Here is a 44,279-nt window from a genome sequence, read left to right on the forward strand (position 1 = left end):
GAAGTGCACGTACTCAAGCGCATGGCGCCCCTGTCGATGGAGCCGACTGCCGTGCGCAAGGTGCGCAACCTGCGCCGCGGCGACGCCGTCATCGCCTTTTCGCGCCGTGAAGTGCTGATGTGGCGCGACATGATCACGGAAACGGGGCTGTCGGTGGCCACCGTCTACGGCAACCTGTCGCCCGAAGTACGGCGCGCGCAGGCGCAGCGCTTTCGCGATGGCACGGCCGATATCGTCGTTGGCACGGATGCGCTGGCGATGGGTCTGAACATGCCGATAGCGCGCATCGTCATGACCACTTGCGTCAAATACAATGGCCGCGAAGAGGAAGAGATTTCAGCGGCACTGGCGCGCCAGATCGCCGGGCGCGCGGGTCGCTACGGCGTGCACGAAGAAGGCCTCGTGGCCGGCTACGACAACGAGACGCATGAAGTGATGCGCGCGCTGCTCAAGGAAAAGCTGCATCCGCTGAACACCAGCGGCTTTGCCGTGGCGCCCTCGCTCGAACATTTGCACCGTATTTCGTCGGTGACGGGCGAACTGTCGCTGTCAAAACTGCTGCGCCGCTTCATCCACAATATCGACGTGCCGGACGGCTTCTTCTTCCCACGCATCACGGAAGACCAGAAGGAGCGTGCCGTCTGGCTCGACACCCTGCCCCTGTCCGTGGCCGACAAGTTCACCCTGTCGCTGGTGCCGATATCGAGCAAGGTGCCGTCCTTGCAAACGGCGTGGGAGCACTGGGCAAAGAATCTGTCGCAGGGCAAGACCAGCACACTGCGCCAGCACGCGTATGGCGGCGGCACGCAAAATCTGCAGCAGGTGGAAGATACTTGCCGCTACTACTCCGCGTATGCGTGGCTCAGCTACCGCCTGCCGGAATTTTTCCCCGATATCGCCGTGGCGCAAAACCTGTCGCGCGATGCCTCCGAACGGGTCGACTCCATCCTGCGCGCGCACAATGCGGCGTCGCGCGGACGGTCGAAGAAGTCCAAATAAGCGTCAACGAATTTCCCAGAACCACACTTCCGCGCAATCCCAGTAGCAATCGGAACCGCACACCTTCACACCGATGGATGGCAACAGGATGTCGATATGCCCGCCCGCGCCGCCCAGGTAACCGGGAATGCGGAAGAAGGCGACGAGGCCCTTGCGCTGGCCGATGCCGGCCATGGCCGCATCGCGGCTGAATTTCTCGGGTGCGCCAAACATCGAGGGGCTGGCCAGCAGGTGCGCCAGCTTGGCCTGTCCCGGTTCGATCAGCGCGCCCTTGAACGGCCCCTTGCGGATGGCCATGCGTCCCTTGACCTTGACGCCGACCTTGATCAGGGCCAGGCTGACGCGGATGGCGCAGGTGTTGGCAAAGCTGTCCTTGCCGATCAAGTCTTCCCAGCCGATTTCGCCGAACAGGGCCGCCTGGTCGACGGCGGCCACGCTGGAATAATTCTCACGCAGCTTGATGAATGCAGGTTTCACGTCAGCCTCCCGTTGATGGTGGAGTGGAACAGGGAAAACGCCGCGCCAGAATGGCGACGATCAGGGTGGAAGCCTCACCCTGGCGCGCCCGAGCGGGCAGCTTTTTCAGTTCGGCGACGATGTGCGCGTCGATTTCCAGCGTTTTCAGGCGGCCCGTGTCGCACCACTGCCTGCCCTGCACCGCGTCAGCCGTACCGGCCAGGTAGCCCCGGGCGTAGCGCTGGTTGAGCAGGAAGGCGGGATTGGCAGATGCGCCCTGAGGCGGCACGTCGTGGTAATAGGCGATCAGCTGGTCGGCGCTCAGGCGCCGCGCCGGCAGGTAGTCGGCGGCGGACGCGCACACGGAAAACGCGCTCACGGACAGCGCGGCAAGGAGTACAACATGGCGCATGGCCAGCCCTGGTCAGTGGTGGGATGTCTGACCGATTGTAGGGCGCTGCGGCGACCTCGCACTGAGCGAGGTCAATCGATATGCATTACGGTGTGGCCGCCTCGTAGTGCAGCTTGAGCACCAGCCCATTATGGTCATCGGCCATGTAGATATCGCCGTCCTGGCCCTGCTTCACGTCGACGGGCGCGCCCCTGCCCTGCTTGCCCTTGCGCTCCCAATTGCTGATCAACTCGACGGACTTGCCCAGCGGCGCACCGGCCTTGTCGGGCAGCAGCGCCACCAGGCGGTGGCCGTTGCTGCGGTAGCCGTGGTAGCCGATGATCAGGCTATTGTTGTACAGCTCCGGGAAGCGGCTGGCCGTGTAAAACGTCATGCCTAGCGGCGCGGCGTGGCCGGGCAGCAGGCGCTGCGGCGCCGTGTATTGGGCGGCGCAAGCCGTTTTCGGATACTCAGGGCTGGCAACGTTGTCGTCGTAGCAGTACGGCCAGCCATAGTGCCGGTCAGCCTTGATCAGGTTAAGTTCCTCATGCGGCAGATTCTCGTCGCTTTTCAGCTGCGGCATGGCGGCCTGGATGGCATCGCGCGCGTTTTCCGCCTGCCACAGCTCGCCCGTGGCCGGATGAAAGGCCAGCGCCATCGAATTACGCAAGCCGCGCGCATGCGTGCGCCAGCTCGTCACCGTACCCTCCGGCCAGGCCATCTTGTATTCGCGGATGGCGCCCAGCGCTTCCGGACCTTCCGCCGAAGCACAGGCTTTGGCCGGATCGGGCGCCTTGCCATCGTTCTCGCAATGGTCGGTGCTCGAGCCCACGTTCACATACAGGTCGCCCTTGGGGCTGAAGCGCATGGTTGTCAGCAGGTGCAAACCGAGGCCCGGCAGGCGCTGCGTTTTCGCCGTGCCGCCGATGATATCGGTGAGCGCGCGCGAGGGATCGCGCAAGTCGAAACGGAAGATGCGTCCCACCTCGCCCACGTAGACCATGCCGTCCGGTCCCTGCACGATGCCGTTCGGGCGATCGAGCTTGTCGAGCAGCAGCTTGCGCTCGTAGCCGGCGCCGGCCGCCTTGCGCTGCAACAGCCACAATTTACCCAGCTTCGGCGCCCAACCCGCCATGTCCGTGACGAGGATGTCGCCATTCGTCAGCGGCAGCACGCCACGGGGGAATTTCAGTCCGTCGGCCAGCACGGCCACGCAAAAGCCGGCCGGCGTGGTAACGTCGAGGCGCGGCATGCCGTCGCACTGGGCGTTTGGCGCCGCCATGGCGGGCGCCAACACGGTGTACATGCAGGCTGCCAGGGCGCCCGCAAGCATTTTCTTGTTCATGGTCTCATCATTCCATCAAGGGTAATCGGGGTAGTACGGCGCGCGCATTGGCGCTGGTAGCAGCCGCCACCTGCGCGATATCCAGGCCGCGCAATTCGGCCAATACGGCACCGATGCGCGGCAATTCTTCGGGGCTGTTGCGGCCCGGGTGTAGCCAGGCAGGGGAAATATCGGGCGCGTCCGTTTCCAGCACGATGGACGCCAAAGGCAGGTCCGTGGCCATGCGGCGTATCTGCAGCGCACGCGTAAACGTCATGGCGCCGCCGAAACCAAGCTTGAAACCGAGGTCGATGTAGCCCTGCGCCTGCTGGAAGCTACCGTTGAACGCATGCGCGATGCCGCCGTTCGGGCGGATCTGGCGCGCGTGCTTGAGGACGATGTCCTGCGAGCGGCGCACGTGGGTCAGCACGGGCAGGTCGTAGTCGCGGGCAATTTTCAGCTGCTCGCGCAAAAAATGCTCCTGCTTGACGCGCATGGCCGGTTCGCACAGCATGGGGATGAAGAAATCGAGGCCGATCTCGCCGATGGCGACAAAATGCGGATCGGCCATGGCAGCTTGCACGGACTCGCGCAGGGCGATCAAATCGTCCTCGCTAGCGTGCGGCACGTAGATCGGATGGATGCCCAGCGCATAGCAGGCGTTGGGCGCCGTTGCCGCCAGGTCGCGCACGATGGCGAAATTGGCCCGTTCGACGGCGGGGATGACGATCATGCTCACGCCCTGCTGCCGTGCGCGTGCCGCCACTTGCAGCGATTCGCTGCCGAATTCGTGCGCGTCGAGGTGGCAGTGCGTGTCGATCCACAACATGGCGGCTCCTTGGTATTACTCAGTATTGATACGGCTGCAGCCCTTCGTCCGTCAGGCGCAACACGCGGTCGCAGCGTTTGGCCAGTTCGATATCGTGCGTGACGATAACGAAGGCCGTGCCCAGGGTGCGCGACAATTCCAGCATCAGGTCAAAAATTTGTTCGGCCGTGGCGTGATCGAGGTTGCCCGTCGGTTCATCGGCCAGCACGCAGGCTGGCTGCGTGACGAGGGCACGCGCCAGGGCCACGCGCTGGCGTTCGCCGCCCGACAATTCGCCCGGCGTGTGCGTGACGCGCTTGGCCAGGTTCACGCGCGCAAGGATTTGCTGCGCCAGGTCGGTGGCGGGCGCGCGCTTCATGCGCCGTATCATCAGGGGCATGGCGACATTATCCAGCGCGGAAAACTCGGGCAGCAGGTGATGGAACTGGTAGACGAAGCCCAGCGAGGCGTTGCGCAAGTCGCCGCGCGCCTTTTCGCTGAGGGTGGCGAAATCCTTGCCCAGCAGGGTCACCTTGCCGCTGGTGGGCGTATCGAGCCCGCCCAGCAGGTGCAGCAGGGTCGACTTGCCTGAGCCGGAGGCGCCGACGATGGCGACGCGCTCGCCGCGGTGAACATCGATGTCGATGCCGGCCAGCACCTGCACCTTGTAGCTGCCTTGCGTGAAAGTCTTGCCCAGGCCACGGCAGGACAGGACGGCAGAATCAGCAGAAGCGCCGTTGGAAGCGGGTTTGTTCAGATCGGTCATGGTCGTATTCAATGGTTTATTCATAACGCAGGGCTTCCGCAGGTTTGACGCGGGCAGCCCACCAGCTTGGGTACAGGGTCGCCAAAAAGGCGAGGATCACGGCCAGCACGCCGATCTTGGTGACGTCGGGCCAGCGCAGGTCGGACGGCACGGTGCTGATAAAGTAAATGTCCTTGGAGAGGAACTGCACGCCCAGCAGATGCTCGATGAAGGGCACGATGACATCGATGTTCATCGCCACCAGCACGCCACCGCCCACGCCGAGGATCGTGCCCAGGATGCCCACCAGCGCGCCCTGGATCATGAAAATCTTCATGATGGAGCGGGGAGACGCGCCCAGGGTGCGCAAAATGGCGATATCGGCCTGCTTGTCCGTCACCGTCATCACCAGGGTCGACACCAGGTTGAAGGCGGCCACCGCGATGATCAGGGTCAGGATGATGAACATCATGCGCTTTTCCGTCTGCACGGCGGCGAACCAGTTGGCGTTCAGCTTGGACCAGTCGCGCAGCCACAGGTCGCCCGGCATGGATTTTTTCAATTCTGCCGCCACTTGCGGCGCCTGGTTCATGTCGGCCAGGCGCAAACGCAGGCCGGACGGGCCGTCGAGGCGCAGCAAACGCTGGCCGTCTTCGATATTGATGAAGGCCAGGCCGGCGTCGAATTCATTGTGGCCCGCCTGGAAGATGCCGCTGACGGTAAAGCTGCGCATGCGCGGCAGCACGCCGGCTGGCGTGACCTGGCCCTGCGCCAGCATCAGCGTCACTTTTTCACCGAGGTTGACGCGCAAGGCGCGCGCCAGCTCGATGCCCAGCACGATATTGAAGGTGCCCGGCTGCAGCGCCTTGAAGCTGCCCATGCGCGTCTGGCCGGCCACGTCGGACACGTTCGGCTCTTCCTCGGGAAGCACGCCGCGCACGATGGCGGGGCGCAGTGCATCGTCGCGCAGCAGCATGCCCTGCGTTTCCACAAACGGCGCGGCACCTTTCACGGCCGGATTCTTGAATGCCTGCGCCGCTTCGGCGCGCCAGTCCGGCATGCTGCCGCTGTTGTCGAATACTTCCACGTGGGCCAGCACGGACAGCATGCGGTCCGTCACTTCCTTCTGGAAGCCGTTCATCACGGACAGCACGACGATCAGCGCCGCCACGCCCAGGCCGATGCCGGCCATGGAAATGAGGGAAATGAAGGAGATAAAACTGTTGCGGCCACTGCGCTTGCCGGCCCGCGTGTAGCGCAAGCCGACCAGCCATTCGAAGGGAATATTTTTTAACATGCTCATTGATTCGCTATTTCTAAGGGGTCAGACCCGCCGGGTCTGACCCCAGCAGTTTGTTGATCAGCCATTTACTCATAGCGCAGCGCTTCGGCCGGCTTGACACGCGCGGCGCGCCAGCTCGGGTAGATGGTCGCCACCAGCGCCAGGCCAAAGGCGATCAGGCCGATCTGCGCCACGTCCAGCCAATGCACGTCCGACGGCACGGCGCTGATCTGGTAGATTTCCTTGGAGATGAAGTGCAGGCCGAAGATGCCTTCGATGAAGGGCACGATGACGCCCACGTTCAGCGCCAGCACGACGCCGCCGATCACGCCCAAAGCACTCCCCAGCAAGCCCACCAGCGCGCCCTGAATCATGAAAATCTTCATGATGGAGAATGGCGAGGCGCCCAGGGTGCGCAAGATCGCGATGTCGGCCTGCTTGTCGGTGACCGACATCACCAGCGTCGAGACGAGGTTGAACGCGGCCACGGCGATGATCATGCTGAGGATGATGAACATCATGTTCTTCTGGCTTTGCACCAGCGCATACCAGCTCGCACTGGCGCGCGACCAGTCGCGCATCCACAGCTGACCCGGCATCGACGCTTTCAGTTCGCGCGCCACTTGCGGCGCCTGGTTCATGTCATGCAGGCGCAGACGCAGGCCGGACGGGCCATCGAGCTGCAGCAGCTGTTCGGCGTCCTGCATGTTGACGAAGGCCAGGCTGCCATCGAGTTCATTGTGGCCTGCCTCGAAGATGCCGGCCACCTTGAGCGCGCGCATGCGCGGCATGACGATGCCAGTGGCCGGATCGCCCGCCCTTGGCTCGCGTTCCAGCATCAGGGTCACGTTCTGCCCAACTTTCACGTCGAGCGCCTTGGCCAGGTCGATGCCCAGCACGATGTTGTACGAGCCTGGCGTCAAGTCTTTGAAACTGCCCTGCTTCATCTGGGAGGCCACGCTGGAGACGGTCGCTTCCTGCTGCGGCAGCACGCCACGCACGATGGACGGGCGCATGGTTTCATCATTGAGCAGCATGCCCTGGGTTTCCACGAATGGCGACACGGCTTTGACTTGCGGGTTGGCGTAGGCGGCGCGCTCCTGCGCCTGCCAATTCGGCATCGAGCCGCTGGTATCGAACACCTCGACGTGCGCCAGCACCGACATCAGACGGTCGGTGACTTCCTTCTGGAAGCCGTTCATGACGGAGAGGACGACGATCAGGGCGGCCACGCCCAGGCCGATGCCGGCCACGGAAATGAGGGAGATGAAGGAGATGAAGCTGTTGCGGCCACTGCGCTTCCCGGCACGCGTATAGCGCACGCCAACCTGCCACTCAAAAGGAAATTGTTTGATGATGCTCATGCGCTCCCGCGACAACGATAATATGCGAGCGCGCAGTGTGCCACACAAATGACACTCATGCGTGAAACACATCACCGTGGCGCGACTTTTCCCACGCCCGCCGTCAAGGGAAAAACTGCCGGGACTACTCCCCCGGCGCCACAATCGCCTACAATCTCGGGATGAATCAACTTACCCTCGTCCTGCCCTTCGCCTTGCCCAATGCCGAACTGGCTGCCGACCTGCTCAAGGTCTTGCAGGCGCCCGCCCTGGCGGCCCTGCTGTCACGCACCTCCACTTGCAATTTGGAAACTTTTGACAATGCCAAGCGCTTGCTGCCGCACGAAGCGTGGCTGGCGCACGCGCTGAGCCTGTCGCCCGCGCCCAACGGCGAAACGGCGCAGGCGGCCTTCGCGGCCCAGGCCATGCGCGGCTACGATCTGGCGCCGGAACCGGGCGCGCGCTACTTCCTGCTGCATCCGGCCCATCTGGCCATCGCCCGCAGCCATATCAGCCTGGAAGATTTACGCCAGCTCAAACTGAGTGAAGTGGACGGCCGCGCCCTGTTCGACATCGCGGCCCCGTATTTCGACGAAATCGGCCAGCCCCTGGCATATGGCGACGCAAGCACCTGGTTCATGCGCGCCGATGCCTGGAGCGACTTGCAGTGCGCCTCGCCGGATGCCGCCACCACGCAAGACCTGTCAGTGTGGATGCCGGAAGGCGAGCACGCGCGCGCCGCGCGCCGCCTGCAAAACGAAGTGCAGATGCTGTGGCATGAACATCCCGTCAATGCGGCGCGCGAAGAACGGGGCTTGAAAGCCATCAATTCCTTCTGGATCTGGGGCGGCAGCCTGTCCACGGCCGCATCTGCACCTGCATCGGCGCGCTGCGCGGCCAGCCTGCATACCAAGGACGCGCCCGGCTGGCTGGCCGCGCTGGCGGAACCAACGCGGCGCCATGCCAGTCCAAGCAGTGTGCTGGCAGACCATTCCGACGCGATCGTCGTGCTGGGCGGCCTGATCGAAGCGGCGCAGGCCCAGGAATGGGGCATGTGGCTGCAACAGTTGCAAGCGCTGGAAGCGGACTGGTTCGTGCCCCTGCTGGCGGCCCTGAAAGATGGCCGCCTGGGCCAGCTGCGCCTGGTGCTGAGCCACCGCGACGCCTGGCTAGCTTGCAGCACCAGCAAGCATGCGCAGCGCAAATTCTGGCGCGCGATTACCCTGAACAAGTTGAAAGCATCATGACCCGCACCCGCATCGCCACCCGTCCCTGCCCTTACCGCGAATCCGAACTGCTGCGCCAGGGCGGCATCCACCCCGTGCTGGCCCGCCTGTACGCGTCGCGCGGCCTGTCCGACGCGAAAGAACTATCGAGCGAACTGGCGGCCCTGATGCCGCCGTCCGGCTTGCTGCACATCGGTGCGGCTGGCGCCTTCCTGGCCGACGCGATTGCCGCCAAGAAACGCATGGTCATCGTCGCCGACTACGACTGCGACGGCGCCACCGCCTGCGCCGTGGCCATCCGCGGCTTGCGCGCCATGGGCGCCGATGTCGATTTCATCGTGCCCAACCGTTTTGAGTACGGCTACGGCCTGACGCCGGAAATCGTCGAGCTGACGGCCCGCGAAAAGTCGCCCGACATCATCATCACCGTCGATAATGGCATCGCCAGCATCGACGGCGTGGCCGAGGCCAACCGGCGCGGCATCCAGGTCGTCGTTACCGACCACCATTTGCCGGCCGACACACTGCCCGACGCGGCCGTCATCGTCAACCCGAACCAGCCCGCCTGCGGCTTCCCCAGTAAACATCTGGCCGGCGTGGGCGTGGTGTTTTACGTCTTGCTGGCCCTGCGCGCGGAGCTGCGCCGGCGCGGTATTTTTGATGCGCAAACCCAACCCAAGCTCGATAACCTGCTCGACCTGGTCGCGCTGGGCACGGTGGCCGACGTGGTGCGCCTCGATACGAACAACCGCATCCTCGTCGCGCAAGGCTTGAAACGCATGCGCAAGGGCAATATGCATGCGGGCGTGGCCGCCCTGTTCCGCGTGGCGGGCCGCGAAGCGCGCAGCGCCACGCCGTTCGACCTGGGCTTTGCGCTGGGCCCGCGCCTGAACGCGGCCGGGCGCCTGCAAGATATGTCGCTGGGCATCGAATGCCTGATCACGGATGACGAAGGCCGCGCCTGGGCGCTGGCGCAGCAATTGAACGATATCAACCTGAAGCGCCGCGAAATCGAGGCGGAAATGCAGGATACGGCCCTGCTGCACCTGGACGACTTCGAGCCGGCCAACAGCAGCACCATCAGCGTCTTCGATGCATCCTGGCACCAGGGCGTGATCGGCATCGTCGCCTCGCGCCTGAAGGAAAAGTTTTATCGCCCAACGATCACGTTTGCGCCCGGCGCGGACGGCTGGATCAAGGGTTCTGGCCGCTCGATCCCCGGCTTTCATTTGCGCGATGCGCTCGATCTCGTGTCGAAACGGGCACCCAGCCTGATCGACAAGTTCGGCGGCCACGCCATGGCCGCAGGCTTGACCATCCGCGCCGACGCCTTCGCGGCGTTTTCCAGGGCCTTCGAAGCCGTGGGCCAGGCCTGGCTCAGTCAGCAGCAACTGGAAAGAGTCGTGGAAACGGACGGCCCGCTGGAAGACGCCTACTACACGACGGCCTTCATCGAACTGATGGATGGACAAGTGTGGGGCCAGGGTTTCGCCCCACCCGTCTTCTGCGACGAATTCCGCGTCGTCAGCCAGCGCATATTAAAAGAGCGCCATTTGAAACTGCTGCTGGAAAAGAACGGCGTGCGCTTCGACGCCATCTGGTTCGGCCACACGGATGCTCTGGGCGAACGTACGCGCGTGGCCTTCCGGCTCGATGCGAATGAATACAATGGCACGACCAAGGTGCAACTGATGGTGGAGCACGCGGAGCCGGCTTGATGGCGTGACTGTTGCCCCACCTCAATGAGACGCCGGATAGCCAACATTTCATCTAAGTAATAGTGTATCTGGTCATACAGGCAACCGCCGGTTGCCGCTGACTAGGGGCATCGCATGAAATATGGCGGATTCTGGCTACGCTTGGGTGCGCTTTTTATTGATCAGATAATTTTGGCGCTGATCATAACCATTCCGCCGTGGATTGCGATGACGCCCCACATTGGATCCCAGGCCATGACGCTTGCGCTGCCTGTCATGATGATCTACCACGTCTTTCTTGTCACCCTTTACGGCGCAACGCCAGGCATGTGGCTATGCAAATTGAAACTTTGCATGCAGGATGGATCCATCATTACCAGCCGCGCCGCCTGGCTACGCTATTGCGTCGTAATCGGTCTTCATTTGCTGGCAAATCTCCCTAAACTCTGGAACTTCTCTTTATATTTACTTCCTGCATCATTGAGATATGGAATGCCGTTCTTCGCGTCGCCATGGTCATGGGAGGAGTGGCTTACTTCCCTGGCTTTCGTCTGGTTATTCAGCGAACCCTTCATTTTGCTGCTGAACAAACAACGCCGCGCTTTGCAGGATTACATCGCCGGGACTGTCGTTGTCAAATTGCAGCCGGAAGGTTTGCAACAAACATCACCTAATCAACCCCAATTCAAAAGCAAGCAAACACCCATGCTGACCGGCCTGAACCACCTCACTTTGTCCGTGCGCGACCTGACGCGCAGCGTCGTCTTTTACCGCGACACCTTGGGTCTGCGCCTGCATGCGCGCTGGGACAGGGGCGCATACCTGTCGGCTGGGGATTTGTGGCTGTGCCTGTCGCTGGACGCGGAGGCGGCCAGCGACACGGGCCGCACCTACACGCACTATGCGTTTTCCATTCCCCAGGAAAATTTTCCCGCCTTTAGCGCCCGCCTGCGCACCATCGGCGTGCCCGAATGGCAGCAAAACCGCAGCGCCGGCGATTCGCTGTATTTTCTCGATCCGGATGGCCACCAGCTGGAAGCCCATGCGGGCAGCCTGGCGCAGCGGCTGGCGGCCTGCCACGCAGCGCCGTATCCAGGCATGGTGTTCGAAGCCGATGCCTGAAACAGTATATTTGATAAATTCAATAAATTCATTCGACAACCAACAAGATCAAGCGCCGTTGCTGTAAAAAAACACTGTCACGCATCGATACCGCTCTGATAACCTTGCCTTTAATGCTTAATCAGGCTGGCAAGATTGCCTCCTGCAATAGGCAAATCTGCCACACTCCATTGCAAAAATAAAAATATTGATTGAAATTAGTTAACACTTATTTGGCAAATTCGCTAGAATCGATAGCGCATCAGGGCAGTAGCGATGCATGATCAATTCTGAGGGCAAACCCGTCGAAAGACGGGGACGCAAAGCCACCGGCCTACCGCGCGCAAGCGCCACGGCAGCGGGGCTGCCAATGCAGGGCCGGGACCGCCAGCGCGCGGCGCCATGCCTGGATGCATTGTCGAGATGTGGCCCTCGCCAACTCGGAGAGTTTCGCCATGAAAAAATTCACCCCTTTGCATCCCCGCCACGGGCGCCTGCTGCTGGGCGCCACTGCCGCGCTCCTGCTGGGCGCTTGCGGCCCCGGCCAGGAGACATCGGCACCGCCCGCCGCCATTGCCACGGCGGCGACCCAGTTCACTGTCGAGGTGCCCGTCATCCCGGCCGCCGTCGGCACGCTAGTGGTGCAACCGATGTTCCATGCCGCCCCGGCCCTGCTCGATGCGCCTGACGGGCGCGACAGCGCCAACAGCAGCGGCTCGGCCCACTGGCGTCCGCACTTGCAGCACGTGCCAGGCGCCATGACGGAAATGTCCACGCGCCGCCTGACGGCGCAAAAGATCGCCACCGCGGAACAGGTGGCACAGGACATCGCGCCGTTGCAAGCTGGCGGCACGGCAGACGCCGTCGCGCCCATGGCCGGCAGCAGCGTGGTGGCCACCTACTCTCCCGCGCAAATCCGCGCCGCCTACGACTTGCCTGCGTTGCCAGCATCAGGCACGGCGCTGACGCCTGGCCAGGCGGCCCAGTTGGGCGCGGGGCAAACGATCTATATCGTCGACGCCATGCACAACCCGAACGCGGCGGCCGAACTGGCCATCTTCAACCAGAAATTCGGCTTGCCCGGCTGCACCACCAAGGCCATCGCCACCAATGCCACCCTGCCATTGCCGCCAGCGCCGGCCAGCGGCTGTGAATTTTCTGTTGTGTACAACACGCCATCGAGCACCATGACGGCCACCGCGCCCGCCTATAACTCGGGCTGGGCCATGGAAATCGCGCTCGACGTGCAGTGGGCGCATGCCACGGCGCCGCTGGCGCGCATCGTGCTGATCGAAGCGCCAGATGCTTCCATCAACAGCCTGCTGGGCGCCGTGCGCCTGGCCAACCTGATGGGGCCTGGCGTCGTCTCGATGAGCTTTGGCGCCGCCGAAGGCAGCTGGACGGCTTCCGTCGACAGCGCCTTCACGGGCAAGAACATGAGCTACCTGGCCGCCACAGGCGACTCGGGCAGCGGCGTGTCCTGGCCGTCCGTGTCGCCCAACGTGCTGGCCGTGGGCGGCACCACGCTCAGCTACAGCGGCAGCGGCGTGCGCAGCGAAACGGCCTGGTCCGGCACGGGCGGCGGCATCAGCGCCTATACGGCACTGCCCACTTACCAGACGGCCAGCGTACCCGGCCTGACCAATCTGCTACGGCGCAACGTGGCCGACGTGGCCTTCAATGCCGACCCTGCCACTGGCCAGTACACGGCCGTGATGGCGCAGGGCAGCAGCACCGCCAGCTGGCTCAGCATCGGCGGCACCAGCCTGTCCACACCACAGTGGGCCGGCCTGGTCGCCATCGCCAACGCCAGCCGCGCGCTGCAGGCCAAGACGGCGCTCGGCTTACCGCACAGCATGCTGTACGGCCAGATCGCCAGCGTGCCCGGCACATTTGCCAGCAGCTTTGCCGACATCACGCGGGGCAGCAACGGCAGCTGCAGCGTGTGCACGGCCAGGATCGGCTATGACCCGCTGGGCGGCCTGGGCACGCCCAACGTAAAAAACCTGCTGGCCAGCCTGTCGGGCACGCAGATCGCGCCCGCCGCGCCCGTGGTGGCGCCGGCCAGCATCAGCGGCGCGGCCGGCAAGCCGCTGTCGTTCACGGTCTCGGCCAGCGCAGCCAATCCACTCAGCTACACCATGCTGGGCGCGCCGGCCGGCATGAGCATCGCATCAACAGGCGTGGTCAGCTGGGCCGTCCCCGTCGCTGGCACGTATGCCGTGACCATGGTGGCGAAGGATACCGTCAGCGGCCTCAGTGGCCAGGGCGTGTACAGCATCGTCATCGCACCCGTCGCGCCGCCCGTCGTCGCCACCGGCGCCATCACGGGCAAGGTTGGCACGGCGCTGGCGTTCAATGTCAGCGTTACGGCCGCCAATCCCGTCAGCTACGCGCTGAGCGGCGCACCAACCGGCATGAGCATCAGCAGCGCCGGACTGGTGAGCTGGGCCACCCCCGTTGCCGGCACCTATACCGTCACCGTGACAGCCACCGACAGCAAGACTGGCCTGAGCGGCAAGGGCATCTATACGGTGGCCATCGCCGCTCCGCTGCCCCCCGTGGTGACGGTGGCCAGCGTCAGCGGCAAACCCGGCGTGGCCCTGTCGTTCACCGCCACGACGGTGGCGCCTAACCCCGTCACCTACAGCCTGTCGGGCGCGCCGTCGGGCATGAGTATCAATGCCGCCGGCGTCGTCAGCTGGGCCAAGCCCGTGCTGGGCAGCTACAACGTGACCATCATCGCCAAAGATAGCAAGACGGGCTTGAGCGGCCAGGCCGTGGCCACGGTGAAAATCGCCGCCGCCGGTCCCACGATCAGCGCCGCGGCCATGACGGGCGTGGCGGGCAAGGCGATGAGCGGCAGCATCGTGCTGACGGCACCTGGCGCGAACGCGCTGCAGATCTCGATCAACGGCGCGCCGCTGGGCATGCAGTTTTCCATGAGTGGCCTGACCATCACCGCCTACTGGCCGCAACCGGTGGCCGGCAGCTATACGCTGAAGGTGGTGGCACTGGACAATAACGGCTTGACGGCGCAACTGAACGTGCCTGTCACCGTCACGGCAAAGTAAGCCAGCGCGGTCCGCCAACGGGGCGCAGTGGGACACCTGTCCTGCTGCGCCCCGTTTTGCATGCGCGCGGACCTTGCAGCGAATCCTGAAAAGGAGTATAAATAGTCCATAAACAGAGTTTTATTGAAGGACATGCCATGAATCTCGCCTACGCCTACCCTAAGAGCCGCTTCGAGCCGGCCGTGCTCGTCGACCTGAATGCCAAAGCCGAGCGCGAGCGATTGTCGCAGGCCGCATTGAAAGGCTTTTTCAAGCTGGCCGCCGCCTGGAAACTGCGCGACGACGATGCGCGCGAACTGCTGGGCGGCCTGTCCAGCAGCGCCTGGTACGAGTGGAAAAAGCACCCGGACCGCGTGCTGGAAGTGGACCGCATCACGCGCATTTCCTATTTGCTGGGCATCTACAAGGCCTTGCACATCCTGTACGGCGACAAGCTGGCCGACGAATGGGTGAGTTTGCCCAACAAAAATCCCGTGTTTGGCGGCCGCACGCCCCTGTCGCAGATGCTGGCCGGTGGCTTGCTGGCCATGCAGACGGTGCGCAAGCTGCTCGATGCGCGCCGCGGAGGGCTGTAATCGTGCCTGCCAACGCCGATGCACAGCTGCCGCCGCTGGCCGCCTTGCGCCAGATCGACACTTGCCGCCTGATTCCCTCGCGCTTCGCCGACATGGAAGACTCCGTGCTGGCGCCCCTGGCCGAAGACAACGATCACCTGCGCGAGCTGTTTGAACTCGATAACGCGACCAACGCGCGCCTGGTGGCCGAGTACGGTGGCGCGCCAGGAATTGGCGTGGACGAGCTGGTATTTGGCGTGCCGCACTTTCGCATCATCAACGCCGCCTACACGTACGCCCGCCCGGAAGGGGCGCGTTTCAACGACGGCGAGCGGGGTGCCTGGTATTGCGCCTTCGACATGAAAACGGCGCTGGCCGAGATCATTTTCCACAAGACCGTGGAATACCAGGAAATCGACTATTTCGACGACAGCGTCAGCTACCAGTCGCTGCTGGCCGATTTTTCCGCCAGCTTCCACGACCTGCGCGGCCAGTCCCGCAACCAGGCTTGCCTCGATCCGGCCAGCTACATCGCCTCGCAAGACCTGGCCGCCATCCTGCTCGAAGCGGGCTCCATGGGCGTGATCTTCCCCAGCGTCCGGCACGCCAGCGGCACCAACCTGGCCTGCTTCCGCCCTGCCCTCGTGGGCAATGTTCGCAAAGGCGCCGCCTATCGGTTAACATGGCAGGGTACGCCGACGCCGCGCGTGGAAGCCCTGTAAGGCAAGCCAGCGCGCGCAACGGCACCCGACTCACCGCAACTTGATATATCGCATGCAAACCAATCCTGAAAAAGACACCGAACTGCGCCTCAAAGTCAACAGCGAAACGGCCCGCCTGGCCTGGAGCGAACTGGAAAAGCATTTCGCCCAAGGCAATGTCGTCTGGGTCGCCAATGAACTCGATCTGGTCGAAGTGGCCGTGCGCATCTCGCACGACGACAAGGCCACCATCACGCAATGGATGGTCGATGGCAAAGTGGCCAAGGTGTCGGACCAGCAAGCGCTGGACTGGCAAGCGGCCGATGCGGCCTTGTGGGCCGTCGTCGTCAGCCCGTTTATATTAGTGCAGCAGGAAAAACCGACGAAACACTAAAGACTGCGCTCGAACAGCAGGCGCAGCGCAGCGCTGCCGTCCAGCGTCGTCACGCTGTCGCTGCGGCCCACATCATCGACGTAAGATTGCCGTTGCAGCTGCGGCTGGCGCAGCAAATTGGCCGCCGACAGGCGCACCCGCGTTTTGACGTCCGGCTGCCACAACGCATACGCGTCGAGGGTGCGCCGTACGCCCGCATGGCTGCTGGCGTGCGCATCGAGCCGCGCCAGGCCGCCCGTCTGCAGGTGCAGATTGCCGCCCATGCTCATCCTCGGCGAGAGCCGGTAATCGAGTCCCAGATTGAGCGTGGCCGGCACCTGGCTGGCCAGGCGGTTGCCGGGACCCGGCACGGCGGCGACACTCGACCAGTTGCGCCCCGCATTGGCGCGCGCGTCGACGTCGGGCGCTTGCGCCCACCAGGTCCGCAAGGGCAATTTCACATCCATCTCGATGCCGCGCACCGTGGCCATGCCATTGTTGAACGGGCTGGCGGTCCAGATGCCATCGTGCTGGAACAGGCGCTGCACGGTGACGTCGCTGATGCGCCGCGTGTATGCCGACACGCTGGCCACGCCGCTCTTGCCAAAATAGCTCTCCCAGGCCGCGTCCAGCCCCCACGCCAGTTCCGGACGCAGCTCGGGATTGCCCTGAAAATCGGGGTTATTGGCGCTGTTGCCGTTATTGATCGTGTAACGGCGCGGCACCAGGTTGCGCGTGGTGGGCGCCTTGTAGGTGCGCGCCAGCGCCAGCCGCAGCTGGTCGCGTTCCTGCTGCGGCGGCTTCCACAGCAGCTGCGCCACCGGACTCCAGACGCTGGCCCGCGTGCGCACTTCGCTCAAAGTGCGCCCTTCGGTCGCCGTCTGCAAACCTTCCCAGCGCACGCCCGCATACATTTGCAAGCGTGGCGTCACGTCCCATTCATCCTGCGCATACAGGGCAAGGCGCCGCACATCGGCCGTATAGTCTTCATCGAGCGCATGCGGCGCACCACCGGCAAGATATGTGTCGCGCTGGCGGCGCGATTCGCTGCGGCGTATCAGGCTGCCATCCCAGCCCAGGCTCAAGGCATGCCCGCCGCCCAGCCTTCCCATGTATTTTCCGCTGCTGTTGATGCTGTCGTCGATGGCGTCGGAAACCACGCCGCGCAGCAGCAGGGCGCCACCGGCCGACTCGCCATGGAACGCGTAATCCGTATCGCGCCGATTGTGGTTGACACCCAGCTTGCCCGTCAGCTTGCCGGCCGCCCCCAGCGCGTGCGCCCAGCTCACATCGCTGCGCGCCGACAACACGCTGGCTTGCGAGGTGGCGCCATTGCGCGGATATGCCGTGGGCATGCCCAACAAGGCCGTTTCGCTGGCCACGCCGTCAAAGCCCGTGCGATACCAGTCCAGCAGGCTTTGCCAGATGACGGTATCGCCATTGTCCAGGGTCCAGTGCAGGCGCGGCGTCAGGCTGGCCTTATTGACGGAGGAAGCATTACGCGTGCGCGTATCGCGCAGCGCCAGCAGCGTGCCGGCCGGATCGGACATTGTTTCAGTCGTCCTTCCCGCCACGTCATCGGCCGTGCGCTCCAGCGCCCCCGTCAGCGAATAGGCGAAACCGGGCAACTTGTCCGCCACGCGCAAGGACGCGGCAGGCTGCCAGCGGCCATCGCCCCGGCCAGCGCCCAGTTTCCATTCGCGCTCGGTGCCGCTGGCGCCCTTGCGCAAGACCACGTTGATGCTGCCGGCGATAGCTTGCATGCTGTATTCGGCCGTCGCGCTGCGCAAAATCTCGATGCGCTCGATCATGTCAGGGGCGATCGACTCGATGGAAAACCCCGGCGGCGCGGGGTCGCCGTTGATCAGTATTTGCGTGTAGCCGGCGCCCAGGCCGCGCATGCGCACTTCGCTACCGACGACAGAGACGCCAGGTTGGCGTTTCAGGACCGCCGCCAGACTGTTGTCGCCATATTGGGCCAGGTCGTCGCGGCTGACGATGATCTTCGCGGCCGTGTCGTCGCGCCGCTGCTGCAGGCCGCTGGCGGCCGAAATTTCAACTTTCTGCAGCGGTGCATCGTCGGCGCAGGCAATGGCGGGCAAAAGCAGGAAAAAAAGCGGGAAAGTCAGACTGGCACTGCGCATGGAAGCTGTTCTACACCACGTGAGGAAGGACGCAGTGTAGAGGATTTGACAAGCTAAAGCCAGCTTGGCGATACACGCCTGCGGCAGGCAGTGTATACAAAGGCAATGCCGATCGATTAGCATGGCAGCCCCCCCTCTGATAAGCAACTGATTGCACATGCAAACCAACCCGCATCACCCCTTCCTGCGCCTGCGCACGCTCATCACGACGGACGCCCTCGAACGCATGGCACCCGAACTGGAAGCAGCCTTTCACGCCAGGCTGCTGGCGAACAGAGTGCGCGGCGGCGTCGACGAACGCTTGCAGGCCAGCGAGCGGCAGATGCAGCAGGCGTTTGCGCAGGCGCCCATACTCCATGCCGTCATGGTGTGGGGCAGCGTGATCGGCCTGGTGATGGCACTGGCCTTTGCCGCGAGCGGCGGCCTGCTTGTGCAGGGCGTTCGGCTGGACCTCGTTTGGCTGGTTTTTTCCGGACTGATCTTTGTCTTGCTAGTGTTGGTGCCGCGCGTGATCAGCTGGCAGCAGCGCCCGTGGGAATGGTTCTGGCGCACGCTGGCACGGCGCCTGGTCACCCAACAGCTAAAAAGCGCGCGCGCACTGGCGCCGTTCGAGACGCAGTACGATATTGATGATATCGGTGACGAAGGCGGGACAGTCACCTATACACGCATCACAAAGTCCACCACCACGGTGCGGTGGACCCGCACCCTGACAGGTCCCGCCATTTTCGGCAACAGCTACAGCCTCTTCTTCGAGCCCGCCCCTTCCATGCGCTGCGTGCTATTGCTACATGCACGCGATGCGCGGCTCGAGGAAATCTTTGCTCAGTGCCCGCCGCCCAGGTAGGCCGCAATCACCTTCGGATCGTTTTTCAGGCTGTCAGCCGGGCCATGCACGGAGATACTGCCGTTCTCCAGCACGTAGCCGTAATCGGCCACGTTCAGGGCGGCGGCGGCGAATTGTTCGACCAGCAGCATGGTCACGCCTTCGGCCTTCAATCGCGTGATGATGCGGAAGACTTCCTCCACCAATATCGGCGCCAGGCCCATCGACGGTTCGTCCAGCAAGATCACTTCCGGGTTCAGCATCACGGCGCGCGCCATGGCCAGCATTTGCTGCTCGCCGCCGGAGAGCGTGCCGGCCAGCTGGTCGCGCCGCTCCTTCAGGCGGGGGAACAGCTCCAGCGCCTTGTCCAGGTCGCCCTTGATGTCGCCTTTGGGGCGCGAGCGCGTAAAGCGGGGGAAAGCGCCCAGCAGCAGATTGTCCGTCACCGACATGGAGGCGAACACGCGCCGGCCTTCCGGCGAATGGGCCAGGCCGGCGCGCGCGATGCGGTGTGAATCTAGCCCCGTGACATCCTTGCCGCCCAGTGTGACGGTGCCCGATTTAGGTTTCAGCATGCCGGAAATGGCGCGCATGGTAGTGGTCTTGCCGGCACCGTTCGAGCCGATCAGGGTCACCAGCTTGCCCTTCGGGACGTCGAGCGAAATGCCGTGCAAGACTTCGACTTTGCCGTAGGCGGCGTGCAGATTTTGAATGGTCAGCATGGTCTTCCTCTCAATGCGCCGCAGGGCTTAGGGTGTCAGCGCTGCCGCCCAGGTAGGCTTCAATCACTTTTGGATCGCTCTGGACCAGCGCGGGTGCGCCTTCGGCGATCTTCTGGCCGAAGTCCAGCACCGTCACCACGTCCGACAGGGCCATCACCACATCCATGTGGTGCTCGATCAGGATGATGGTGATGCCGTGCTCGCGGATCTTGCGGATGATGGCCATCAGCTCCTTGATGTCGGGCGCCGTCAGGCCCGCCGCCGGTTCATCGAGCAGCAGCAGGCGCGGGTTGAGACCCAGCGCGCGGCCGATTTCCAGCAGCCGCTGCTTGCCATACGGCAGATTGCGCGCCTCTTCATTGGCCAGGTCGGCCAGGCCCACGAACTCCAGGATGCTGGCGGCCCGCTCGCGCGCCGCCTTCTCTTCGCGCTTGTAGCGGGGCGTATGCAGCATCACGTCCAGCACGTTCGACTTGAAGGTGTTGTGCAAGCCCACCAGCACGTTCTCGGTTGCCGTCATTTCGCCGAACAGCTGCACGTTCTGGAAGGTGCGCGCCACGCCGCCCAGCGCGATCTCGGACGGCGTGCGGCCCGAAATCACAGCGCCGGCAAATTCCACCTTGCCCGCCGTCGGCTTGTAGATGCCCGTCAGCACATTCATCATCGTGCTCTTGCCCGAGCCGTTCGGCCCGATCAAGCCGTGCACGGAGCCCTGAGTGACGTTCAAATCCACCTGGTTCAGCGCTTTCAGGCCGCCGAACTGCATCAGGGCCTGGTCCACGCGCAGCAAGGTGGCGCCCTGCTGCCCGCCCTGGGCGTGGTCGAACGGCGCCACGCCGTGCGAAGCGACGGCTTGCACATGGCGCCGGCCCTTGCCGATAAAGCTCATCAGGAAGCCGACGATGCCATCTTGCAGGTAGTACACGACAAATAAAGTCATCAGGCCGAAGATGGTCAGGCGCCAGTCGACCATGTTCTCCAGTTTGTAGGAAAACGCGGCCAGGCCGATGGTGGCGACCAGTGGCACGAGCACGCCGCGCACGGTGGAGCGCTTCTTGGCCAGCATGAAGATGGATCCGATCACGCCCAGCACGGCGGCGGCGACGGCGATCTTGCGGAACAGTTCGATGTCCGCCAGCAGGCTGGGCAGCATGACGACGATCAAGGCGCCAATCAGCGCGCCCGAGCGCGTCTTGCGCCCGCCCATGATGACGGCCAGCAGGAACAGAATGGTCAGCTCGAAGTTGTAGGTATTGGGCGAAATATATTCTTCCGAATACGCGTACAGGCTGCCGGCCAGGCCGGCAAAACCGGCGCTGATGACGAAGGCATAGACTTTATAGCGATAGACGGAGACGCCCATGCAATCCGAGGCGATGGGACTGTCGCGCAATGCTTCAAACGCGCGCCCCAGGTTCGATTTCAGGATGCGGTGCACCACCACCAGCGACATCACCATCAGCGCGGCGACCATGTAGTAGTACTCCACTTCCGACAGTTTGTGCCCGAACAGGACGGGCTTGTGGATCTTGATGCCCATCGGCCCTTCCGTCAGGAAGCTCATTTCATTGATCAGGATTTGCACGATGGTGCCGAAGGCCAGCGTCACCATGGCCAGATAAGGACCCGTCACGCGCAGGGCCGGCAAGGCCAGGATGGCGCCAAACAGGGCCGCCCCCACGATGCTGGCGGGGATGGCCAGCCAGAACGGCAGACCCAGCTTGAACACCAGCACGCCCGTGGCGTACGAACCGATGCCGAACAGGCCCGCGTGACCCAGCGATACCTGCCCCGTGTAGCCGACGACGATATCGAGGCCGAACAGCAGGATGGCGTAGATCAGGATGGTTTCGGCCAGGTGAATATAGTAGGGGTTCGGGATGACGATGGGGAACAGCACGAGTGCGGCCAGGCCCGCCGCGCTCAGCGCCAGCATGGTGATTTTCTTGTTCATGTGATCCTCAGACTTTCTTGATCGCGGCTTTGCCGAACAGGCCGGACGGCTTGACGGCCAGCACCAGCAGCAGCAGCAGCAAGCCAGGCACTTCCTTGTAGCCGGTGGAGATGTAGTAGCCGGTGGTCGTCTCGGCGATGCCCAGGATCAGGCCGCCAACGATGGCGCCCACGCCCGAGGTCAACCCGCCGATGATGGCCACGGCAAACGCCTTCAAGCCCAGTGATGCACCCATGGTGGCTCCCGTCAGGGTCAGCGGCGCCACCAGCACGCCGGCGAAAGCGGCCGTGGCCGACGACAGCGCGTAGGAAAACGTGATGACCATGCCCGTGTTGATGCCCATCAAACCGGCCGCGTCGCGGTCATTCGCCGTCGCCACCACTGCCTTGCCGTAGATCGATTTGCGGTTGAACACTTCGACGGCCAGCATGATGGCCAGCGCGCCGACGATGACGGCCACCTGCATCTGCTGCACGTTCGCGCCGAACACCTGGAATGGAGCGGCCGACAGCGGCGACGGGAACATCAGGTCATCCTTGCCCCATATATTTTCCGCCACGTTCTTGAAAATGATGGCCAGCGCGATGGTCGACATGATCCAGCCGAATTCGGACTTGATCTTGATGGCGGGCCGCACGCCTATCCATTCGACGAACACGCCCTGCAAGGCACCGAAGGCGATGACGATGGGGATCATCAGCAGATAGCTCATGTAAGGGCCGCCGTGGATGGTGCCCACCAGCGAGAGGCCCACCAGCGCGCCCAGCATCAGGGATTCGCCCTGGCCGAAATTGAGGGTGCCGGAAGTGGCAAAGGTCAGCTGGTAGCCGAAGGCGATGACGGCATAGATCATGCCCAGCGCGATGCCGCTGAAGACGAGCTGCAGGAAGATTTCCATGGTATTCCCCGGAAGACGAAAGATGAAAAAATGGCCAGTCCTGATTCCTCAAGGCTGGCCATTTCGCGGCTAGATACTTGGAATTAGCCGGACTTATTTGGCAAGGACGACCTTGCCGTCCTTGACTTCGCCAAACACGGTCAGATCGGCCGTGATCGCTTCATGGTTGGTCTTGCTGAACGGCTTGTTGTAAGTGGTGACGGCGCCCTCGACTTTTTCGTTCAGGCTTTCCAGTGCGGCGCGCACTTTCGGGCCATCGGTGCCGCCCGCCTGCTTGAAGGCCGCGGCCAGCAGGTAGATGGAATCGTAGCCTTGCGCAGCCGAGACGGCCGACGGCATGCGGCCGCCCGATGGCTTGTAGGCGGCCACATAGGCGTCGATGAAGGCCTTGCGCTTCGGCGTGCTGGCATCCTGGATGAAGGTTTGCGGCATGCGCGTGCCGTCGCCGTTCTTGCCCGCGTTGTCGATGAAATTACCCATCGCCAGGGTCCAGCTGCCGATCAGCGGTACTTTCCAGCCCAGTTTTTCCATGCCGTTGGCGATCTGCGCCAGTTCCGGGCCGATGCCGTAGGTCAGCACGACTTCCGCCCCCGCCTGCTTGGCTTTCAGCAGCTGGGCCGTCATGTCGACGTCCTTGATGTTGTATTTTTCAATGACAACGGGCTTGATACCCTTCTTGTCCAGCGCCTTTTCCAGGTCTTCGCGGCCCAGCTGGCCATAGTTGGTGGAGTCAGCCAGGATCGCCACTTTCTTGAACTTGCGGTTTTCGATCGCCTCATGCACGATCATGCCAGACTGGATGGTGTCATTGGCCGCATTGCGGAAGATATAGTTTTCCGGCTGGTCGGCGAATTGCTTGGTGACGATGGAGCCCGTCGCCACATTGTTCATGACGGGAATTTTCGCTTCCTGGTAGAAGCGCTGCGAAGCCAGGGCCACGCCCGTGTTGATGTAGCCGACGGTGGCGGCGACCTTTTCCTTGTTGATGAGTTCTTGGGCGATCTGCACGCCGCGTTCGTTCTTCGCTTCGTCATCGCGTTCAATCAGCAGCAGGGAACGGCCCAGCACGCCACCCTTGGCATTGATTTCAGCGACCGCCAGCTTGACGCCGTCGCGCATCGACACGCCCATCGGCGCGGAACCGCCCGTGAACGGACCGGACACGCCGATCTTGATGGGGTCGGCTGCGACTGCCGCCTGCGAGAAACCCAAAACCAAACTTGCCACGAGCAATTTCTGTTTCAAATTCATTGTCATCTCCTCTGATACAACGTTTTTAATGCCACTTATTTTTATAGTCGTACGCTGGATAACCGCCCCATCGATAAATCATTGTAGGTGAGTAAACATGCACCAGCAACAACTACATATGACGCATCGCAACATGCAGAAAAGACGCAATTTCTGGCCTGATGTCAGTCTTTTGTAAGGAAAATATGTGGCAAACCCGAAATGACTTGACCGGCAAGAAGAAAGACGAGTACCGATTTACGATGAGACACGCCCCACCTCGTTCGCTTGATCCGCCGCAAAGCCGAGCCGTCGTTGACTGCTAAGGTGAGGTGTGTCCCTGCATCCGCAAGGGTCTGTCCAGCACCATCACCTGCACGGAGGCGTTATGCCGCTACCCCTGACAAGATCGCTTGCCCTGTCCCTCGCCGCACTGCTGCTCAGTATGTTCAGCGGTTGCGTCAGCTTCAAATCCGTCGACAACTTTGCACAGACGGGCCAGCAAATGACCATTACCTTCCCCTCCATCGCCAACGCCACCGTGGACAGCTGCATGAACAATGAGCTGCGCAGGAACCTGATTTCCACCGACGGCTTCGACCCAGCCGCCGCCGAGCAGCAGGCCAGACGAGGCTGTGACAAGATCGCCGATTCGAATCAAAAAATACTGCGCCTGAACAGTGTCCTGTCGCGCTACGCGCAAGCCCTGCAATATCTGAGTGGCGGCAAGGTGGCCGACTACCACGATCAGTTTTCCGGCCTCGGTGACGCGCTGAGCAGCATTCCGGTTCCCGGCAGCGATACCCCGCTGCTCGACCCGAGGCAGGTAAGCCTCGTCATGAAACTGAGCGAACAACTGAGCCGTTTGCTGACGCAGAACATGCAGAAATCAGCCATCAATGAACTACTCGCCCAGCAAGAGGCAATCGACGTCATCACCAATGCGCTCAATACCTATGTGCAGACAGCGTACCGCGACAGGATCGCGATCGAGCGGCGCGACAGCGGCGTCTTGCACATGGCCCTGCGTGAAACGGCGCGCGCCGAGCCGCTGGCAACGAATTACGTCAGGGTCCGACTATATCGCGACGAGAAGCAACTGGGCGAACGCGCAAAAATTCCCGATAGCTATGCAAGGGCCGTCAAGGCCTTTCAAGACAGCCTCGACAGCCTGCGCAAATCGCGCGACGACGGCGCACAACTGCAACAGCAATTGAAGGAATTCTCCCGGCGCGTCGATGAACTGAAACTCCAGGTGGCCTTCCTTGCACCTGCAACCTGGTAGGAGGACATCATGGCAACGATCAACAAACAGGCCACCTTGAAGGCATTCGAAATCGCCAATAACCTGTCCGAGATTTCCACGTTGCTGCTGGCGTGGCGGATCAAGGGGCGCAGGACGCTGAGCCCTCAGCAAAAAGAGGAACTGAAGGAACTCGAAGATCACCTCAATGAACTGGTGGCCAGTTTCCAGGCGCACGGCATCGACATGATCGCAGATGGAGCACAAGAGGCCGCCAGGCAGGCCGACCAGGCGATCGATATCGCCAATGCGGCGCTGGAGAAAATAAAAAACGTCAAGCATGCCATTGACGTCGCCGCGGCCGTCGTCAGTGTTGCCGCGACCTTGCTGTCAAAAGACGTACTGGGCGTGATCGATGCAACGAAAGACCTTCATGCGTTGGTCAAGGCCAGCGAGGAATAAAAAAGACAGCCTCAAGGCTCCTGCCCCCGGTGCCCCATCGCATGCTCAGCCATCCTGAACAGCAACGCTGACTGTGCCTCGCTGCGCTCATAGCCCATCGTCCCTTCTTTCGTGGCGATGGCTTTTTGCATCAAGGCTTCCGGATACTCCTGCGCGCAGGCCGCATCGAGCCAATGGCGAGCCTGCGTTTCATCGCTGGCCTGGAGCAGGTTCGCCAGGATAAACATCGCCGGCCCCACGCCACGCTGGGCAGCCAGTGCCAGCCAGGATATGGCGGACGCCATATCCTGCGGCCCGCCCAGGCCATTCTTGTGCATCAGGCCCAGATAATAGGCGGCGGGCCCGCTGCCCTGTTGCGCCGCAACGTTGAACAGCGCGCGCGCCAGCGGATGGCTTGCCGCAGCGCCGCGCATCAACGCCTTGGCCTGAACCAGCTGATTGCTGGCCTCATCCTGCGCCTGCGCTTGCCCGGGCGTCAGCGAGCAACAGGCGAGCGCTAGCAGCAACGCGCCAGGCAGTAGCCTGATCACTTCGACAGGTCGAGCTGATACAGCGCAAAGCCCCTGCCTGCGCCATCGTCGGCCTTCAGCTGCGTGACGTTATCGATGCCGGCCGCTTGCGCCAGCTCGATCACGTTCGGTGCGCAGTGAAAGACCACGGGCCCTTTGGTGACGACCCTGGCGAAGCGCCAGCTGCGCGCCGAGCCGTTTTTCGCGCGCGTCAGGTTTTTCTCTTGCGTGACATAGGCGATCAGCAGTTCGCGGTTGTTGTCGGGCGAGGCCACCACCGTCTTGCTGCCGTCGAGGCCAGGGAAATTGCCGCCGCCGCTGGCGCGGTAGTTATTTGTCGCAATGAGGAATTCCTGGCTTGAGTCCACCGGCCTGCCCTTATAGGTGAGCGCCTTGATGCGCTGGCCAGGCGGCTGCGTGACATCGATCTGGTAGCGCACGTCGGCACTGGTGATGGCGTCAAAGTTGTAGCTCGGGTGCGCCGTGTTGACCAGCTCCTGCGGCTCGGCCTTGTTGACATCGATGGTATTGAAGCGCTGCGCCGACTTTTCCAGCCAGGCCTTCAGTTCCGCGCCATTCATCTTCACGCCATACAGTGCGTTCGGATACAAATACAGGTCGGCCGCGTTGTTCAGTGCCACATTGCCCGCCTTGACGTCCGTGTAGTCGGACACGCCGGCCGAACCGCTCTTGAACGGCGACGACATCGACAGCACGGGCAAGTGCGCGTACTGCGGCAAGTTCGCTTTGACATACGCGGCAAGGTAGCCCGATTGCGCCTGGTTCACCACCTCGATGGCGCTGACATCGCCCACATCGGCGAAATACGTCGACATGCGGAAGTCCGTGGCGCCCACGGGCGTCTGCACGTAGGCAATCGTCGCCGCGTGTTCCTCGGCCACCAGTGTGGCGATGGCCGCATCAGGCGCCACATAACTCTTGTCCGCATTCTGGATGCCGCGCGCTTCCACCGTGGTGGCACTCTTGTCGACGGTCCACTGCTTGCCGTCGTGGCGCAAGTGCAGGCCGATCACGCCCAGGTGCTTGCCCCACAGATTGGCCATCACGGTAGGCACGCCGTTGACCAGCCCTTTAACCTTGTCGACGCCGGGCAAATTAAACTGCGGCACCGTGCTGGTGGGGTTCGGGAACAGCTGGTGCGAATGGCCGATCAGCATGGCGTCCACGCCCGGCACTTGCGACAGGTAGTAATTACCGTTCTCCATGGTCGGCGAGTACGGGCTGTCATCGAGGCCGCCGTGGGAAATGGCCACCACCAGTTCGGCGCCCCTGGCGCGCATCTCGGGAATGAATTTTTCCGCCGTCTCGCGCACGCCTTGCGTGTAGACACGGCCTTCCAGCCAGCGCTTGTCCCAGGCCATGATGGTGGGCGGTGCAAAGCTGATGATGCCCACCTTCACGGTGCTGGTCACGGCCTTGCCATCGGGGCCGGTCGCCGTGATTTGCTTGTCGAAGATGTGGTGTGGCGCAAACAGGGGCTTGCCCGTCCTGACGCTATAGACGTTGGCCAGCACCTGCGGGAACGCGGGGCCGGCGCAGCGCGGTTTGGCGGCATCGACGCTGTCGACATCAAAACGGTTACCCGTCACCTGGCTCAAGAACGCCAGGCCGTAGTTGAATTCATGGTTGCCGATGCCGCCGCCATCGACCTTCAGCAGATTCATGGCCTTGTAGATGGCCAGGGTCTGGTCGCAGGCCAGCGGTTTGACGAGGGCCTGATAGTCGGCCAGCGCCGTGCCCTGGATGGTGTCGCCGTTATCGAGCAGGAGGTTATTCGGAAATTGCGCGCGCGCCTGGGCGATCAGGGCCGCCGTGCGTTCCAGGCCGATCGACGGTTCCGCTTGCAGCTTGTAGTAATCGTAACTGAGCACATTCGCATGCAAATCCGTCGTCTCCAGCAGGGCCAGGGTGGCGCTGCTGCCAGCCGGCGCGGCGGCCAGCGCCCGGGCAGGCCCGGTGGCGGCGGGCGGCAAGGCGCCGCAGCCGGCCAGCAGCAGCGGTAACAGGGCGAGACGGGGGAGTTGGCGCAGGGCTTGGCGCATGAGTTGTTCCTGTAGAAAGACAATATCGCCAGCATCATACGCAGCACGGCAGCCATCTTCAAGGCAAAAATATTGTCGCAAATACAGCAAAATCGTCATTTTATTGCCCTGTGCAGCAGCAATTGCGCGGCAGCGGCAGCGGAAACGCGCCGCGCTCGCGTATAATTCAGGGTTTGATTTCACCATAGAAGACCAGAACATTATGGAAGCCGAACGCCTCAATATCATCTCCGCCCTGCTGAACGACCTGACGGTCCGCGAAGCCGAACTTCGGAGGTATCTTTGACTTCACTGTCAAGTCGGAGAAACTAGAGCAAGTCAACGAAGAACTGGAAGATCCGACCGTCTGGAACGATCCCAAGCGCGCCCAGGACCTCGGTAAAGAGAAGAAGGCGCTGGAAGCCATCGTCTTTGCGCTGACCCATGCCGATGCCGACCTGCGCGACACCCGCGACCTGTTCGACATGGCCCGCGAAGAAGGCGACGACGAGACGCTGGAAGCGATCGAGCAGGACGTGCAGGAAATCCGCAAGGTCATCGAAAGCATGGAGTTCCGCCGGATGTTCAACAATCCGATGGACCCGAACAACTGCTTCATCGACATCCAGGCCGGCGCCGGCGGTACGGAAGCCCAGGACTGGGCTTCGATGCTGCTGCGCCAGTACCTGCGCTATTGCGAACGCAAGGGCTTCAAGGTCGAGATCCTGGAGCAGTCCGACGGCGAGGTTGCCGGCATCAAGACGGCTACCCTGAAGGTCGAGGGCGATCACGCCTACGGCTTCCTGCGCACGGAAACGGGCGTGCACCGCCTGGTGCGCAAGTCGCCATTCGACTCGGCCAATGGCCGCCACACCTCGTTTACGTCGCTGTTCGTGTATCCGGAAGTCGACGATTCGATCGAGATCGACGTCAACCCGGCCGATATCCGCGTCGATACCTACCGCGCGTCGGGCGCCGGTGGTCAGCACATCAACAAGACCGACTCCGCCGTCCGCATGACCCATGCGCCGACCGGCATCGTGGTGCAGTGCCAGAACGACCGTTCGCAGCACCGCAACCGCGCCGAAGCGATGGAAATGCTGAAAGCCAAGCTGTACGAACATGAACTGCGCAAGCGCATGAGCGAGCAGCAAAAGCTGGAAGACTCGAAGACGGACGTGGGCTGGGGCCACCAGATCCGCTCCTACGTGCTGGATCAGTCGCGCATCAAGGACTTGCGCACCGGCTTCGAGACGGGCAACACCAAGGGCGTGCTCGATGGCGACATCGACGAATTCATCTCCGCCTCGCTCAAGCAAGGCGTGTAAGGATGAATGCATCCGTTCCAGCCCGGCGTGCCTTCCTGTTTGACATGGATGGCACGATCGTCGACAACATGGCCTTCCACACGACATCGTGGCTGGCGTTCTTTGAACGCCAGGGCCATGCGCTGGATGCGGACGCCTTTTTCCGCGACACGGCAGGACGGCAAGGCCGCGAAATCATCGCCAAGTACCTGGGCGAGGATGCCGACCATGTCACCCTGCTGGCTGAAAAGGAAGTCGTCTACCGCGAACTGTATGGCCCGCACCTGGCCACGGTGGCCGGATTCGATCAGCTGATCGCCAGCGCGCGCCAGAACGGCGTGGGACTGGTGGTGGGCACGGCCGCGCCGGACGAGAACATCGCGTTCACGCTCGACGGCCTGGAGCTGCGGCATCGCTTCGACGCCATCGTCGGCGCCGCCGACGTGGAACGGGGGAAGCCACACCCGGACGTGTTCCTGAAGGGCGCGCTACTGGCCGGCGCGCTGCCGCAAAACTGTATCGTCTTTGAAGACGCGCCCCTGGGCGTGGAAGCGGCGCGCCGTGCCGGCATGCGCGTCGTGGTACTCACCACCACCCTGCCGGCCGAAGCGTTTGCCGCCTTCGACAACGTCATTGCTATCGTGCCGGACTTCTCCGCACTCGACATCGACGCACTGTTTGCCAGCGTGGCGCCAGCGCTGGCGCCACATCATCAATAATCACCAACGAAGAACACCATGACTACGGATATCCAAGAACAAGCCGCCGCCCCCGATGAAAACAAGATCATCGCCGAGCGCCGCGTCAAGCTGGCAGCACTGCGCGAACAAGGCGTCGCCTTCCCGAACGATTTCCGCCCCGAGCACAAGGCAGCCGACCTGCATGCGCAATACGGCGCCAAGACGCGCGATGAGCTGGAAGCAGAACCTGTCTCCGTGGTACTGGCCGGCCGCATGATGCTCAAGCGCGAAGCGGGCAAGAAAGCCGCCTTCGCCACCCTGCAAGACGCTTCCGGCCCGAAAGCCGACGGCCGCATCCAGATCTACGCCACGCTCGACCTGACGGGCGAAGCGGCCATGGCCGCCCTGCACCACTATGACCTGGGCGATATCCTGGGCGTGACGGGCACGCTGTTCAAGACCAAGACGGACGAACTGACCATCAAAGTCACCGAACTGCGTTTGATCACCAAGTCGCTGCGCCCGCTGCCAGACAAATTCCACGGTCTGGCCGACCAGGAAACCAAGTATCGCCAGCGCTACGTCGACCTGATCATGAACGAAGAGACGCGCCGCACCTTCAAGGCGCGTACCGCCGCCATCTCGTCGATCCGCCGCTTCATGGAAAAGAACGAGTTCATGGAAGTGGAAACGCCGATGCTGCACACGATTCCCGGCGGCGCGGCGGCAAAACCATTCATCACGCACCACAATGCGCTGGACATGCAGATGTTCCTGCGCATCGCGCCAGAGCTGTACCTGAAGCGCCTGGTCGTGGGCGGCTTCGACCGCGTGTTCGAGATCAACCGCAACTTCCGCAACGAAGGCGTGTCGATCCGTCACAATCCTGAATTCACGATGATGGAATTCTACGCGGCCTACACCGACTACAAATGGCTGATGGACTTCACGGAAGCCGTCATTCGCCAGGCCGCCATCGACGCGCACGGCACCGCCACCCTGACCTACGGCGGCCGCGAGCTGGACCTGGCAAAGCCGTTCCACCGCCTGACCATCGTCGAAGCGATCAACAAGTACGCACCGGGCTACACGCCGGAGCAGTTAAGCGATGCCGACTTCATCAAGGAAGAGCTGAAGAAATTCGGCGTCAAGCCGTTCGCTACGGCCGGCCTGGGCGCGCTGCAACTGGCGCTGTTCGAAGAGACGGCTGAAGCGCAGCTGTGGGAACCGACCTACATCATCGACTACCCTGTCGAAGTGTCGCCACTGGCGCGCGCTTCCGACACGGTGGCAGGCATCACCGAACGCTTCGAGCTGTTCATGGTGGGCCGCGAAATCGCCAACGGCTTCTCCGAGTTGAACGACGCGGAAGACCAGTCGGCACGCTTCCTGGCGCAAGTCGCTGCCAAGGACGCCGGCGATGAAGAGGCGATGTTCTACGACGCCGACTACATCCGCGCGCTGGAATACGGCATGCCGCCAGCCGGCGGCTGCGGTATCGGCATCGACCGCCTGATGATGATCATCACGGATTCGCCGAACATCCGTGACGTCTTGCTGTTCCCTCACCTGCGCCGCGAAGACTAATCACGGACGCAAGCCCCTAAAAAGCCGCCTGATTTTGCGATCAGGCGGCTTTTTTACTTGTGCGGCCGGCTATCAGCCGGCCAGGGTCACGCGCTGATGGCTGCGGCTGGCCTGCTGCGCCGCCAATGCTGTGGCCAGCGCGCGCATGCCGTCGTCGCCAGTGGCGGCCGGCTGCCCGTCGCCGCGCATGGCGCGCTGGAAGGCGCGCACCGAGCGCACGTACAGGTTTTCATGCTCGACGGGGATGTCGACGCTGCCGCCGTCGCGGGTCAGGCAAATGGTGCCGACGGGGCGCTGCGTCATGACGCCGGTAGCGAAAATGGTGCCCTTGCTGCCGATGATTTCCACGCCGGACAGCGAATGCGGCGCGTTGAAAGCGTCGTGCACCTGCACCAGGGTGCCGTTGTCGAATTCGATGACGGCCATCAGGCCCTCTTCCAGCCCGGCCACCGTCATGCCGCCGCTGGTGGCGCAAGCGGTGACATGGCGCGGTTCCGCATCGAGCAGGAAGCGCAGGGTGTCGACATCGTGCACGAACATGTCGAGCGTGACGCCGCCCGACTCCGGCGCGTCCACGCGCCAGCCGCGCAGGTGCTGCGGCAGGTTGTTCGCGTGCAGCACGCGGCAATACAGGGGCTGGCCAATCTCGCCGGCGCGTATCAACTCGCGCACCTTGCCGTGGCTGGCGGCATTGCGCAGGTGGTGGTTAATCCCCAGCACCACGCCCGCTTCGGCGCAGCCGTCCACCATGCGGCGGGCGTCCTCCAGCTTCAGCGCCAGCGGCTTTTCGCACAACACGTGCTTGCCGGCGCGCGCCGCCTGCAAGGTCTGCGCCATATGCCATTCGTTAGTGGTGCTGATGTACACGGCGTCCGCGCCCGGATGCGCCAGCGCCGTGCTCAGGTCCGTGTAGCTGGCGCCTATGCCGAACTGCGCGGCAAAGGCGGCGCCGCGCACGGCATCGCGGCTGACCACGGCCAGCACTTCCGCGTCGCCCTGCTGGCGGATCGCATCAACCATCCATTCGCGCGCAACGGTGCTGGCGCCAACCAAAATCCATCCGATCTTCTTCATTCCATCCTCCAGTTAAAAAGTGTGGCGCAGGCCAAGGTTCCAGGCCTGGTTGCCGCTGCCGTTGTCGGTGGCGTTGCCCACCAGGTAGGCGGCGCCGTTGCGGTTGTCGATATGCGCATAGGCCGCGTACAAGGTGCTGCGCTTCGACAGCGCGTAGGTGTAGCCGATGCCGATCTGCGAAGCGTCACCGTTGGCCGCGCGCCGGTCGTCGCGCCGCACGTACGAGAACAGGATGCGGTGCGGGCCCACCGGCACGGTGGCGCCCAGCATCAGGTCCGCGCTGTCGAGCGTGGTGGCGGCACCCGCCGTGCTCTTGCTGACGGCAACGGCGCCATGCGCCTTGATCACGCCGAAGTCCCAGGTGGCGCCAAGTACCGTGTTGCGCGCCCTGCCCGTCACCAGCGCGTTTGATATCGTATTCGCATCCTGGTGCGCCATGCGCAGATACAGCGGCCCGCTGGCATAGGTTGCCGCCGCGCCCGTGTAGCGCCTGGCCGCTGCGTCGCCGGGCACTTCGCCGAAGCCATACGCCAGTTCGCCGGAGAGACCTCCGCGCACGGGCGAGCTGTAGGTGATGCTGTTATCGACCCGGCTGATGTAGCCAGCCGTGAAGACATTGCTCATCCTGCCCGCAAAACCCAGGTAAAACGGGTCCAGCGCGCCCAGACTGCTATCGATGAAGGTGTACTGGCGGCCCAGCCGCAGCGTGCCCGCCGCGCCGGCGAGGCCGACGAAAGCCTGGCGCCCGAACAGCAGGCCGCCCTGGGCCGAAGCGCCCGTGTCGGCCAGGATGCCTGCATCCATCGTAAAGATCGCCGTCATGCCGCCGCCCAGGTCTTCGCTGCCCTTGAAACCGAGCCGCGAGCCGTTGGCGATGCCGCTGGTCAGCTTGAGCACCCTGCCGCCGGCGCCACCGCTCTCGGACACCAGGCCCAGGTCCGCGATGCCGTACATGGCCACGTGCGACTGCGCCAAGCACAGGCTGCTGCAAGCGCCGGCGCCGATGATCATTGCTCCTGCTACCTTGTTCTTCATGTCTTGCCCTGTCTGTCTTTTTGTCGATACTGTTCTTAGCTCACCAGGTGGCGCGGACGCTCGCCGCGCAAGCCGGCCAGCAGGTTGTCCACGGCTTGCTGCGCCATGGCGTAGCGCGTTTCGTGCGTTGCCGAGCCGATGTGCGGCAGCGCCACCACATTGGCCATGCCCAGCAGCGCATTGTCCGGCGCCACCGGCTCGCGCTCGAACACGTCGAGGCCGGCGCCATGGATCGTGCGATTTTGCAGCGCCTCGATCAGCGCTGCCTCGTCGACGATGCGCCCGCGCGAACCGTTGATGAAGATGGCGCCCGGGCGCATCAGCGCGAACTCGCGCCGGCCCATCATGCGCTCCGTCTGCGCCGTCAGCGGCAGCACCACGCAGACGAAATCGGACCCGGCCAGCAAGTCGTCGAACGCCACCTGGCGCGCACCCAGCGCCGCCTCCACCTCGGGCACCGCCTCGCCGTTCAGGTACAGCACCTGCATGCCAAAACCCAGCGCGGCGCGGCGGGCGACGGCGCGGCCGATGCGGCCCATGCCCAGCATGCCGATGGTTTTTCCATGCACGTTGACGCCGTACTGGCTTTCGCCCACGCTGCGCGTCCAGCCTCCCGCCTTGACGAATTCGGCCAGTTCGACGACGCGCCGCGCGCTGGCGAGGATCAGCGCGAAGATCGTGTCGGCCGTCGTTTCCGTCAGCACGTCCGGCGTATTGGCCAGCAAGATGCCCCGCTCGCGCAGATAATCGACGTCGAACTGGTCGACGCCCACCGAAATGGTGGAAATGATGCGCAGGTCAAAGGCCGGGTCCAGCAGTTCTCGGTCCAGCCGCACGCTGGCGCCCAGCAAGCCATGCGCGCCGCGGATGGCATCGGCGAACGCGGCGCGGTTGCCAGCATCGATGGCCTCGAAATACGTTACCTCGCACTCGGCGCGCAGGCGCGCCAGCAGCGGTTCGGCCAGCTTTTTATACACAACGACATTTTTTTTCATGTGTTTCCCCTGTTCGCTTCAAGATTGGACCAGCGCGTCGAGCTGGGCACGGGTCGGCAAGCCTTCCATGTCGCCGGCCACCTGGATGGCGAAGGCGCCAACGCGGTTGCCGCGCCTTACCGCCTGCGCCAACGGCAAGCCTTCCAGCAAGGCGCTGACCAGGCCGGCCGCGAAGCCGTCGCCCGCGCCCACCGTGTCGACCACGTTGGCCACGCGCTCGCCCGGCACCATGCCGCTGTCGCCATCGGCCGTGCGGTAATACGCGCCCTCGGCACCCAGCTTGATGACCACCAGCCGCGCGCCCTGCTGCAGATAAAAGCCGGCGACGTCGTGCGGCAAGTCGTGGCCGGTGAGGATTTTCCCTTCCCCCAGGCCGGGTAGCACCCAGTCCGCCTTGGCAGCGAGGCGGTTGATCTGTTCGACCATGACAGCTTGTGAAGGCCACAGAGAGGGCCGCAGGTTCGGATCGAACGACACGCTCCGCCCATGCTCGCGCATGAAGTCGAGCGCCTGGCCGGCGAACGCCAGGCTGGTCTCGGACAGCGCCGCGGCCACGCCCGTGGCATGCAGGTGGCGCGCGGACAGGAAATAGGCGGGATCGAAATGCTCGGGCGCCAGCCGGCTGGCGGCGGAACCCTTGCGGAAGTATTCGACCAGCGGATCGGCACCGTTCTCGGCGCGCGCCTTGAGCTGGAAAGCGCTGGACTGGCCGGCGACGGCGGCGACCCGGCTGCAATCGACGCCTTCGGCCTGCACGCTGGCGCGGATGAAGCGGCCGAACGAGTCATCGCCCACCCGGCTCAGCCAGCCAACGCGCAAGCCCAGGCGCGCCAGGCCGATGGCGACGTTGGTTTCGGCGCCGGCCAGGCGGCGCGTGAAATGCGCCACGTCCGCCAGATCCCCCGTTTCCTCGGCAACGAACATCGCCATCGCCTCGCCGTACGTAACGACGTCGAGCTTCATCATGCGGCCTCCAGCATCTGAATGTAGCGTCCCGTTTCGGCCACCAGGTCGGCGCCGTTGAGCGGGAATTCGATGGCCCGCTGCACGCCCGGCGCAAAGTGCGCGAAGACGGCGCGCCAGGCGGGATCGGCCTCGGAAACGGCGCAGGCAGATAGCCGGCCCGCATCTTCCATGACGGCCTTGCAATGCACATAGCGCACGTACGGCGCCAGCAAACGCGCCGCCTGCTGCGCATCCTCGCCCACCCAGCGCCAGTTGCCGATGTCGAAGGTCAGTCCCACCGGCAGCCCGATTTCGTGCGCCGCCGCCAGGAAGCGCGCCATAGCCGCCAGCTTGCCGCCGTGGGCCGTCTGGTCGTTTTCCACCAGCAGCGCCACGGGCGCGGCCGCCAGCTGGGCATTCAAGGCTTGCAGGTCCGGCGCGGCCGGGTAATGGCCCAGCGACACCTTCAGATAGCGCGCGCCGAGCCTCGCCGCCTCGTCCAGCATCTGCTGCAGCAGCTCGTGCTGCAGCAGGCTGTCCGCGCCCCACAATTCGATGGGCGTGGAATACACGCAGTACAGGCCGCGCGCGGCCACCGCCGCGCCCATGCGCGCAAGGTCCGGCAAGTCGGAGGTGAACAGTTCGCGACGGATTTCAATGCCTGCGCCGCCCGCATCGGCCACCACGTCGATGAAATGGCTTTGCCCCAACTGCCTTACCCTGCTCGCGCCATAGGCCGACGCCGCCACCAGAACGGGGCTCATTTGATCGCTCCCGCGCCGACGAACTGACGCGCTTCGGGCGTTTGCGGGTTGCTGAAGAAGGCTTCCGACGGCCCGCTCTCCCACACCGTTCCCTGGTGCATGAAGACGGTGACGTGGGCCATGCGCCGCGCGAACTCCATCTCGTGCGTCACCAGCAGCATCGTCATGCCCGCCTGCGCCAGCTCTTCCATCACCTTCAGCACTTCCTGCGTCAGTTCCGGGTCGAGCGCCGACGTCACTTCGTCGAACAGCATCACCTGCGGCTCCATCGCCAGCGAACGGGCGATCGCCACGCGCTGCTGCTGGCCGCCCGACAGCTGCTCGGGATAGGCGTCGCGCTTGTGGTCCAGGCCCACCTGCCTGAGCACGCGCAGCGCCGTGGCGCGGCCCTGGGCATCGGGCACCTTCTTGACGATGCGTGGCGCCAGCATGACGTTTTCTTCCACGGTCAGGTGGGGGAACAGGTTGTAGCTCTGGAAGACCATGCCGACATCCTTGCGCAAATCGAGCAGATGCTCCTGGCGCGCCGTCAGCGTATGGCCGGCCACGACGATGCTGCCGCTGTCGATGGTTTCCAGGCCGTTGATACAGCGCAGCATGGTGCTCTTGCCGGAACCGCTGCGGCCGATCACGGCGATGACCTGGCCCCGCTCGACGGCGAGCGACACGCCCTTGAGCACGTGATTGGTGCCGAAACTCTTGCTGATATTGTCAATTTCAACGATGGGCATGGAATTTCCTTTCCAGTGAATGGCTGTAGCGCGACAGCGGATAGCACATCGCAAAGTAGATCAGGGCGACGACAGGGAAGACGATGAAAGGCAGGAAGGTCGCGTTGCTGACCAGTTGCCCTGCCCGCGTCAATTCCACCACGCCGATGATCGAGGTGATCGAGGTATTCTTGATGATCTGTACCATGAAGCCCACCGTCGGCGGCAGCGAATGGCGCAGCGCCTGCGGCAGGATGACGTAGCGCAGCTGCTGGTAGCGGTTCAGCGCCAGCGCGCCCGATGCTTCCCACTGTTGCCGCTGCACGCCTTCGATGCAGCCGCGCCAGATCTCGCCCAGGTAGGCGCTGGCAAAGATCGTCATCGCCGCCCCGGCCGCAATGATCGGCGACAGCTTGTAGCCGAACAGGGCCAGGCCGTAATAGGTAAGAAACAGCACGATCAGCACCGGCGTGCCCTGGACCAGCTGGATGTACAGGGCGCTGATGAAACGCAGGAACGGGCTGCGCGCCGTGCGCAGCAGCGCCACCGCGAAACCGGCGATGCCGCCCGTGATGAAGACGATCAGCGACAGGCCGATGGTCCAGCGCGTGGCTTCGAGCAGGAATTGCAGGTTATCCCAGGAAAAGTCACTGATCATGTCATGCTCCCATGCGTACCGCGCCCAGACGGCGGCGGCGTTTGAAGACGATCTGGCCCAGTACCCAGAAGCCGAAGCGGAACAGCAGGGCCAGCAGGATGTACAGCACCATCACGACGATGTAGATCTCGAAGCTGCGGAAGGTTTCCGCGTCGAGCAGGTGGGCAGCGGCAGTCAGCTCTTCGGCGGAGATGGCCGACACCACGCTCGAAGCGAGCATCATCAGCGTGAACTGGCTGGCCAGCGCCGGATACACTTTTTCCAGCGCCGGCAGCAGCACCACGTGGCGCATCACCTGCCAGCGCGTCATGCCCAGCGCCTGCGCCGCCTCCAGCTGCGACGGATGCACGGCGCCGATGCCGGCGCGCACGATTTCCGCCGCATAAGCGCCCAGGTTGACCGTCATGGCGACGAGCGCGGCGCCATTCGCGTCAAGCTGCAAGCCCAGCGACGGCAGGCCAAAGTAAATGATGAACAGCTGCACCAGGAACGGCGTGCTGCGGATCACCTCGACATATGCGCGCACCGCCACGCGGGCATAGGCGGGACCATTTTTCAGGATGACGGCGGCGCACACGCCTACCGCCAGTCCCAGCACCATAGCCAGGGCGCTCAGGCGTATCGTCAGCGCCGCGCCCCACAACAGGCGGTCCAGCGATTGCATGACGAGTTCAAAATGAAATTCATACGGCATACTCAGCTCCTTATCTACGTGCGCATCCCCGGCGACGCCACCATGGTGGCGCGCCGTGCGGACCAACACTTTCCCTATGCAGCTTGCGGTATCAGAAGGTCGGCAATGGCGGCAGCGGCGCGCCGCTCCACTTGCGCGCGATGGCGTCGAGTTCGCCGTTCAGCTTGACGTAGTAGATGAAATTGTTGAGCCACTGATGCAGCTCGAAGTCGCCGCGGCGCACCGCCATCGAATTCGGTTGCACGGAATACGTGAACCTGACCTCGATCTTGCCCGCGCCGCGCGTCTTGATGATGTCGAGCGCCATCGTGCTGGGGATCGAGACGGCGTCGACCTGCTTGCTGAGCAAAGCCTGGGTGACGGTGGCGTCATCCTCGAAACGCACAATGGCCGTGCCGGCCGGCGCCATGCGGCTCAGCGCCGTGTCATTCGTGGTGCCGCGCGTCACGCCCACCTTCTTGCCCTTCAAGTCGGCCAGGGCCTTGAATTTGCCGCCGACCGGCGCGACGATGGCCAGTTCGAACGCGCTGTAAGGCATGGTGAACATCAAGGTCTTGGCCCGTTCCGGCGTGGGCGCCAGGGTCGCCACGAGGAAATCGACCTTGCCCGATTCCAGCGATGGCACGCGCGAGGGCGCCGTCAGGGGCACCACTTCCACGGGCAGGTTCATGTATTTGCCGATCAGGTTGGCGACATCGACGTCATAGCCGACGGGCGCGCCCTTGGCGTCGATGCTGCCAAACGGCGGCGTGCCGCTGACCACGCCGATGGTCAGCTTGCCCTTCTTGATCAGGTCGCCAAGCGTCTGGGCGCCGGCGTCGGCCGCCGCGCCCAGGGTGCACGTGGCGGCAAGCGCACAAGCCACGATCTTCGCGTAAAACAGTGTCGTCATCTTCATGTTTCAGTCTCCTGTGATCCCGGTACCGGCCTCGTCGAGGCACATCCGGGAATATTGTCAAATGGACGATTCAGATCGTCTCTTGCCGTATCGTTTCAAGCTCGTACCAACCTCCTGCCAACCTCCTGTCATTGCCCTGCCTGACTATCGATGCCCCTTTCCAGTGTGAACGTCCTCTATGAAACCGGTTCCATACCTTCCCCAAAAAAAAGGGCAACGCCCTCTTCCCCGTCAATCGCTACCCTTGCGTACGTCACCGCCTTGGGTGGAATTACGCACAATTAACTTGCCGGGCAACAGCACCTCGCGCGGCGGGCACTGCTCGCCCTGCAGGCGCGACAGCATGCACGTCATCGCCGAAAAGCCGATCTCGTAGGTCTGCTGCTCGATCGTGCTCAGGCCCGCCAGCGGCGACCATGGCAATTCGTCAAAGCCCAGCAAGCCCACATCTTGCGGCATGCGCAGCGCAAGGCGCTGCAGCATCAGCGCCAGTTCCAGCGCCACCATGCCGTTCGAGGCCAGCAGCGCCACGCGGCGGCCGCGCCACTGCGCCAGGCATTGCCGTACCTGCGCGTCGATGGAGGGACGGTCGTCCAGGTCTACTGCCAGCACTGCGCCCACGCAGCCCGGATGCTCGGCCATCACGGCCTGAAAACCGTCGGCGCGCAACAGGCGCGAACTGACGCCCGTCAAGGGCGGCGCGACGAAGGCGATGGCGTCGAAACCCTGCTCGATCAAATGTGCGGTGGCCAGTCGGCCCGCCTGCACATTGTCCAGGCCCACCAGGTCAAAATCGACGCCCTCGATGCGCCGGTCGACCAGTACGATGGGCATGTCCGCCTGCTGCAAGTCGGACGATTGGATGTTGCGCCCCTGCGTGTTGACGATCAGCCCTTCCACGCTGTACGAGCGCAGCGCGGCAAGCGACTGCCGTTCGCGCTGTTCGTCATTGCCTGTATTACACAAGATCAAGGTATAGCCATGCTGCTGGCAAGCCGCCTCCACGCCTTGCAACACCGCCACCGTGTAGGGATTGAGCATGTCCGCCACGACCATGCCGATCAGGCGCGTGCGCCCACGTTTCAGGCCGCGCGCCATCTGGTTCGGCTGATAGCCGAGGCGCGCGATGGTGCTGCCGATCTGCTGGCGGATGTTCTCGGACAGGGCATCGAGTTCGCCGCCCAGAAAGCGCGACACGCTGGTCTTCGACACGCCCGCCTCGCGCGCCACCTGGGCGATGGTCACGGGCCGGGCCGGCTCGCCGGAGACTGTTTTTTTACTGCCGCGTACTGAATCCAAGGTTGCTCTCCACTACCTGTTGACGTTCATATTTTTATTTTGGAACCGGTTCCAAAGATAGCACCCACGAATCGATGACGCAAGCGATTTGATGACTTGTGGTGGCGAACGCACACGCTGGGGGCGTAGATGAAAAAGCGCCGCCCGCCCCCGGACAACGCAGGGAGCGGGCGGCGCAGGCTGAAAAACAGCTTACTGGACTACTGTGTAGCAAGGCACGTACGCCGTACCCGCCAGCTTCATGCGGTGCTGCGCCACGAACGATGCCAGCAGCGCATCCATGGGGCCCATGATGTCCTTGTCGCCATGGATTTCGAAGTTGCCGTGCTCTTCGATCGAGCGGATGCCGTCGTCCTTGACGTTACCCGCCACCACGCCGGAAAACGCGCGTCGCAGCTGGGCTGCCAGCAAGTGCGTGGGCTGATTCTTGTGCAGGCTCAGGTTACGCATGTTTTCATGCGTGGGGTGGAAGGGCTTCTGGAACTCGTGGTCGATCTTCAGCAGCCAATTGAAATAATACGCATCGCTATGGGCTTTGCGGAATTCGCGCACCTGGCGGATGCCTTCGAGCATTTCGCGCGCCACCAGTTCCGGGTCGTCGATGATGATTTTATAGCGCTGCTGCGCTTCCGGGCCCAGGGTGTCGCTGATGAATTGGTTGACCTGCACGAAATACTCGCGCGAGGTTTCCGGTCCCGTGAAGATCAATGGGAAAGGAATCCCGGCATTGTCCGGGTGCAGCAGGATGCCGAGGATGTACAAAATCTCTTCGGCCGTGCCCGCGCCGCCGGGGAATACGACGATGCCGTGGCCCGCGCGCACGAACGCTTCCAGGCGTTTTTCGATGTCCGGCATGATGACCAGGTCATTGACGATGGGGTTCGGCGATTCGGCGGCGATGATGCCCGGCTCGGTGATGCCCAGGTAGCGGCCATTGTGCAGGCGCTGCTTGGCGTGGCCGATGGTGGCGCCCTTCATGGGCCCCTTCATGGCGCCCGGGCCGCAACCGGTGCAGATGTCGAGGCTGCGCAAGCCCAGCTGGTAGCCCACTTCCTTCGAATAATTGTATTCGGCGCGGTTGATCGAATGGCCGCCCCAGCACACCACCAGGTTCGGATTGAGCTGGGTTTGCAGCACGTTCGCGTTGCGCAGGATGTGGAAGACCGCGTCCGTCACCCCTTCCGTGCTCTGCAGGTCGAATTTCGGGTTGCCCGTGACTTCATCGCTGACAAAGATGATGTCGCGCAGCACGGCAAACAGGTGCTCGTGGATGCCCTTGATCATCTTGCCATCGACAAAGGCGATGGCTGGCGCGCCCTTGATGTCGAGCTTGATGCCGCGCTCGCGCTGGATGATGGAGATTTCAAACGATTGGTAGCGCTCCAGCAAGGCGCGGCCATCGTCGATCGTGCTGCCGCAATTCAAGACCGCCAGCGCGCAGCGGCGGAAGGTGTTGTACAGGCCGCCCTGGCTGGTGTCGAGCAGTTTGTTGACTTCAGTCTTGGAGAGCACGTCCAGGCGGCCTTCCGGTGAAACCAGAGTATCGATAACGTCGTGTTCCATAATGCGAAAAATTCCTTTAAAAATCGATGCTCGAAGGTCTTGCAGCCTCAATATACGACAAGTCGGGCAGGTTGTGCTGTGGCGCCGCCAAATCGCCCCGGCCGCCCTTGCCTGCAAACCGGTTTGACTAATATGAAACAGTCATTCTTGCTAATGCGAATCGAAATCTTCGCGCAGCGCAATTTGTAGATTAGAATGCCAGCCTATTGGAATTCCCGTGCGTGAGGTTCTTCATGAGAGTCCCCGCCGCCCGCAGGCTTCCATAAGTTTGTTGTATCGATTGACTATAATAATTTTTCAGGAGGAACCGCATGAGCGGTGCGACTACGCCCAACAAGGAAGCCGTTATTCCCGAGTTCAAGCAGATTATGGGCCATCCAAGCCCATTGTGGATGTTGTTCATGACTGAATTCTGGGAACGCTTCGCGTTCTACGGAGTTCGCTGGGCGCTGGTACTGTACATCGTTGCCCAGTTCCACGGCGGCGACGGTTCGGGACAGGCAGCGGCCAACCTTACCTACGGTTCCTTCCTCGCGCTGGTATACGCCGGCGCCCTGTTCGGCGGCTACATCGCCGACCGCGTCATCGGCTACCAGCGCTCGATCCTGCTGGGCGCCATCTTCATGGCTGCCGGCCTGTTCTGCATCTCGGTACCGAACCAGGACATCTTCAACCTGGGTCTGGCCACCATGATCGTCGGTAACGGCATGTTCAAACCGAACATCTCGACCATGGTCGGCAAGCTGTATACGACAGCCGATCCGCGCCGCGACAGTGGCTTCACGATCTTCTACATGGGCATCAACATGGGCGCCATGGTTGCGCCCGTCTTCACCCAGTGGCTGGCCGAGTCGATCTTCGGCACCAGCGCCATGCCGTCGTACAAGATGGTTTTCATGGCTTCCGGTTTCGGCATGCTGATCAGCCTGGTATGGTTCTTCATTGGCCGCCGCGCCCTGAAGGGCATCGGCGCTCCGGAAGCCGGTTCCGGCAACCCGATGCGCGTCGTCTGGGTAGCCCTGGGCTGCCTGTGCGTGATCCCGCTGATGTACTTCCTGCTGACCGTCGGTGCTGAAAAGCTGCAAATCGTCCTGACGGTGCTGTTCGTCGGTCTGGCCGTGATGCTGATGATCGAAGGCATACGCAACGGTAAAGTTGCGCGTGACCGCGTCATCGCCATGCTGCTGATCTTCGTCTTCAACATCCTGTTCTGGATGTTCTTCGAACAGGCTGGCAGCTCGTTTACTTTCCTGGCTGACAAGATCGTCAACCGCGACCTGGGCTTCTGGATCTTCCCTACCGCCTACTTCCAGACCGTCAATTCGGTGGCCATCATCGTCTTCGCGCCTATCATCGCCGCCGTCTGGGTCTACCTGGCGCGCCACAACGTCAACCCTTCGATCCCGCGCAAATTCGGCCTGGGCTTGCTGGGCAATGCATTGGCCTTCGGTTTGCTGATCTTCGCTCTGTCGAGCCTGGTTGGCGCCGATAACAAGATCCCGTTCTGGACCCTGACCACCGTGTACGTGCTGCAATCGATCGGTGAGCTGTGCCTGTCGCCTATCGGCCTGTCGATGGTGACCAAACTGGCGCCAGTGCGCCTGGTCGGCCTGGGCATGGGCGGCTGGTTCCTGTCGACCGGTATCGGCAACAACCTGTCGGGCATTTTCGCCAGCCACGTCAGCGGCACGAGCGGCATGTCGGTGCAATCGGCCCTGTCCGGCTACACCTTCGGCTTCTGGTCCCTGCTGGGCGCCGGCGTGATCCTGTTCCTGATCGCACCGCTGATCAACAAACTGATGCACGGCGTGAAGTAAGCGTCTTGTGCTAGCTCAAAACGGCGGCCTGCGTGAACTGAACCCCAAAAGTTGGACACCAACTTTTGGGGTTTTTTCATGACCAAGTACAACGAGCAGTTCAAGCTGACAGTGGTTCGGCAATATCTGGATGGCCGGCAAGGCTATAA

At 63.1% G+C, this 44,279-nt stretch carries 40 protein-coding genes, 1 pseudogene and 1 riboswitch (1 of these 42 only partly in view); of the genes and pseudogenes, 16 read left to right on the plus strand and 25 right to left on the minus strand.

Features of this window, described 5'->3' with window-relative positions:
* On the plus strand, positions 1 to 999 hold the 3' portion of the coding sequence (locus tag ACQ4WN_RS20790) for a helicase-related protein (RefSeq protein ID WP_436553222.1). The gene continues 987 nt to the left of window position 1, outside the view; the window shows 999 of its 1,986 coding nt (coding positions 988–1,986); its start codon lies off the left edge, out of view; the stop codon is at positions 997 to 999.
* 3 nt (positions 1,000 to 1,002) lie between these two features.
* Here ACQ4WN_RS20790 and ACQ4WN_RS20795 read toward each other — a convergent pair whose 3' ends face one another.
* The 7 genes from ACQ4WN_RS20795 to ACQ4WN_RS20825 all read right to left on the minus strand — a co-directional run bounded on the left by ACQ4WN_RS20795 (position 1,003) and on the right by ACQ4WN_RS20825 (position 7,369).
* On the minus strand, positions 1,003 to 1,476 hold the full coding sequence (locus ACQ4WN_RS20795) for a T6SS effector amidase Tae4 family protein (RefSeq protein WP_436553223.1): 474 nt from the start codon (positions 1,474 to 1,476) through the stop codon (positions 1,003 to 1,005).
* A gap of 1 nt (position 1,477) precedes the next feature.
* Positions 1,478 to 1,867 (minus strand): Rap1a/Tai family immunity protein, encoded by a 390-nt coding sequence (locus ACQ4WN_RS20800; RefSeq protein WP_436553224.1) that lies wholly within the window; start codon positions 1,865 to 1,867, stop codon positions 1,478 to 1,480.
* 85 nt (positions 1,868 to 1,952) lie between these two features.
* Positions 1,953 to 3,191, minus strand: coding sequence for a PQQ-dependent sugar dehydrogenase (locus tag ACQ4WN_RS20805; RefSeq protein ID WP_436553225.1), 1,239 nt, complete (start codon positions 3,189 to 3,191; stop codon positions 1,953 to 1,955).
* A gap of 7 nt (positions 3,192 to 3,198) precedes the next feature.
* Entirely contained in the window at positions 3,199 to 3,996 is a 798-nt protein-coding gene (locus tag ACQ4WN_RS20810; RefSeq protein ID WP_436553258.1) for a TatD family hydrolase, read from the minus strand.
* A gap of 22 nt (positions 3,997 to 4,018) precedes the next feature.
* Positions 4,019 to 4,744, minus strand: coding sequence for a lipoprotein-releasing ABC transporter ATP-binding protein LolD (lolD, locus tag ACQ4WN_RS20815; RefSeq protein WP_436553226.1), 726 nt, complete (start codon positions 4,742 to 4,744; stop codon positions 4,019 to 4,021).
* A gap of 16 nt (positions 4,745 to 4,760) precedes the next feature.
* Positions 4,761 to 6,026, minus strand: coding sequence for a lipoprotein-releasing ABC transporter permease subunit (locus ACQ4WN_RS20820; RefSeq protein ID WP_289897586.1), 1,266 nt, complete (start codon positions 6,024 to 6,026; stop codon positions 4,761 to 4,763).
* Positions 6,027 to 6,091: 65 nt separating this feature from the next.
* Complete coding sequence (locus ACQ4WN_RS20825) at positions 6,092 to 7,369, minus strand: lipoprotein-releasing ABC transporter permease subunit (RefSeq protein ID WP_436553227.1); 1,278 nt, start codon at positions 7,367 to 7,369, stop codon at positions 6,092 to 6,094.
* Positions 7,370 to 7,530: 161 nt separating this feature from the next.
* Here ACQ4WN_RS20825 and ACQ4WN_RS20830 point away from each other — a divergent pair, with 161 nt between their 5' ends.
* The 8 genes and pseudogenes from ACQ4WN_RS20830 to ACQ4WN_RS20865 all read left to right on the plus strand — a co-directional run bounded on the left by ACQ4WN_RS20830 (position 7,531) and on the right by ACQ4WN_RS20865 (position 16,095).
* Complete coding sequence (locus tag ACQ4WN_RS20830; RefSeq protein WP_436553228.1) at positions 7,531 to 8,595, plus strand: hypothetical protein; 1,065 nt, start codon at positions 7,531 to 7,533, stop codon at positions 8,593 to 8,595.
* Positions 8,592 to 10,292 carry a single-stranded-DNA-specific exonuclease RecJ gene (gene recJ, locus ACQ4WN_RS20835; RefSeq protein WP_436553229.1) on the plus strand — a complete coding sequence of 567 codons (1,701 nt, stop codon included), beginning with the start codon at positions 8,592 to 8,594 and terminating at the stop codon, positions 10,290 to 10,292. Before ACQ4WN_RS20830 ends, recJ begins: the two co-directional genes overlap by 4 nt.
* Before the next feature lie 114 nt (positions 10,293 to 10,406).
* Positions 10,407 to 10,883, plus strand: a pseudogene (locus tag ACQ4WN_RS20840) (RDD family protein); the annotation flags it as partial.
* 93 nt (positions 10,884 to 10,976) lie between these two features.
* Complete coding sequence (gene fos, locus ACQ4WN_RS20845; protein WP_436553259.1) at positions 10,977 to 11,393, plus strand: fosfomycin resistance glutathione transferase; 417 nt, start codon at positions 10,977 to 10,979, stop codon at positions 11,391 to 11,393.
* 264 nt (positions 11,394 to 11,657) lie between these two features.
* Positions 11,658 to 11,744: riboswitch (cyclic di-GMP riboswitch) on the plus strand.
* Positions 11,745 to 11,827: 83 nt separating this feature from the next.
* Positions 11,828 to 14,446 carry a S53 family peptidase gene (locus ACQ4WN_RS20850; RefSeq protein WP_436553230.1) on the plus strand — a complete coding sequence of 873 codons (2,619 nt, stop codon included), beginning with the start codon at positions 11,828 to 11,830 and terminating at the stop codon, positions 14,444 to 14,446.
* Between the two features lie 137 nt (positions 14,447 to 14,583).
* On the plus strand, positions 14,584 to 15,021 hold the full coding sequence (locus ACQ4WN_RS20855; RefSeq protein WP_070254193.1) for an MbcA/ParS/Xre antitoxin family protein: 438 nt from the start codon (positions 14,584 to 14,586) through the stop codon (positions 15,019 to 15,021).
* A gap of 2 nt (positions 15,022 to 15,023) precedes the next feature.
* The gene (locus ACQ4WN_RS20860) at positions 15,024 to 15,722 is read left to right on the plus strand and encodes an RES family NAD+ phosphorylase (RefSeq protein WP_436553231.1); all 699 of its coding nucleotides are present in this window, start codon (positions 15,024 to 15,026) and stop codon (positions 15,720 to 15,722) included.
* Positions 15,723 to 15,774: 52 nt separating this feature from the next.
* Positions 15,775 to 16,095 carry a DUF2288 domain-containing protein gene (locus ACQ4WN_RS20865; protein ID WP_251348370.1) on the plus strand — a complete coding sequence of 107 codons (321 nt, stop codon included), beginning with the start codon at positions 15,775 to 15,777 and terminating at the stop codon, positions 16,093 to 16,095.
* Here ACQ4WN_RS20865 and ACQ4WN_RS20870 read toward each other — a convergent pair.
* Positions 16,092 to 18,218, minus strand: a complete 2,127-nt coding sequence (locus ACQ4WN_RS20870; RefSeq protein ID WP_436553232.1) for a TonB-dependent receptor plug domain-containing protein — start codon at positions 18,216 to 18,218, stop codon at positions 16,092 to 16,094. The two genes, ACQ4WN_RS20865 and ACQ4WN_RS20870, sit on opposite strands and share 4 nt — an antisense overlap.
* A 157-nt stretch (positions 18,219 to 18,375) precedes the next feature.
* On the opposite strand from ACQ4WN_RS20870, the gene ACQ4WN_RS20875 reads away from it, so the two are divergent.
* Positions 18,376 to 19,065 carry a hypothetical protein gene (locus ACQ4WN_RS20875; RefSeq protein WP_436553233.1) on the plus strand — a complete coding sequence of 230 codons (690 nt, stop codon included), beginning with the start codon at positions 18,376 to 18,378 and terminating at the stop codon, positions 19,063 to 19,065.
* Here ACQ4WN_RS20875 and ACQ4WN_RS20880 read toward each other — a convergent pair.
* The 4 genes from ACQ4WN_RS20880 to ACQ4WN_RS20895 form a co-directional block, all read right to left on the minus strand.
* Positions 19,044 to 19,766 carry an ABC transporter ATP-binding protein gene (locus tag ACQ4WN_RS20880; RefSeq protein WP_133990798.1) on the minus strand — a complete coding sequence of 241 codons (723 nt, stop codon included), beginning with the start codon at positions 19,764 to 19,766 and terminating at the stop codon, positions 19,044 to 19,046. The genes ACQ4WN_RS20875 and ACQ4WN_RS20880 overlap by 22 nt on opposite strands.
* Positions 19,767 to 19,776: 10 nt before the next feature.
* Positions 19,777 to 21,720 (minus strand): branched-chain amino acid ABC transporter ATP-binding protein/permease, encoded by a 1,944-nt coding sequence (locus ACQ4WN_RS20885; protein WP_436553234.1) that lies wholly within the window; start codon positions 21,718 to 21,720, stop codon positions 19,777 to 19,779.
* A gap of 7 nt (positions 21,721 to 21,727) precedes the next feature.
* A complete protein-coding gene (locus ACQ4WN_RS20890; RefSeq protein WP_436553235.1) occupies positions 21,728 to 22,618 on the minus strand; it encodes a branched-chain amino acid ABC transporter permease in 891 nt (296 codons plus the stop codon).
* Positions 22,619 to 22,711: 93 nt separating this feature from the next.
* Positions 22,712 to 23,869, minus strand: coding sequence for an ABC transporter substrate-binding protein (locus ACQ4WN_RS20895; RefSeq protein WP_436553236.1), 1,158 nt, complete (start codon positions 23,867 to 23,869; stop codon positions 22,712 to 22,714).
* A 367-nt stretch (positions 23,870 to 24,236) separates the two neighbouring features.
* Between ACQ4WN_RS20895 and ACQ4WN_RS20900 the strand changes: the two genes are divergently transcribed.
* Positions 24,237 to 25,133, plus strand: coding sequence for a hypothetical protein (locus ACQ4WN_RS20900; protein WP_436553237.1), 897 nt, complete (start codon positions 24,237 to 24,239; stop codon positions 25,131 to 25,133).
* Positions 25,134 to 25,142: 9 nt separating this feature from the next.
* Positions 25,143 to 25,553, plus strand: a complete 411-nt coding sequence (locus ACQ4WN_RS20905; protein WP_436553238.1) for a hypothetical protein — start codon at positions 25,143 to 25,145, stop codon at positions 25,551 to 25,553.
* Positions 25,554 to 25,564: 11 nt separating this feature from the next.
* Here the strand turns inward: ACQ4WN_RS20905 and ACQ4WN_RS20910 are convergent, their stop codons facing one another.
* Both ACQ4WN_RS20910 and ACQ4WN_RS20915 read right to left on the minus strand, forming a co-directional pair.
* The gene (locus ACQ4WN_RS20910; RefSeq protein WP_436553239.1) at positions 25,565 to 26,059 is read right to left on the minus strand and encodes a tetratricopeptide repeat protein; all 495 of its coding nucleotides are present in this window, start codon (positions 26,057 to 26,059) and stop codon (positions 25,565 to 25,567) included.
* 20 nt (positions 26,060 to 26,079) lie between these two features.
* On the minus strand, positions 26,080 to 28,125 hold the full coding sequence (locus ACQ4WN_RS20915) for a bifunctional 2',3'-cyclic-nucleotide 2'-phosphodiesterase/3'-nucleotidase (protein ID WP_436553240.1): 2,046 nt from the start codon (positions 28,123 to 28,125) through the stop codon (positions 26,080 to 26,082).
* A gap of 202 nt (positions 28,126 to 28,327) precedes the next feature.
* Between ACQ4WN_RS20915 and prfB the strand changes: the two genes are divergently transcribed.
* From prfB to lysS, 3 genes are all read left to right on the plus strand, one after another.
* A protein-coding gene (prfB, locus tag ACQ4WN_RS20920) for a peptide chain release factor 2 (protein ID WP_436553241.1) occupies positions 28,328 to 29,432 on the plus strand; the annotation gives its coding sequence in 2 pieces (ribosomal slippage) (positions 28,328 to 28,408 and positions 28,410 to 29,432; 1,104 coding nt in all).
* 2 nt (positions 29,433 to 29,434) lie between these two features.
* Positions 29,435 to 30,130, plus strand: a complete 696-nt coding sequence (locus ACQ4WN_RS20925) for an HAD family hydrolase (protein WP_436553242.1) — start codon at positions 29,435 to 29,437, stop codon at positions 30,128 to 30,130.
* 18 nt (positions 30,131 to 30,148) lie between these two features.
* Entirely contained in the window at positions 30,149 to 31,678 is a 1,530-nt protein-coding gene (gene lysS, locus ACQ4WN_RS20930; protein WP_436553243.1) for a lysine--tRNA ligase, read from the plus strand.
* Between the two features lie 72 nt (positions 31,679 to 31,750).
* On the opposite strand, the gene ACQ4WN_RS20935 is transcribed toward lysS, so the two are convergent.
* The 11 genes from ACQ4WN_RS20935 to ppnN all read right to left on the minus strand — a co-directional run bounded on the left by ACQ4WN_RS20935 (position 31,751) and on the right by ppnN (position 42,313).
* Positions 31,751 to 32,752 carry a Gfo/Idh/MocA family protein gene (locus ACQ4WN_RS20935; protein WP_436553244.1) on the minus strand — a complete coding sequence of 334 codons (1,002 nt, stop codon included), beginning with the start codon at positions 32,750 to 32,752 and terminating at the stop codon, positions 31,751 to 31,753.
* Between the two features lie 12 nt (positions 32,753 to 32,764).
* A complete protein-coding gene (locus tag ACQ4WN_RS20940) occupies positions 32,765 to 33,787 on the minus strand; it encodes a porin (protein ID WP_436553245.1) in 1,023 nt (340 codons plus the stop codon).
* Positions 33,788 to 33,822: 35 nt separating this feature from the next.
* A complete protein-coding gene (locus ACQ4WN_RS20945; protein ID WP_436553246.1) occupies positions 33,823 to 34,782 on the minus strand; it encodes a 2-hydroxyacid dehydrogenase in 960 nt (319 codons plus the stop codon).
* Between the two features lie 18 nt (positions 34,783 to 34,800).
* Complete coding sequence (locus ACQ4WN_RS20950; protein ID WP_436553247.1) at positions 34,801 to 35,748, minus strand: sugar kinase; 948 nt, start codon at positions 35,746 to 35,748, stop codon at positions 34,801 to 34,803.
* A complete protein-coding gene (locus ACQ4WN_RS20955; protein ID WP_436553248.1) occupies positions 35,745 to 36,491 on the minus strand; it encodes a sugar phosphate isomerase/epimerase family protein in 747 nt (248 codons plus the stop codon). The genes ACQ4WN_RS20950 and ACQ4WN_RS20955 overlap by 4 nt, the downstream gene beginning before the upstream one ends.
* On the minus strand, positions 36,488 to 37,222 hold the full coding sequence (locus ACQ4WN_RS20960; protein WP_436553249.1) for an amino acid ABC transporter ATP-binding protein: 735 nt from the start codon (positions 37,220 to 37,222) through the stop codon (positions 36,488 to 36,490). Before ACQ4WN_RS20960 ends, ACQ4WN_RS20955 begins: the two co-directional genes overlap by 4 nt.
* Positions 37,209 to 37,859: an amino acid ABC transporter permease gene (locus ACQ4WN_RS20965; protein WP_436553250.1), complete on the minus strand. Its 651-nt coding sequence runs from the start codon at positions 37,857 to 37,859 to the stop codon at positions 37,209 to 37,211. The genes ACQ4WN_RS20960 and ACQ4WN_RS20965 overlap by 14 nt, the downstream gene beginning before the upstream one ends.
* A gap of 1 nt (position 37,860) precedes the next feature.
* A complete protein-coding gene (locus tag ACQ4WN_RS20970; protein WP_436553251.1) occupies positions 37,861 to 38,553 on the minus strand; it encodes an amino acid ABC transporter permease in 693 nt (230 codons plus the stop codon).
* A gap of 91 nt (positions 38,554 to 38,644) precedes the next feature.
* On the minus strand, positions 38,645 to 39,451 hold the full coding sequence (locus ACQ4WN_RS20975; RefSeq protein ID WP_436553252.1) for a transporter substrate-binding domain-containing protein: 807 nt from the start codon (positions 39,449 to 39,451) through the stop codon (positions 38,645 to 38,647).
* Positions 39,452 to 39,682: 231 nt separating this feature from the next.
* Complete coding sequence (locus ACQ4WN_RS20980; protein WP_436553253.1) at positions 39,683 to 40,750, minus strand: LacI family DNA-binding transcriptional regulator; 1,068 nt, start codon at positions 40,748 to 40,750, stop codon at positions 39,683 to 39,685.
* A 192-nt stretch (positions 40,751 to 40,942) separates the two neighbouring features.
* A complete protein-coding gene (ppnN, locus tag ACQ4WN_RS20985) occupies positions 40,943 to 42,313 on the minus strand; it encodes a nucleotide 5'-monophosphate nucleosidase PpnN (protein ID WP_436553254.1) in 1,371 nt (456 codons plus the stop codon).
* Between the two features lie 368 nt (positions 42,314 to 42,681).
* On the opposite strand from ppnN, the gene ACQ4WN_RS20990 reads away from it, so the two are divergent.
* A complete protein-coding gene (locus ACQ4WN_RS20990; protein WP_436553260.1) occupies positions 42,682 to 44,130 on the plus strand; it encodes a peptide MFS transporter in 1,449 nt (482 codons plus the stop codon).
* The last annotated feature ends 149 nt before the right edge of the window (positions 44,131 to 44,279 follow it).

Origin of the sequence: Janthinobacterium pasteuri (genome assembly GCF_051380775.1) — a bacterium.
Classification (GTDB): domain Bacteria; phylum Pseudomonadota; class Gammaproteobacteria; order Burkholderiales; family Burkholderiaceae_D; genus Janthinobacterium.

Coding starts and splice junctions, on each gene's coding strand:
- ACQ4WN_RS20800 (WP_436553224.1), bottom strand. CDS start 1,867: ATGCGCCATGTTGTACTCCTTGCCGCGCTGTCCGTGAGCGCGTTTTCC.
- ACQ4WN_RS20805 (WP_436553225.1), bottom strand. CDS start 3,191: ATGAACAAGAAAATGCTTGCGGGCGCCCTGGCAGCCTGCATGTACACC.
- lolD (WP_436553226.1), bottom strand. CDS start 4,744: ATGACCGATCTGAACAAACCCGCTTCCAACGGCGCTTCTGCTGATTCT.
- ACQ4WN_RS20820 (WP_289897586.1), bottom strand. CDS start 6,026: ATGAGCATGTTAAAAAATATTCCCTTCGAATGGCTGGTCGGCTTGCGC.
- ACQ4WN_RS20825 (WP_436553227.1), bottom strand. CDS start 7,369: ATGAGCATCATCAAACAATTTCCTTTTGAGTGGCAGGTTGGCGTGCGC.
- ACQ4WN_RS20830 (WP_436553228.1), top strand. CDS start 7,531: ATGAATCAACTTACCCTCGTCCTGCCCTTCGCCTTGCCCAATGCCGAA.
- recJ (WP_436553229.1), top strand. CDS start 8,592: ATGACCCGCACCCGCATCGCCACCCGTCCCTGCCCTTACCGCGAATCC.
- fos (WP_436553259.1), top strand. CDS start 10,977: ATGCTGACCGGCCTGAACCACCTCACTTTGTCCGTGCGCGACCTGACG.
- ACQ4WN_RS20850 (WP_436553230.1), top strand. CDS start 11,828: ATGAAAAAATTCACCCCTTTGCATCCCCGCCACGGGCGCCTGCTGCTG.
- ACQ4WN_RS20855 (WP_070254193.1), top strand. CDS start 14,584: ATGAATCTCGCCTACGCCTACCCTAAGAGCCGCTTCGAGCCGGCCGTG.
- ACQ4WN_RS20865 (WP_251348370.1), top strand. CDS start 15,775: ATGCAAACCAATCCTGAAAAAGACACCGAACTGCGCCTCAAAGTCAAC.
- ACQ4WN_RS20870 (WP_436553232.1), bottom strand. CDS start 18,218: ATGCGCAGTGCCAGTCTGACTTTCCCGCTTTTTTTCCTGCTTTTGCCC.
- ACQ4WN_RS20875 (WP_436553233.1), top strand. CDS start 18,376: ATGCAAACCAACCCGCATCACCCCTTCCTGCGCCTGCGCACGCTCATC.
- ACQ4WN_RS20880 (WP_133990798.1), bottom strand. CDS start 19,766: ATGCTGACCATTCAAAATCTGCACGCCGCCTACGGCAAAGTCGAAGTC.
- ACQ4WN_RS20885 (WP_436553234.1), bottom strand. CDS start 21,720: ATGAACAAGAAAATCACCATGCTGGCGCTGAGCGCGGCGGGCCTGGCC.
- ACQ4WN_RS20890 (WP_436553235.1), bottom strand. CDS start 22,618: ATGGAAATCTTCCTGCAGCTCGTCTTCAGCGGCATCGCGCTGGGCATG.
- ACQ4WN_RS20895 (WP_436553236.1), bottom strand. CDS start 23,869: ATGAATTTGAAACAGAAATTGCTCGTGGCAAGTTTGGTTTTGGGTTTC.
- ACQ4WN_RS20900 (WP_436553237.1), top strand. CDS start 24,237: ATGCCGCTACCCCTGACAAGATCGCTTGCCCTGTCCCTCGCCGCACTG.
- ACQ4WN_RS20905 (WP_436553238.1), top strand. CDS start 25,143: ATGGCAACGATCAACAAACAGGCCACCTTGAAGGCATTCGAAATCGCC.
- ACQ4WN_RS20915 (WP_436553240.1), bottom strand. CDS start 28,125: ATGCGCCAAGCCCTGCGCCAACTCCCCCGTCTCGCCCTGTTACCGCTG.
- ACQ4WN_RS20925 (WP_436553242.1), top strand. CDS start 29,435: ATGAATGCATCCGTTCCAGCCCGGCGTGCCTTCCTGTTTGACATGGAT.
- lysS (WP_436553243.1), top strand. CDS start 30,149: ATGACTACGGATATCCAAGAACAAGCCGCCGCCCCCGATGAAAACAAG.
- ACQ4WN_RS20935 (WP_436553244.1), bottom strand. CDS start 32,752: ATGAAGAAGATCGGATGGATTTTGGTTGGCGCCAGCACCGTTGCGCGC.
- ACQ4WN_RS20940 (WP_436553245.1), bottom strand. CDS start 33,787: ATGAAGAACAAGGTAGCAGGAGCAATGATCATCGGCGCCGGCGCTTGC.
- ACQ4WN_RS20945 (WP_436553246.1), bottom strand. CDS start 34,782: ATGAAAAAAAATGTCGTTGTGTATAAAAAGCTGGCCGAACCGCTGCTG.
- ACQ4WN_RS20950 (WP_436553247.1), bottom strand. CDS start 35,748: ATGATGAAGCTCGACGTCGTTACGTACGGCGAGGCGATGGCGATGTTC.
- ACQ4WN_RS20955 (WP_436553248.1), bottom strand. CDS start 36,491: ATGAGCCCCGTTCTGGTGGCGGCGTCGGCCTATGGCGCGAGCAGGGTA.
- ACQ4WN_RS20960 (WP_436553249.1), bottom strand. CDS start 37,222: ATGCCCATCGTTGAAATTGACAATATCAGCAAGAGTTTCGGCACCAAT.
- ACQ4WN_RS20965 (WP_436553250.1), bottom strand. CDS start 37,859: ATGATCAGTGACTTTTCCTGGGATAACCTGCAATTCCTGCTCGAAGCC.
- ACQ4WN_RS20970 (WP_436553251.1), bottom strand. CDS start 38,553: ATGCCGTATGAATTTCATTTTGAACTCGTCATGCAATCGCTGGACCGC.
- ACQ4WN_RS20975 (WP_436553252.1), bottom strand. CDS start 39,451: ATGAAGATGACGACACTGTTTTACGCGAAGATCGTGGCTTGTGCGCTT.
- ppnN (WP_436553254.1), bottom strand. CDS start 42,313: ATGGAACACGACGTTATCGATACTCTGGTTTCACCGGAAGGCCGCCTG.
- ACQ4WN_RS20990 (WP_436553260.1), top strand. CDS start 42,682: ATGGGCCATCCAAGCCCATTGTGGATGTTGTTCATGACTGAATTCTGG.